Source organism: Paenibacillus sp. J22P90, assembly GCF_059692195.1.
Map to the genome: position 1 here is coordinate 57,672 of NZ_JCAUAY010000007.1, position 57,671 is coordinate 115,342.

The window sequence follows — 57,671 nt, forward strand, 5'->3', positions numbered from 1 at the left end:
TCACACTTGTACTCGCTGCTTTTACAAGCGGCTTGCAAATTATGTATGAGAATGAGACGAATGGCTTATTCATGTGGGGGTCAGGCGCGCTTGCACAGAATGATTGGCAAGGCGTCCAATATGCACTCCCTTGGGTTTGTATCGGACTTATCGTGGCCTTTCTGTTTAGCCAAAAGCTAGATATGCTGGCTCTTAATGAAGAAACCGCTGTCTCACTAGGTGAAAATGTAAATCTGGTGCGTGTAGTCGCGCTAGCAGCTGCCATCCTCTTGGCCGGTGTCACAGTAAGCGTTGTAGGACCAATAGGCTTTATTGGCCTCATCGCACCTCATTTAGTTCGATTAATAGGCTTGCATCGTCATCGGTTATTAATTCCAGGCAGCGCCCTCTGGGGAGCCGTCGTCTTGCTTAGCGCAGATACTATTGCTAAAATGTTTCGCAGTATGCTCGGGGAGCTTCCTGCTGGATCCGTGACAGCCTTACTTGGTGCACCTTGGCTGATCTGGCTGGCCATTCGCGGCTCCAGAATGAAAGCTTCCGCTGAAAGCAGCTCCATGAGTGTCGGTTATGTAGGCACGAAAATTCCATATCCAATTCTAGTCGTTGTATCCTGCGCAGCTCTTATTTTCTTGCTCCTCTTCGGTTTAACCGCAGGAGCATTGCGAATTCCGCTTTCTGATGTAATTGCTGTTCTCACCGGACATGGCGAAGAGATGTCACGCAATGTAATTTTGAACTTGCGTCTGCCTCGCATTCTCGTTGCAGCACTTGCTGGCGCTTCCTTAGCGATTGCAGGCTCGATGATGCAAGGCGCTGTACGGAACCCGCTTGCAGACCCTTCAGTTGTGGGTGTCACCTCTGGGGCAGGTATGGGTGCCCTATTGGTGCTCACGATTTGGCCTACTGCTCCCGGCACATGGGTGCCTGTTGGCGCCATTATCGGCGCGCTCCTGTCTGCAGGAAGCGTATATGCCCTAGCATGGAAAAAGGGCTTGAATCCTGTTGTACTCATTCTCGTTGGGATCGCTGTTTCAGCGCTCGGCTCGGCAGTCATCCAATTTCTTGTGATTCAATCCAAAATGTCTGCCGCTCCAGCACTTACTTGGCTAGCTGGCAGTACGTATGCACGAGGCTGGAAAGAGTGTAGCCAGCTGATCATTGCAGCGGTCATCTTAATGCCAGGTGCATGGCTGCTTGGTCGACGCGTAGACTTATTGGCCTTCGGTGACCATGTGTCTCTTGGACTAGGTCTAAAGCTGCAGAAAACTCGACTTATTTCGGCTGCAATCGGTGTGTGTATTGCAGCAATCGCCGTAGCTGCTGTCGGAACTGTAAGCTTTATAGGCTTACTTGCCCCTCATGTCGTGCGTCTCTTTTTGGGTCAGCACCACCAAAAATCGGTTGTGCTTTCGGCCGTCATTGGCGCAATACTGCTCACTGGCGCTGATATTATCGGCAAAACGATTCTCATTCCCAAAGAAATTCCTTCAGGCATCGTTGTCGCCATTATTGGCGCACCGTATTTATTATTTTTGATGTATCGCAGCACCGTGCGAAAATAGCTAAATATAACCATAAAGGGCAGTGATACTGGAGGAAACCAGTCGTCACTGCCCTTTATGGTTATTTATTCCTATGTTCGGCTTGTTTCAGCCCACAAACCTTGATATGATTACTTTCAAGCTACAAATAAAGGAGACACTTCTTCGGATGGAATTACGTCAATTACAATATGCTATCCAGATCGCTATAGAACGCAATTTCTCACGTGCAGCAGAGAAACTTCATATTGCTCAACCTTCCCTGAGCCAGCAATTGTCCAAGCTTGAGAAGGAGCTTGGCGTGCTTTTATTCCAGCGCAGTACGAATTCTGTTGAGTTGACACATGCCGGCTCTCTCTTTGTAGAGAAGTCGCAAAAAATACTCGATATGATCGAGGGTCTTAAAAAGGAAATGGAAGACATTTCTCAAATGAAAAAAGGCCGCCTTGTGATCGGCAGTATGCCAATCACAGGGTCGACCATTTTACCTTTCGTTGTCCCAGTCTTCCAAGCTGCCTACCCAGATATTGAAATCTCATTAGTAGAAGAAACCTCATCTAATCTTGAGACGCTAACTGTGAATGGTCAGACCGATATTTCACTTCTCTCCTTGCCATTGCGTGAAGAATCTCTCGTCTATGAGTCCTTGCTGGAGGAAGAAATTATCCTTGCCGTGCCGCCGCATCATCCGCTAGCAACTAGTAAAGAACCGGTTCGCATCTCACAATTGGAGAAGGAACCCTTCATCGCTTTGAAAAAAGGACAAGGCTTTCGCAAGCTAACACTCGAGCTGTGCCAAGAAGCTGGGATCACGCCTAATATTGTTTTCGAATCGAGCAATATGGAAACGGTTCAATCACTCGTCGCAGCCGGTATGGGAATCGCTTTCGTGCCTTACTTGATTTCTAAAAGAAGTTTAAGTGAGCTATCTCCCATCAACGTCCCACTAGAAGGCAGACCGACTCGCAAGCTCGTGATTGCTTATCGCAAAGGTCGATACATTTCCAAAGCCGCCGAAGCATTTATCTCCACAATGAAAGAGGTTATGCAAACGATTCGTTAGCATAACCTACTACGTCCCAAGGAGTGGTTCCTTTGAGTCGAAATTTAATTATTTTCCTATGTATTGCTAGTCTTTTGGATGCCGGATTGACGGATATGGGACTTCGTCTGCAATTAATTGGCGAAGCGAATCCCATCATGGCGTTCCTGTACGAACATAGCTATCTTGCTTTTTATGGGATTAAAATTATTCTCCCCCTCTCCCTGTTTATCATCGCAGCGAAAGTTGGAAAACGCCTGATTATTACCCATTTGTTCCGTCTATCTACGGTTGTTTATATGGGTATTCTCCTCATGCATACATTTTGGATTTCCACATCACTATCTCAGAGCTTAAATATTTGAATCGTCCGCTGCAATTGCGTGACCATACGAAGCATTTGCTCGGATTGAATAACAACCGCTTTTACGGAACGCGTTTGTTGGACCATGGAAGTCGATACCTGCTCAGTACCCGCGGCGGATTGCTGCGTGATCGCTGAAATATTTTCCATAGTGCCCGTAATGAATTGAGCGGCATTCAGCATCTTCTGACTCTCTCCCGTAAACTCACTCATCCGCTGTGTAATGAACTGGATGCTTTCTACCATCTCACCGAATATCTTTTCCGTAGCTTCGATGGATTCTGTTTGTCTGCGAGCAATTTCCTCATTGATCTGAATATTTTTCTGAGCCATTTTAATACTATTCTCGATATTATGAACCATATGGAATACGCTCTTCGCTGATTTCGATGACTCTTCCGCCAACTTACGTACCTCTTGGGCAACAACGGAGAAGCCTCTTCCGTGCTCGCCTGCACGCGCTGCTTCAATCGAGGCATTTAAAGACAGTAAGTTAGTTTGTTCGGCAATCTCCGAAATCGTCCGTGTGATGGATGAGATACCAGCTGCTTCTTTCACCAGGTCATCGATGGTCCCCGATACATTGCTTGTCGCAAGTACAATGTGAGAAACACTCTCTGATTGGCTTTCGACCGCTCGCATCCCTTTTTTCACCAGATCCAATGTTTGACCGCACCGATTGTTCATCTCATGCGTTGAATCTACGTAGTCCGTAATTTTCGTCTCAATTTCCTTCACGACGGAAAAGCTTTTGAATACGCCGGAAGAAATTTCATTTGCTCCCTCGGCGAGCGAAGTCACTGAACCGGTTGCTTCTACAATCATCGTGTTAATGCCTTCGTTTTTATGGTAGATGTCACGACTGGAATCTGCTACATGCTTAGAAATGGAGGCCGTTTCGTTCAGAAGCTCCTTCAATTTCACGATCATCGCATTAAAGGAGCGTCCCATGTCACCTAACGCATCCTTCGAGGAGGCATCGACAGTTTGCGTGAAATCCCCTTTAGCAATATTCATTGCGACACGTGTTACATTGTCGATCGGCTCTGTTAATGCTTTTTCCAAGAAACGAACATAAGGAAAACTGAACACCATCAAGATGAGTGACGAAGATAAGGCAAAGATGATAGACACATCTGCTGTTAGCATCAGAATCAGGATAATTATTGTATAAAAGGCAACAACGGTATAATAGCCGAGCTGTAGCTTAGCACGAAACGATTGAGCTAGAAACCAGTTCATAGGAATTCGACCTCTCTTTTACGAAATGTAGTTTTACTGCCATAGGATGAGGTCCATGTACCACGTCATCAATGGGTCTCCGAAGCAAAAACAGATGAAACCAGCGACAGCGATAAAGGGACCATAGGGAATTGGTGAACGCCGATCCAGTTTACCTGAGGCGATGAGAGCCACACCGATGACGCTGCCAAGCAGCGCCGAAAGAAAGATGCATAACAGCACAAGCTTTATTCCCATTACAAGTCCAACTAATGCCATCAATCGAATATCCCCAAAGCCCATAGCTGGCTTCCCCATCCACGTTGCCACAAGGGAAACGATGATCAGTGCGCCCCCTCCAATGACGAATCCTAATGCATAATGCCAAATTGGCAGAGGGTGAACGAACAAACGCAACCCGGTAAATAACAGCATGGCAGGATAAATGATTTTGTTGGGCAACAGCATGTACGCCAAATCGCTGACGGTAAGAATGAGAAGCACAGACACCAATGGGTAAGCAATCCATAGTTCATTCACGCTGACCAAGTAAGGAAGTGAGGCAAAAAGAACACCCCCTGCCAACTCTCCAACGATATACACAGGTGATATAGCAGTACCGCAGGAGTGACATTTCCCTTTTCGGATAAACCATCCAAAGATCGGAATTAAGTCAATCGCATTAAGCTGACGTCCGCAGCTGCCACAGCTGGATCGCGGGGATACGACGGATACGCCTTTTGGTACCCGAAGCCCCACAACATTAAAGAATGAACCGAACAAAGCACCCGTGATGAACAACAAGACTGTATAACTCCATGCTTCCCATCCCATCGCCAAACCCCCTCATGATGTCTACCCTTTTTAAACTATTTTAGAAATCTGCTTTTTTGGCATATTCACGATTGCTTACCGGCGCTGTCCCTAATTGAACCTGCAACCAGGCAGCCAATTGATTGAAACTCTCAATGGTTACGGTAATGGTTTGCTTCTGGCCGCCAGCAGTTCCCATTTCAATTTCGATTTTATTCTCCGCTTCTGTACATACAACCAAGTATTGGGACATCTCCCCATTCAATTCCTCACTCCAATTACACATTACACTGCTTGTGAAATTTTTCATTGGTCCATTCCCCCTGAATAAATTAATGATCTTGCCGCCATTCAAAGCCTTTAAGCCTACTTTACTCGGATCAGTTGGTTCTTGAGACTTGTATGTGGTGTTGATGGGAGCCTCCTCTTTAACTGGCGGAGCTTCAATGACGAGATCTTTTATTTCTTGGGCTGCTTCCATCGTCGCAAGCGATTCCATTTCCATCGTTAACTCATTGAGATCATCCAAGCTTAGCTCGATGGAACTCGCATCCATATCCACTGCGATTTCTTCCATAGCCTGCTCAACAGCAGCGATGTCCTCCACTTCTGCAGATTCCTCGAGCTGGACGTCGATTGCAGGCTCTTGCACATATTGGATATCCTGAGCTTCTGCTTCTTGTGTCACATTCCACTCTTCTTCCAAATCACCTTGCATTACGGCTGCAAGCCTTTCCATTTCCAGTAGTCGATCTTCTTCCTCAGATGACCGTGTTGGTTCTGACGCAACTTGCATTTCTACATCCTCTTGCGACTCCATCGCAAGCTTAGACTCTTCCACTTCAGCAAAAGCCAGCAAGACTTCTAATGCGTTGACGACCTGTGTTGGTTTCGCCGCAACTTTTCGTTCCTCACCAACCTGACTTTTATTATCAGCTTCGGATACAGGCTCGGATTCAACAATCGTTTGCTGTAGTTCTACGACTTCAGGCACCTGCAATTCTTCATGGACAAGTTTACCTGTGATCTCGTGATTCGAGTCGCTATTTGAAACGACTTCATGTAAGGCTTCCTCATCTTGCTTCGTAAGAAGCAGCTCTTTAGGCTCTGAATAGGTTTGATCAACAGCGTGCAAACCTTCATCTTGGGCGTCAGCACCTTCTGCTAGCTTAGCCTGCAATTCCAATTCTTCTTTCTCAAATGTCGTCTCTTGGGCCTCGACTTCTGCGGTAACAGCTTCCGTGCGCTGCATATCTTGCGGGATTAAATGGCCGATTACTCGGGGAACACCATATTTACGAACAATTTCATTCACGCGATTCGGTTTAAACGGTTTCATGACATACCCGTTTGCCCCTGCCTTGAGTGCATCAGAGATCAGATCTTGTTGACTCATCGCTGAACAAATGAGAACGACGGCTGTCGGATTGAGCTTGCGAATTTCCTTCATCGCTTCAATCCCGTCCATCTCAGGCATGGTAATGTCCATGAGAACGATATCCGGCTGAAGTTCCTCATACTTCTGTACAGCCTGCCTACCGTTCTCTGCTTCCCCAACCACCTCATGACCGTATTGCTTCAAAATATCAGTCAACATTTTCCGCATGAATTTCGTATCGTCAACGACCAGGATTTGGAATGACATTGAAGGTACCTCCTTCCAGAATGGTTAATCTGTAGTTACTTGATGTATTTTACGTTCTTTACAAACACGTTAAAATTCTGTGTCGTTGGGATGCCATCTGGCGGCTTATCGTAAAGATTATCATCATAAAAAATTTGCAGCCTGGATGGTTTCGTATTGCTTAACTGCACCTCTGGTACGTCCTTGTTCCAGTTCGTACTGCCTTGGTAGCGAGTAACCGAGCTTCCACCGCCACTGGTCAAATCACCTCTCACCGCGTTAAGCTCAACGCCTCCGGTCCCCCCATGTATGCCGCCTGTCAGCCATAGCTTTGACATAACCCCATATAAGCGAATACCTTCCTTGGTGTAGAAGAAAGCGCGTACAATCTCATCGCCCGCATTCGAGCTATTCCCAAGTACGATTTCTCCTGAAGCAACAACAATCAGCGGCGTTAACGATGAGCTCGTCGCACCCTCAACTTCTTTGTTAATCGACGTCATCTGCTTTAACTCCACATTGCCGTCAACATACACGGTTCCTTGCAGCCAAACGTTCCCAATGATCTTCAAATCACCTTTGATGTACATCGTGCCCTTAGGAAAACGGAAACCGTTATTCAGTGTCACGTTGCCATCTACAGCGACGAATTTACCTGCTGCTAATGAAAGCTCTCCTCGAAGATCAGCAGCAACTAAATTAGAATCCGGCGACTTTACATAAACGGAACCATTACTGAGGTTGAGCTTCGAGGCATCATTCGCCATCGTGAGAACCCCATTGTTAACGAACATATCCGCCTCTGTTGTTGCGGAGACCGCATCCTTCACGTTTACTTCTCCGTCAACGGTCACCCACAAATCGTTGTACAACATACTCTTGTTCAAATCACCAAACAATGGCGGCAATTCAATCAACTCGGGATCTGGAGCCGTATAACCGCCTAAAGCAGCTAATTTGGCCGTTAACTCAGTTTGCGTTTTATTCGAAACATACCCTTGCACATCGACATCGACATCTGGATCAAGAGTAGGATCTTCTAATGGAAAATGTTGCGGAGCAAAATAGGACGGCTGTACAATTTCACTCGTATGTGTCAATGGCGGAAACTCCGTCACACCATCAGACTGTGTAAAATTAAACTTCCCTGGCGCTATCGTATCGGCATCCCCATTGACTCGAATGAAGCCACGGATCGCTGGAAGTCCCGTCTGAATACCATATTTACTCCGATTAGTGCCACTCGTAGTTCCCGTAAATAACGCTTCATCGCGGATTTGCAGATGATTGGCTACATAAATATCTCCTGTTATGGAAGGTGTTCCATTTAACACCAGATCTCCGCTAGATGAAACCGGATATCGAAAAACAGGATTAATCGTACTTACATATACGGTCATTTCTTTCGTTACGATCGTTGAAGGCTTACCCTCCATGATGCCTCGCGAAGTGATGATAAATTTACGTACATAGGGAGAATCTGGAATCGTCAATGGCTTAATGGCCGGTGATTCTGGATTCGTAGGTTTAGCAAGTACGATATCAACTTGGTAGCTACCTTTTTTTGCTTCAACCACTTCCCCGTCATTCCCCTTTGGATTATCCGGGTCACCTACATGCTTATCAATAAATGGCAGCATCAATGTTAATTGATTCTCTACATTTCGAACGCGATTCCGGTAGTTCGTTCCCCCAATAGATTCACCATTGGCAACGGCTCTTCGAATTTGGGCGAGAGTGTCATCCAGCCCCTTCTGCGCAATCGCCTCCGCTTGAACGGCAGATTCCGTTGTAGCGGCTTGAATCGCTCCGCCTCGCAGCACGCTCATAAGAATGAGCCCCATCATGGTCATTAATACGACAGCCAGCAAGGCGATAACGAGCGCTGAGCCTTGTTCATTGTGCATCCTCGGTTGGAGGCCATTGTTGTCTTCATCCCTAGAGTTCACTACATGCCTCCTCCAATCCGTAACATTTAATCATTGCGAAATAGTGGGATTTGCGAATTAATCACTAATTTCGGATTATCTGCTTGCTTATACTTATCCGCATTGATTCGGGCATACTCTAGCGTCACTTGAACACGGTCATGATTCTGACTCGCTTCACTTAAACTGCCCTCACGAATCGTAAAGTTGCTTCCTAGCTGGAAAACACTCTTTACTACATTCGTTCCAGCTTCTCTAATCTCAATTTTCCCGCCGCCTGTTGGATCAGGTTTAACTTCCATTTCATAGAGATCAATATAAATATCTGCCTTCTCATTTTTCTTAGCATAACGAATGATCTTCTTATCTGTTCCCTCATCCTGAACATAGATCGCTTCCTTCAGCTCCGAAATAATCTGGCTGTATAACCCGTCTCCTTGATTACGCATCTGGGTTTCCATCGTGACTCGTTTATACATCGACACGCCCATTAGCATAAAAGAGTACAGGATGGAAGCTACCATACCGAAAATCAGTATGGCAGCCAATAACTCAATTAAGGTCATCCCTTTCTCATTGCGCTCCATGCGGCGCTACCACCTTTTGATAAGATACGTATCGAGTGTCGTTGATGATTTAGCAGAAGGCGCTTCAATGGATTCTTGACCCGACCAATATACCGTCACGTACATTTGTGCCAAGTAATCGTCCGCATCGTTGCGAAAGGGATCTGAAGCCTCCCAGCGGGCATAGCTCTTATCCAGCTCAACCAAATAGCGGTAGGTCGTGCCATTAATTTCCGTTGCTTTCAATCTGCCTTTCATCAACTCAGATCCATTACTCGATAAGTCCCCTGAAAATTTAGGACTGCTCGTCAGCTGAGAAACAATGGCAGCATCATAGCCCGTTTTGAAAACGTCTCGCAGCTCAGCTGCTTTCAATCGAGCTAAGTTGGCGCCAATAATTTTGCGGCTCTCTTGAGCCGATTTATCCACAGCTGAGGTGAAATAGCCCATCAGCGTGACGCTGATAATCGACATAATCGTCACAGCAATCAAGATTTCCACGAGTGACATACCGTCTTCGTTAGGCCCCACTTGCTTCAGACGTTCATTGCGGCGCACCGTTAGTCCTCCTCACTACCTCACCGATTTCGTCAATCTAGTTGTTGTTTTGTTCTGTATCGAACTGAACCGTAAACGGCTGTTGCACGATTTCCACATTGGAACTGTCCACCAACTTAAGGAACACATAATAAGTGCCTGATGTCGTGTTGGTTTTCGTCGTTACCGTTAATCGTTTCGATGTTAAAGGTTTCCATTCACTTTTTTCCGGTGTAGCTGAGGACTGTTTAATTACGTAATACATCGCTTTCAACGTGTAGCCTTCCTCTTTGTGGCTGCCAAACGTGCGATCAACAACTGGATACTTCTCATCTACCACCGTTACACTAACCGGTTTGTCCGATATGTCCCCTGCGTTATAATTCACGCCTTTTAGCGTAGCGGTTGGACCTGGATTTATTACGAAATACTCTGGCGTTTGAGCTGTCGAAGTTGTTCCACCAATGGAAGTCGCTTCAAAATGAATTTGGTGCCAGCCTTGACGTTTTTCAACCGTATCCAGTCCTGTCACATCGCTTAATCGAAACGCATATGTATTCCCATTCCTTGTCATCTTCGATGAGCTTGAAGAGATCGACAGCGATTTATTATCGAACCAAACTTTTACACCAGTTACGGGGCTGAGGTTATCGGTTGCCGTGATATAAATAATCGCGTCATCCGTAGGATTCACAATATTATGGCTCCAGCTGATCATTGGCCCCGTGCTATCTAAGGAAACATTTCCGGTCGCTACTGCACCTGAAATCGGAATCGTTGCGCTTCCGCTAATTGCATTGGTGAATGCTCGCGTTTTGAAATTGACGCCATTGCCATCTGGAATGATGACACCGCTCGTCGTTTGTGTTTGCCAATTGCCGTTATCAACGGAAATCCCATAGCCAGCAATATAGTTACCTCGGAAATCATCATTGGCATAAACAGTTGTACTAGGAAGTTGTGTAGTTGAACCAGACACAGAACGCAGCTTTCCAGGTCCGACATGCCAACCAGTTTCAACAATCGGCTTCCCTGCTCCATCGATAAGTTCATAAGCTAATGGTGCTGATGGCTTCAAATCAAATTGGTCTGTCGTTCCATCCTTGTAACTAATTCGCACGACGGAATGGAGATCAGAATCAACAAAATGAATATCTGAGATCGCTACATTCTTATTCTTGATCGTCCATTGTTTTTGTTTATCACTAGCTCGTAAACGTTGAAGTTCTCCTTGACTGTTGCCAATATACACATTGCCATATTTATCAACCACACGAACACTGACGGACAGCTGTGTATTAAAATTAATGTTAAATTGACGATCAGCGCTGCAAGCATCTTTATATGTTACTTTGGCATCTTGCAGTGGATAGTCACCCGCAGCAGTATCTGGAATTAATTTGATCGCAAGATCAATCTTGTCTTGAGTGTAAGGGAAATCAATATTGCCCACATTAACCAGAACTTCATGTGTTGCCGAGTCATAAGACACGTTCGAAGCATTCTCCCCTGGCGCTAAAATAAAACCAGCAGGAATCGGTTGACGAAGCTGTACATTTTTGAGCTGTGCTGGCGCTTCGATCGTTTTCGTTATGTTATCAAATACAGTTGAAAGCTGGCTCGCAGAGCTGGCTTGATAAGCAGTCCCGCCTGTCTTGGTGGCGATATATTGCAGCAAATCCAGATCAATTTCGTCTGATCCAGATGTTGCCAGCGCAATCGTATAAACCTTAATTCCTAAACCGGCAAGCACATCTGCGTCTGCTTTTGCAGCATTCTTAGCGCCTGTATCATTCGTTATTACCTTATTACCGTCGTTTTCATTGGTCCATACAGTTGCTTTACCATCAGTAAGCAAAATAATTTGTTTTATGGGCTTGGTTCCCGAAGCTGTTAACATCGTCTTCGCTTTGGCAAGACCATCATCAATATTCGTGCTGCCTCCAGAACTTAATTTGTCAATTTCCTTTTGAACATTAATATAATCCGTTGACAAATCAAGCACTTTTGACGCATCGGAGCTAAATTTAATAAGTCCGAGGCGGTCCCCCATGTTCACCGCTTTAAATTTATCCGTTAACGTTGCCGAAGCCGTTTTCAAAATACTAAGACGAATAGGCGTCCTGCTATCATCTTTGTCCATATGGTAGGCCATACTGCCAGAAACGTCGGCTACGAAGGCGATATCTACCGGGTCACGTCTTTGCGTAACGGTGTGTGTACCACTCGGATCTAGCGTGTAATTAATCGTGACTACTTGATTTCGTTCAATACTGGTGACAGGCACATTTCCTACACCGCTAATGGCTAAGCAACCATTGTCAGTCTCAGTCGCATAAGCTGGATTCGATCCAGCGAAAGCAGGGAGCATACTCGAGAGCAGCATCCCGGCTAATAGGATCGCACTTTTCTTTTTCGCTTTTTGATACCAATGCATGGTTGGAACTCCTTCCTATAACATATTGATGATTCTAGAAATAACCTTGAATGCCTCAGCACGAGTGAGTGACCCTTGCGGTCTAAACGATCCATCTTCATATCCGCCTACGATACCTGCGTGAATGACATTTTGTAGTGACGCTTTGCTAAGCTCTGTTAAGCTTTCGATGTCATTGAAGTCGCCAGTACCTGTACCACCTTTTACGGCATATTTCTGTAAAATGCGATCGACCAACCCGACCATTTCAATCCGTGTAATCGGTAAATCTGGAGAAAAGTTCAGATCTACAGGTCGTAGATCAAGCAGTCCCATCGCTTGTGCAGAAGCAACCATGCCGGTTGACCAATGCTTGCCCATGTCCTCGTAGCCCGCCACCGGCGTCTTCACCGTTTCTATGCCTAAGGCTTTGACCACAAGCGTAATAAATTCTGCTTTCGAAAGCGTACGATTCGGACGAATCGTGCGATCTTCGTATCCATCAATGATGGATTTTTGCATCAGATCCAGAATCTCTATTTTTGCCCAATGGGTCTCAGCATCAGTAGGAACTGCGGATACAGATGTTTGTTTCCATGTGCGTAGTGTCGGAACGGCTTCCGGCATATCTGCCGATTTTTTAACCGATCCAAGTGACGGCGCAACAGCGCGATCTGGATTCTGGAAGGCGATGCCATACACGTTTACCAAACCGTCTGAAGTCACTTTCGCACTCCCATTTTGTGCAGCTTCCGCATCGGTGGGAATGTTAGCCCAAGGCACTTTGCCCAGGTAGCCCTTAACTCTGTAAAATTCTTGGGAGGCGCTTTCAAAGTACGAACGCGTCGTCTCTTCAACATCTGTGGCATGAAAGTCTAGCTTACCCGCGCTATCAACTCCGATTTCATCCCAGAAAACGACCAAATCGTTATTATCCCGAGAAATCGCGCCTGTCCAAATTTTCACATGTGCGCCCGAAGCATCTGCTTGTGTCACTACCGCAAACGGCTCTTTCGACACAATCATGCCAACCTGCCAGCCCGCTGGTGATAGCTTCATCGTTTCATATTTCTGATTCCGAGCTTCATAATCAAGTCCTAGTAAAACTGTGAATGGATTACTCGCCTGTAAAGTAGCTGCTGTGTTCACCGCTGCCTCGCTTGCAAGCACCGCTGACGGTGACAAGATGGATAAAGCGAGAACCGCAGTAACAAGTGCGTGTTTATTTCGTTTCATTTAATCCTCTCCTATGGTCATCTCGTATTCTTTAATCGCATCTCGGTGGATAATACCCTCTTCAACTAGCTGTTTCAGACTGGATACCATGGTTTGCATGCCGATTTGTCGGTTCGTTTGGATGACTGATTTGATTTGATAAATCTTTTCTTGCCGAATTAAGTTAGCAACCGCAGGGGTATTGATCAGTATTTCAAGCGCCATGGCTCTCCCTCTGCCATCCAATCGTGGAACCAATCGCTGGGATAGGACGCTGATTAGTACAGAGGCAAGTTGTACACGAATTTGTCTTTGCTGCTCGGTCGGAAATACATCGATAATCCGGTCAACAGTTTGAGGCGCATCCGGGGTATGTAGCGTCGCAAGTACTAAGTGACCTGTTTCAGCAGCCGTAATAGCGGTCTTAATCGTTTCTAAGTCCCGCATCTCGCCGACTAGAATAACGTCTGGATCTTGACGAAGTGCAGCTCGCAAACCATTGGAGAACGTCAATGTATCGATACCGATTTCACGCTGTGCGACTAGACAGTTTTTACTTGGATGAATGTACTCAATCGGATCTTCTAAGGTGATGATATGTTTCTTCTGCGTTTCATTGATAAAATCGATAATAGAGGCCAGTGTTGTGGACTTCCCGCTACCTGTAGGACCTGTTACTAGAACCAGCCCTTGATGTTTATGAGCAAATTCCTGAACCAAATCAGGTAAGTTTAAGCTAAAAAGGGAAGGCACCGTCGTCGATAGGACACGAAATACCATGTTAATACTACGCTTTTGCTTGAAGACGTTACCCCGATAACGAGAAAGGCCAGGAAGCTCGAACGAAAAGTCGACTTCTCCTTTTTTGGATAACGTTTCATACTGCTCTTTGGTCAAAATCTCTTTCGCCATGCGATGGGTATCGTCAGGCGAAAGCACCACATCAACTACCTTCATAAGCTTTCCATGAAGCCTCATGAGTGGTTCTGTGCTGGCATTAATGTGCAAATCAGAAGCCTTCGATTCGTAAGAAACACGCAGCAGATCTTTCAGTGATAACGTTTCAGACGTCGTTGGTGCTGTCATACTCATCGTATTCCTCCTGAATTTTAGTAGATAGGATTTGTCTTGCCAGCAGGCTTATTGTATGGAAGCGGCAGCGGTGCTTTGAAGAACTTCTGCAAGCCAGGTGCATAATACGAAACTAAGGAAATGTTGACCGTAATCTCTCGTTTTGACGCATTCAATTTCACGGGTGCTGCGCCTTTCACGGCAAACGTCAGTTTATCCAACTGCAGCAAACGATTCGTCGTTTGTAATTCACTTAGAAAACGGTGAATCTGCTGATAATCCCCTTTGGTCGTTGTGTTAAGCTTGATTGGAATAGCAAGTGAAGGCATCACGGGTGCAGCTACCGGAGCAGCGGTTGTACCACCATTCGCAGTACTTGTGCTATTCTGAGGAGTGCTAGTAGGAGATGTGACCACCGGATCTGCGGCTTTGCCAATTTCAAAATTGTAGCTCGCTAACGACATTTTCGTGATGACCTCTAACATCCGAACCTCACGGATCAGCCCCTCCACATCCGGCACTTCAGGCACACGGCTGCGTGTTTTGGAAAGACTCACTTGCTCAGCAGCGCCAACTGCGCTTCCACCAGAAGTCCTTTTATTTATCGCTTCAAGCTCTTGCTTCTTTTGGACTAATAAATTGGCTTTGGACGCCTTTTCACTTTGCAGCGGAGAGACGAAGTTGATATAGACCATCACGAGCGCCAACGTAAGGATGATGGCTACGATGATTTGATTCCTAGTGCTGTTAAGCATGCTCATTCGTTTGATCAACCTTTCTTGGTGGCATCGGACTTGTACTGAAGCTCAAAAGTGGCTTGAATGACAGGTAACGGTGGTTCCGTTGCCGCTGGTACCGCTTTATCCTCTGGCGCTGCGGCCACTTTATTCATCCCGCTTGTCGAAATTAATGTAAATGAGGTCGATGCCTTCGTCGCCTGCATGAACGTAATGACATCCTCACTAGAAGCAAAATTTCCAGTCACCTTAAGCTTGTTGCCATCTCCAAAGTTGAGTGCAGTGATATTCGACGTCAGTGGCATTAAAGCTGAAAGCTTGTCCAGCACATCCGTTGCTAAAGGCTTGCTCGCCTGGATTTGCTTCGGAATCGCGATGAAATCGGCAACTGCCCCTGCCGTTGGGGAATTGGCAAGCTTCGATTGCCCTTCCTTAATTTGAAGGTTCACTTGCTCAATTGCTTTGTTCGTCTTTGTAATTTCTGACTTTGCACTCATATACATCCATCCCATGCCACCTACGACCAGAACGATTGCCGTCATAAACACATAGCGGAGAAGCGGACTCGTTCCTGCTTGCTCCTCATGCCGCACTTGCAGCAAATTAATTTCGATGGACTGAAGCTTTTGTACGCTTGCGCTCATCGTCTTAAGCCCCTTTCATCGCCAGTCCAACTGGAACCGCGTAAGCTTGACATGTTGTATCTTCATCTTTCAGAATGGCCTGCAACGGAAATGAAGTAATTTCCCCAGTGAACGCACTTTCCAGATGCTCAGGCAGTGCTGTGATCCATTCATGATCCCCTACGAGATAAACGAGTTCAACATGCTTCTGATCGGTGGAAACGGTATATTGGAAGTAATTCAAGACACGACCTAGCTCCATGGATAGGTTACGTGCATACGCCGCAAGTTGATCGGTCCCTGTGTCCAGAAAGAAGCTCGTATTGATCTGAATCGAACGAAAGAATACCGGAATGCCATCCACAAATATGCTGACATCCGCATGATCTGGCTCGACATGCAGCAGCATGAATCGTTCCTTCATCGCGGAGCCGGTTAACCGAGTATGACGTACTAACATGCGGTGTAAGGCAAGCGGTGCGAGATCAACAGCTACAGGCACTAGCCCTGATTGTTTGATGACATGCGCATAGCTTTCAACCACTTCACCCGGTGTTGCAAAAATAAGAACTTCCTCTTGCGCAGAGGCTTTAGACGATTTCAAAGCGCCTTCCGTAGAAGCCGCTGCCTCATCTTTTGGTGCACCCAGTCGCACGAAATCAAAAACAGGATTCTTAAACGGCAGCTGCTGCCCGCCATGCAATTCAACGTCGATCATGTTGCGTAATGCTTTATCTTTTAAGGCCGAAAAGACCGATTTACGCAGCACCACATTGGAAAGCGGTACTGTGACATTGATATGCGCACCTTGTAACCCAATTTGTTTCACTAAGGTTGAGATACGACCAATGACCGCGTCTTCGTCCACGAATTTTCCGTGTTTAATACTGCCTCTATCCAGCGCAATAGAATGACGCTGTGTCAGGGTAACTTGTCCATTCACGTTCATAATTTCAACTAGCTTCGCTTCTGTATCCGAAATTTGCATGCCGTATGTGTACTTGCTCGTTTTCTTTGCGAACATTGCGGTAACCCCTCTCGGTTATGCATGACTTGAAATGGGCGCGCCGCCGGGGGCGGCGCGCTTGTGGATCTTAATTATTCTTGTACACCGTTAGGACCAGCAGCACCTGAAGCGAATTTCAAACCATCGATTTCGGATTCAGCTTTATTTGTGATGTGTGTTACGCCTCCACCTTTTTTCACTAGTGTAATATTATAAGTGTAGTTACCTGTCGTTTGATCTTGAGTAACAACAACCTTAGAGTTAGCACCATCATAATCATTCGGTTTGTCAGAAGGGTTTTTAGGAACAGTTTCTAAGAATCCGCCTGCGAATAATTGATCAAGGGACCATCCTGTAGCTACTGTAGCTTCAGCCGGGCTTAAACCTTGGCCTGTAATCATTAAACGCGTTGCATCAATGACCATATGTGCATTGGATTTATGTGCACTTACGCGTGTGTTTTTAATAATCCCACCAACAGAAGGAATCGCGATTGCTGCGATGATTGCGATGATAACGATAACGGCTAGTAACTCGATTAAAGTCAAACCTTTTTGGTTTTTGTTTAACTCTTTCAAAGAAAATTTCGAAAATTTCGGTAAACGGAAACTCATCTTTTTGTTGTTGTTCATTGTCAATTCGTTCATAGCATTCCCACCTCTAGGTTTATTTTGGTTATGTACCTGGTCTTGCCAAACGGGTGTTACATTATGTTGTGGTGCAGTTAAAACCGGCGTCACGTGTTTCTATCACCTCCCTTCAAGCTAGTCTGCATTTAGTTGAGGAAATTATCGTACATTTTGAACATCGGACTCATGATCGCTGCAACAATCACACCGACAATGCTGGAAACAAACAGCAACATGAGAGGTTCAATCACCGCCTTCAATCGATCTACACTCTGATCCACATCTGCTTCGAAGAAGTCAGCAATTTTCGATAACATATTATCGACTTGTCCGGTTTCCTCGCCGATGATTAACATTTGTACGACCATCTTCGGGAAAATACCGCTTTTCTGAATCGGCTCCGAGAGCATCTTTCCTTGCTGCAAGCTGTCTTTCGCCTCTCGGAGAACCTTGGCAATCACGCGATTGCCAACCACTTTCGCGGTTACATCCAGTGCCTGCAACACAGGTACTGCACTTACGAACAGCGATGACAGCGTACGTGTCATTCGAGCAACTGCAGCTTTTTTGAGGATAATACCAAAAACCGGAATTTTAAACTTGATGACATCGACCCAGTACTTACCTTCTTCACTTGAAGTAAAGCTTCGATATAAGACAATCACACCGATCAGACCTGCCAAGAACATCCACCAATAATGAACGATTGCATCACTGGAGCTCATAACGAATTTGGTAATTAGTGGTAATTCCGATCCTTGCTCTAAAAACATATCCGCAAAGGTTGGCACAATCTTCAGAAGGAGGAATATGACAACCCCGACGGCGATAATTAAGACGACAATCGGATACGTCATCGCTGATTTTACCTTTTGAACTGTTTTGTGCTCTTTCTCGTAATGATCCGCCATTCGCTCTAGCACTTCATCTAAGTTACCGCCCGTTTCACCCGAAGCCATCATATTGACGAACATGTCAGGAAATACTTTCGGATGCTCGCCCATCCCTTTGGATAAGGGGTGACCGCTGCGGATTTGTTCGGATATATCGCCAAGCGCCGCTTTCAAATATTTGGACGTTGATTGATCTTCCAGAATCGAAACGGCTTGATCAATTTGAATACCTGCGCGAATCAACGTGGCGAATTGCCGACAGAAGATAACAAAGTCTTCTAGCTTGACCGCACGACCGAAGTGGATTTCTAGATCCATCGTCGTCTTCTGCTGCTCCTGAATGCTGCGAATCGTGATCCCACGTCCCCGCAGCTCTGTGATTGCCAGTTGCTTGTTCTGGGCTTTCACCATGCCCTTCAGCTTCTTGCCGCTTTCGCTGACGGCTTCATACGTAAAGTTCGCCAAGCTGTTGTTCACCCCCAATCAACACTTACATGCCAGCTGCCACTACTCGTCTGCGACAGCTTTCAACACTTCTTCTATCGTTGTATGCCCTTGTCGTATCTTGAGCAGACCATCATAGAGCATGTTCTTAAAGCCATGCTTAACCAAATGCTGCTCTAATTCGCTGACTGGACGATTCTGTACAATCAGGCTGCGCAGTGGTTCATCGACAACCAACAGCTCGTGAACGGCAATACGGCCTTTGTAGCCTGTTTTGTTACATGTGCCGCAGCCTTTGCCTCTCGTTACCATGACAGGCTTTTCTGTTGCTCTTGGTGCAGTAAGCGGAACCACGACACCAGTTCCCGTACCCGCAAGCTGTTGTTCATTGCCGCCTAGCAGCCCATGCGTTTCCAGCAGCTTGAGTTCGTCCTCTCTGGCAGGTACCTGTGCCGCACATTCCCGACATACACGCCTTACTAAACGCTGTGCAACGATACAAGAGAGCGATGAAGCAATTAAGTAGGAATCAATGCCCATATCTACCAGACGGCTTATTGTACTCACTGCACTATTCGTATGGATGGTGCTTAAGACTAAATGCCCCGTAAGGGAAGCACGCACGGCAATTTCTGCTGTTTCCGCGTCCCGGACCTCCCCGACCATGACAATGTTCGGATCTTGTCGAAGGATGGAGCGTAAGCCGGATGCGAAGGTTAATCCAATCTGCGAGTTGACCTGGACTTGCGTGACGCCATTCATCCGATACTCGACCGGATCCTCAACCGTAATGATTTTGACATCATCCCCGTTTAATTGTCCGAGTGCTGAATAGAGTGTTGACGTTTTCCCGCTTCCTGTAGGCCCCGAGATCAACATGATGCCATTCGGCTTTTGAATCATTCTGTCGAATTTCACCAGGTTCGCTTCGCTAAGCCCTAGATCTGCTATTTTCTTAACACCTGCAGATTGGTCTAAAATCCGGAGAACGATACTTTCCCCATGGACCGTTGGCAATGTAGATACCCGGATATCAATCCTGCGGTTATCGACTTGCATCTGGATCCGACCATCCTGCGGCAGTCTGCGTTCGGCGATATTGAGCTTCGCAATGATTTTCAATCGCGCCGTCAGTACACCTTGCATATGCTTGGGCAGCGCTTTCTCTGTTCGAAGCACCCCATCAATGCGGTACTTCACAATCAGTTGCTTCTCTTGTGGATCAACATGAATATCGGACGCCCTCTGCTGCACGGCGGATTGTATGATCTGATTGACTAGTTTTACAATCGGTGAGCCTTGATCATTCGCTTCCGATTCCTCGTCTTTGATTTCAATTTTATCCAAGTCGACCATCAGCTCATCGACGGATTCTTTCATGCCATAGTTTTTCGTAATCGCCTGTTCGACCTCAGAGCGAATGGCAATGACGGGCTGCACACTCATGTTCGTCGCCATCCGAATTTCTTCAATGGCACCATAGTTTAGCGGATCAACCATCGCTACTTTAATTTTGCCATTTTTACGTTCGATGGGAATGACACAGTGCTTACGAGCAAGCGTTTCTGGAATGAGTTGAACCGTCTGCATATCGAGATGCGTTTCAAACATGTTAACGACTGGAAACCCTAGCTGAAACTCCAGCACTTCGACAAGCTGTCTTTCTGTAATCAACCCTTTATCAATGAGAATCTCACCGATTTTCTTCCGTGTGTGCACTTGTTGCTTCAGCCCTTCTTCGAGCTGATCTTCCGTGATGAGTCCGTTCATGACAAAAAGTTCACCTATGCGCATTGGGGGGTCCTCCCTTCTGTTGATAGAGTACGTAACGGATCTGTGCAACCTTATGATCTATGGTGATTTAAGCTCTTCCGCTGTTGGCGCCTTTGCGATAACGATTGGACGCGGTGCGTAAAAATCTTTATATATCAGCTCGTTCTTGCCATCATTCTTCTCGTCAGCGAACACTTTGACCAGCAATCCTGATTGACCTTCACTCCGTTTTGCATCACCTTGACCAGCTAGCGTAAAATCCGTTACAAAAATGCTTTCCGGTGCGAATACTTCTTTAGTAACCGAAATTTTAGGTGCTTTCCAATCCGCCTTCGGTTTCCCATTGAATGTTACGATGGGTGTTTCACCGTTATAAATCACGCCTACCGTAAGCGGAACGCCTAACGAATTGTAGAATGTCAGATCTTTCTGCTCACCTTGAAAATCTACATCAAATCCAGCAGGTGCATATGTCGGGTTATCCTGATGCGCATAACGCTCACCGACTTGCAACCCAGCTCGCAATGCCGCTTCATACAATAAAGATGCTACATGCGATAGCTCGTCTGCCTTCTTCTCAGGCACCTTACCTTTACTAAGCTCAGCAACCCAAGCTTGAAAGGAGAACAGCTTCCCTGGCTCCAACTTGATCAACCCCGCCTGCTCAAGCCAGGCTTTCACATTGGTATTCACAGCTACAATACTTTGCGCTTGCGAGATGACCTGTAAACCTGTCGTTGCAGCTGGCGCTGATGATGCTGCTGGTGTACTTAATGGTGTACTTGCCGGTGTAGTTGTCGGCGCTGCCGATGACGTAGCCACTGGACTTGCAGTTGGTGCCGGTTTCACCGATGGCTTCGCATTTTCTTTCTCTGAACCAGCGGCCAGCGCAATTCCTTTTGTTGAAGCATTGTCGGTGGTTTTCCAAAACATCAAGCTTTCCAGCTTGTGCTCCGAATTCCACTCGATGAACCCTGCCGCCGATAATCCATATACACTTCCAGAACCGACGACGCCTAGAAGAAGAATCCATTTAATAGGCTGCAGGATCAAGGCCTTTCTTCTTTGTCTCATAGCCTACCGTCCCTCAAAGCTCGACATTTTCCCTCCCGTTTCGGTGGGATGCCTCAAATATAGACGGTAATTTCTGTAGAGCAAATCATACATATTTATTAATTCGAATGAACTAATGCATTCACTATAATTCTTTAGCCACGATAGCCGTTCATGGGCCATTTTATAGGGATTTCAAGCTACTTGGACGCTTAGTCAGAGGACTAGAGTCGGGAAATCACAGCGTAAGTCATACCTAGGAAGCGGTTTCATCTAGTTCTTTCGGAGCGTGGGAAAGCGACTTATCCAGTCACCTCGCTATATACCATTTGCATAGGTATCCGATATAACGTGTTTTTTCAGCAAAATCCTTAAAAAATGGGTCTTACTCGTGAACATAGTAAATGCAACGTCGAGCACTTCGGAGTGAAACCTTGGCGAGCTGCCTAGGAATCTTAGCGATTTCGTCTGAAAAAATCGAGTTACGCCTATTGATCAATTGCATCAGGAGCCCTAACTCGAAAATATCGAGTTACGTTTGACAACCATGTCAAAAAAGCCCCCATCCCCACAAAATTCGTGTGAATAGGAGCTTTTTTATATATCAGGTGAACTATTTCTTGTTTTGACTCGTCTATATGTATATCTAGATCGCACCAAGAACGCTCAGAATCAGTGAAGCTTTGGAGTTTACTTTCAACTTGCGATTGATTTTCGTTACATAGACGCGAACCGTATTCTCACTGATGCCCAAAACCTTGCCGATCTGCTTATAATCATAATCCAGCAGCCAATATGTGGCGACTTCCTTCTCACGGAGCGTCAGCTTGAACGCTTTCAGTCGTTCTTCCAGCATTTCTTCTACAAACCATGTTTTACTTTGCAGCTCCGTTTTCCTCAATTCATATTCAAGGAGAAGCGCAATCGATTTGATGCATGGATACATAAAAGGTGCTGAGATGTATTGAAATGCCGTCAAAACTAAATACCCCATAATCTGATTATCAGCAATTTGGATGGGAACACACATCGTCACCCAATTGTGCATCGTATCCAAATAATGATCCTCACCGCTGATCCAAACTGGTCGCCCAAGATCAATAGCAGCTGATACCGCATTAGTCCCCGCACTTGAGAGAGATAACGAAGAGCCAATGCCAATATTATTTAAATTAGCAGCTTGCAGAATCGATCGTTCATCCCCATTAATCGTTAAAATGACCCCGTGATTATCCGTTACCATCAATAAATTTGGAAAGTAAAACGTATTCGTCTTCAAATGCGCTTGTCGAAGGATGACATCCATGAGCACTTGGTTTTTAGCTAGAAGCCTCTCCATCATCTTGCCCTGCACGCGAAACCTTACACGCGTCGAATCTCGTTGAACGCCATTCAGAAATGATTTTTCGTGCAGCTTGGCAATCTCCGCTTGTGAGATCCCGACTCTCTCCGTGAATTCATGCATTTGCGTCTCTTCAGCTAATCCTGTCATCAATCCCACTCCCTTTCTCTATATACCTTTGAAATGAACTGGCATTTATGCTCTGAGTGAAATAGATAGCGTTGTCTCATGCCTTGATTACAATCAACACCTTACAAAATTATGTATTTTTCGCGCATGTGACACTAACTATAAGGCTCAAATCGAATGCTTGAAATAGTGCAAAGGTAGTAATTCTAAGAAGATAGTATACTTGCACTAAAATAAGACAGCGTTTGCATGATTATTTGCAGGATTAAGGATTTCTGGCATGTGCCGTTCGTAGGATATATACTAAATAGAGAGCTATACTAGCACTAGGACTTACTTTAATTTCCATAATGAGATGACAATAGCAAAGGTGGATACGGAACAAATGACAAAAAAACTACACGGCACTGTAGCTTTAGTGACAGGGGCTAGTCGCGGCGGCGGTCGAGGAATCGCTTTAGCGCTTGGAGAAGCCGGTGCAACCGTTTATGTCACAGGACGCAGTACGCGCGCGCAATCGAATAGCGATAATGACAGAGGTACGATTGAGAATACAGCAGAGGCAGTTACCGCTCGAGGTGGTGTGGGGATCGCCGTTCGTTGTGATCATACCGTAGATGAGGATGTTCAAGCACTCTTTGCACAAATTCAACAAGAGCAAGGTAAACTGGATATTCTCGTAAACAATGCGTGGGGTGGTTATGAAAATATTGAGGATGGTGATTTCCTAGCACCGTTCTGGGAGCAGCCCATGGTTCGCTGGGATAAAATGTTCAATGCAGGACTGCGCGCTCAGATGGTTGCCAGCCGCTATGCGATGACGACCTTTTTTCTGGAGCAGAAGAAAGGTCTCCTCATTAATACAGGTGTATACTCCGACATTGGAGGGGATTATCCGGTTAGCGTCTTTTACGACACGGTGAAACGAGCCGTCGTCAACATGACCCGCGCCATGGCTCAAAATCTCGAAGCAAATCAACTGCCTGTAACCGCGCTATCATTAGCACCTGGTTGGATGCGAACAGAAGCGGTGATGCAGCATTATGAGCTTCAACCTGACGACCCTACTTTTATGCAAAATGAGGAGCTTCACACGACAGAATCCGTGGAGTATATCGGTAGAGCCGTCGTTGCTCTTGCCTCTGACCCTCAAGTACACCTGAAAGCAGGACAACTTTGGGAGGCTGGCGGCCTAGCGGAGGAATATGGCTTCACCGACGTTGATGGCAGACGGATGCCACCGTTTCGGGTCTAACTATCCTTAATTCTTCGATTTAGACTTATTCATGAACCATTTTTGAATAAAATTAGGCGGTTGGATGCGGCAGTTATGAAAAGCTGCAATTTTCCATTCGCCTTTTTCCTTTACCACAACGTTCGTATTAATGGAGTCTCGATTTTTAGGCGCTGTCTTCTGCCACCGTAATTTAATCGCCCCTACTGCATGTGCAATAGCCAACTCTGGTGTAATGAAGCGAACTTGAAGTGAACCACCCTCAACCATGACGGAACCACGCAATATCCCATCAAATAATGTCTGATGAATATCTCCGATCGCTTGACGCCCCTTAATATGCTGGCCAATAAACGTCACATAATCGGCATCCTCCGTAAAACACGCTCCAAACGCTTGCCCATCATGGGTATTCCATGCGCTACTTAATGCTCCAAAGATGGCTAAAATTTCTTTCTCATCTTGCTCATTTCCTATTACCTGCATCTCATATCATCCTTTCATTATCGCTCGAAATCGTTATCTTCTACTATTGTGTCAGAAGCAACATCTACAAGCCATACCGCTAGAGTAGGAACAATTCCCCGTCTACAGACCGATTTACACGCAAAATTATGCGAATTAGCCATAACCGTTTAAAACTCCGAGGCATAGTATATAAAAAAAACTTATCCTTTCCCAAATTAATTTTGATAAAGCGATGAGAATGCCTAGGAGGCGGAAGCCATGACGCTCGTCAGCGCAATTGAACAGACATTCTGTAAGTTGCATACTCCAACCTTGGAGCAATTAAAAGAGGCTCTTCAATCGATAGAGCAAGAACTCATCTTCGTTCCTGATTACAAAACGGAGCCAATCCATCTGCCTTATGGTAGAAATGTCGTGTATAGCACGCCACATCTGGAAGTCATCGTCATTCATATTCCCGCTTCACGTTCAACGGCCATCCATAATCATGGCTCGTCCGTAGGCGCGGCCTATCTGGTTGCCGGATCACTCGTAAATTCAATCTTCGCTTTAGACAATGAAGACGGTTATCCGATCGCTCAGAAAGACGATTTCATTCAGGCTGGAGAATATTTCACAGCACCTGCGGAGCAAATTCATCAGCTGAACAATCCGTTTCATGAAGCGGCCATTTCAATCCATGTGTATACACCGCCGTTACGTGAAGTTCGACGTTACTTACCTTACAGTGAAGTTTTGGATTATGTTATCTAAAACAAACAAAACCCCTTGAAAGCCAACGTCTTTCGACGAGCTTCCAAGGGGTTTTCGATTAAAATTGAAGTGCGTTTTCGATAAATGCTTTCAATTCGGAAATCGGCATACGTGTTTGTTCCATCGTATCACGATCTCGAACCGTTACTTGACCATCCGTCTCGGACTCAAAATCGTACGTGATACAGAATGGCGTACCGATCTCATCGTGACGACGGTATCTTTTACCAATCGAACCAGTATCATCGTAATCAACCATGAAGTGCTTCGCAAGATCAGCAAATACTGCTTGTGCACCTTCATTTAGCTTCTTGGAAAGTGGGAAAATCGCAGCTTTCATCGGCGCCAATGCTGGGTGGAAGTGAAGAACAGTACGGCTGTCGTCGCCTTCCAGCTTTTGCTCTTCGAACGCATCAATCAGAAGCGCCAACGTTACACGGTCTGCACCAAGGGAAGGCTCGATGCAATAAGGAACATAACGCTCATTCGTTTCTTGATCGATGTAATTGAAATCTTCACCGGAATGCGCCATGTGCTGCTTCAAATCGTAGTCAGTACGATCCGCGATACCCCAAAGCTCGCCCCAACCGAACGGGAATTTGTATTCGATATCCGTTGTCGCATTACTATAGTGGGACAACTCATCCTCGTTATGGTCACGAAGACGAAGGTGATCCGCTTTAGCACCTAGGGAAAGCAACCAGTTATGACAGAAGCTTCTCCAGTACTCGAACCATTTCAAGTCCTCACCTGGCTTACAGAAGAACTCAAGCTCCATTTGTTCAAATTCACGTGTACGGAACGTAAAGTTACCTGGCGTGATTTCATTACGGAAGCTTTTACCGATTTGGCCGATACCGAATGGCAGCTTTTTACGCATCGTACGCTGTGCGTTTTTGAAGTTAACGAAGATCCCTTGCGCTGTTTCAGGACGTAGATAAACCACGTTGGAGCTAGCTTCTGTTACGCCTTGGAACGTTTTGAACATCAGGTTGAACTGACGAATATCTGTGAAATCTTTGCTTCCGCAATCTGGACACACGATGTTGTTCTCCACGATCAGCTTCATCATGTCATCAAACGTCATACCATCGACGACGATTTCGATATCTTTCTCAGCCAGCTTGTTTTCGATCAATTTATCCGCACGGTGACGGGCTTTACAGCTTTTGCAATCGATCATTGGATCGTTGAAGTTACCTACGTGACCTGATGCCACCCATGCTTGTGGGTTCATTAAGATCGCCGCATCTAACCCTACGTTGTATGGGGATTCTTGAATGAATTTTTTCCACCATGCGCGTTTAATGTTGTTTTTCAATTCAACACCAAGCGGACCGTAATCCCACGTATTCGCCAAACCGCCATAAATTTCTGAACCTGGGAATACGAAACCTCTGTGCTTCGCTAATGCGACTACTTGCTCCATCGTTACACTCATTGTTCAATCGCTCCTTAAGCTTCTAGTTAGTGGGACAATCGCCCGATGACGACCGTTTGGACATGAGCAAACATCAAAAAAGCTCAACATCCAAAGGCATCAAATAATGCCTAGGGACGAGAGCTTGAGCACCCGCGGTTCCACCCTAGTTGATACACCCTACAAAGCATGTATCCCCTTTATCGTATTGGCTCCGGATAGCCGTTTCCTTGAGCTTCATGCTGGGCTTACACCAAACCCCAACTCGCTGAATATGAAGTAAATCAAGTACTATTCATCCTTCACAGCCACAATTGATCATTCAATTGGTTTTAGTTTACAAAATATCGCTGCAAAAATCAACTTCCCTAATATAAATGGGGCCTGCGATCTTCAAAAACGGGTATTTTGCCCCGTACTCGCACAACTTCTTCCAAATCAATCGTCGCTCGGAGAATCGCTTCGCTCTCGTCGCCTTCCACGAGCACCTCGCCCCAGGGGTCGATGACCATCGAATGACCGAAGAAATTCGTCGTGCCGCTAGTCCCTACGCGATTACAGGAAACGACGTACATTTGATTCTCAATCGCTCTGGCCATAAGCAGCGTACGCCAATGATGCAGACGCGGATGCGGCCATTCCGCAGGCACGAATAAAATACGAGCGCCATCCAGCGCCAATCTGCGTGATAGTTCAGGGAAACGAATATCGTAGCAAATCATCGCTCCAGCCGGAACACCTTCCAACTCAAATAAGCCCACTTTTTCACCGCTGTGCAGGAATTTCTCTTCGTCCATGAGTCGGAACAGATGGATTTTGGAATACTCGACGATCTCGCGACCTTCGCGGTCCCAAGCATAAATCGTGTTGAGCACACGATCCCCTTTTTTATCCGCAATTGATCCGCCAATAATATTTACGCGATGTGTACGAGCGAATTCACTAAGGAACGCTTTAGTTCGTTCGCCATTTACATCCGCAAGTTGATGAATTTCAGTTAAGGCATAACCTGTATTCCACATTTCGGGAAAAATAAGCACATCGGGCTTCTTCTCGGCTACCATCGCTTCCTGAAGCAGCTTCGCTAAGTGAGCAAAATTCGCGTCAGGCTCACCGATCGTAATATCCATTTGAATAAGTGCAAGGTTAAGTAATTGATTTTGAGACATGGATGAAGACTCCTTCCGGTTAAAAAAATGCTTTATGTGTACATACTAGTCGAAATGTGCGCCTAACTCAACTTCGCTGGTTTAAAAAACTTCGACTGCCCTCTCGCAATACTGAGCGTCTTCCAATCTTGACTGGACCAATGCTTGCAAAGCAGCACAATTTGCCCGACATGATAGCCGTAATGCGACACTTGTCGTTGAATCGCTTGGATAACCGTAAGGCTTTCCCCACGAATCTGGATTTCAGACAGCACATCCTCTGGTGTTAAAGATTGCAATGTAGCAAACAGTACTTGCCAACCTGCTTCCCACAAGGCAATTAGATCTTCTCTTGAACGATTCTCACTTTCAAATTCACCATCGCGGTCGCGCGCCTCTTTTTCCCCATCGGAGGTTAAGAAATCGGTCCAACGGGACAACATATTCCCATGCATATGCTTTATAAGCACTTCCAGAGAATTCGATTCTTCATCTAATGTCTGATAAAAGAAAGCCTCGTCGGTTTGGGCAAAAGCTTTATCCGCCAGCACCTTCATACTTTGAAATGCACGTATCGATTCCTGTAAAAAAACGTCTGCAACTTGCGTGTTCGTTGACATCCGCATTCATCTCCTTCGACATCTGAACATTTAGTATCTCAATAGTATGACAATGTCGAAATGAAGTACAATTGAATATCTTCATCGACTATGAAAAAAAGTTTAATCATGTTACATTTAGGATAGTATTATTATCCCGACCTCCGGAGTGTGAATTAAACCGTGACAAACGTATCTTCAACAACTTCTCGTTTTGCCATACAACCTGCTGAAAGAATGAAAGGTCTTCCGACACAATTCTTCGCAACGCTCGTTGGCAAAGCGAATGCTCAAATCGCTGCTGGCCATGATGTCATTAATTTGGGTCAAGGGAATCCAGACCGCCCGACGCCTAAGCATATCGTTGCTTCTATTCAAGAAGCTTCTGCGAATCCGTTATATCATAAATATCCGCCATTCAGCGGCTTTCCCTTCCTGAAACAAGCCATTGCGCAGCGTTATAAGGAAGATCACAATGTCGATCTGGATCCAGATACGGAAGTGGCCATTCTTTTTGGCGGCAAAACAGGACTCATTGAAATTGCTCAATGTTTATTGAATCCAGGCGATGTCTGCCTCGTACCTGATCCTGGCTATCCCGACTATTGGTCTGGTGTCGCTCTGGCAGGTGCTGAGATGGCTTTCATGCCGTTACGTGAGGAAAATAACTTCCTCCCTGATTATTCGCAATTGAAGCAGTCCGATCTAGACCGTGCGAAGCTGATGTTTATTAACTATCCAAACAACCCGACTGGTGCGACAGCTCCCGCTTCTTTTTATGAAGAAACTGTGGCATTCGCTGAGAAAAATGGTGTCGTTGTGGCGAGTGATTTCGCTTATGGTGCCATTGGTTTTGATGGTCAGAAGCCGATCTCATTCTTGCAAACGCCTGGCGCCAAGGAAGTCGGTATTGAGTTCTATACGCTGTCCAAAACGTACAATATGGCCGGCTGGCGCGTAGGCTTTGCCCTTGGCAATAAAGAAGTGATTCGCCTCATTAATTTGATGCAGGATCATTACTATTGTTCATTGTTCGGCGGGATCCAAGCGGCTGCTGCTACCGCATTGACGGCTTCACAAGATTGTGTAACCGAGTTGCGTGATGTGTATGAGAGCCGTCGAAATGCGCTTTACACCGCACTGGCCAGCATCGGATGGAACGCGAAGCCATCTCAGGGATCTTTCTTCTCCTGGCTGCCTGTTCCGAAGGGACATTCGTCACAGAGCCTTGCCGACTTGCTTCTGGAAGAAGCCAAAGTCGTCGTGGCCCCAGGTGTTGGATTTGGAACACATGGCGAAGGTTATGTACGATTAGGATTGTTATCCTCTGAGGAACGTTTAGCTGAGGCTGTGGGGCGCATTGGGAAGCTGAATTTGTTTTAGTACCTAATTTTACGAATTCCCTTATAATCAAGCCTTTTACACCTTTACAAAGTCTTCGGTACCATGCTATTCTAGTTAGAATAAAATTTCAAACAGCAACGTTATGATGGGAATAGTAAGAATCGTGCCGCACGTAACCAGGGAGTAAGCTCCACCGACTGAGAGAGCTTGCCGTGAACCGAATCTGAACCCGCCCCTGAACCGTCAACGATGAGTTGAACAGTGCCCTACTGTTATACAGGGAATCTAGAGTGGAGTGCTTTGTCTATTTGACATGCGCTAATCTAAGGTGGTACCGCGGAAGCAACAGACTTTCGTCCTTATGTTTTAAGGACGGGAGTCTTTTTTTGTATCTACATAGCCATGAAACCGAAGGATGGGATGAATATGACACAGCGAATCGTCGTCAAAATCGGCAGCTCTTCATTAACCTCAGATACGGGCGGCCTGAATCCGGATAAAATACGTTTTTTTGCGTCGGAGCTAGCTGCACTGCAGCGCAGCGGCAGCCAAGTGCTGCTCGTCACCTCAGGCGCAGTAGCCGCAGGCTTCACGTCCCTTGGCTACCGCACACGGCCCAAGGTGCTGCACGAGAAGCAGGCTGCCGCAGCCGTCGGCCAAGCGCTCTTAATGCAGGCGTACCATGAAGCATTTGCATCCCACGGCGTGAGCGTGGCGCAAATTCTACTGACTCGGTACGACTTCTCTAACCGCAAGCGCGTGCAGAACGCGATGATGACGATTGACGAGCTTCTACAGCGCGGCGTCGTCCCGATCATTAACGAGAATGACACCGTCTCGGTCGATGAATTGAAATTCGGCGACAATGACACGTTGTCGGCGCTGGTCGGCAATTTGGTCAAGGCGAACAAATTGATCATCATTACCGATATGGACGGCCTGTACACGGACGATCCACGCAAAAACGCGAACGCGCAGCGCATCGATCGCGTAGCCGCCATCAGCGATGAGCTGTTCAGCTTCGCTGGAGGCTCTGGGAGCGCGGTCGGCACCGGCGGCATGCGCTCCAAGGTCGAGGCCGCCCGCATCGCGATGCGCGGGGGCGTGCCGGTCTTCATCGGGCGCGTACTCGAGCCCGATGATCTACACCTTGCCGTGCACGGCACAGGCAAGGGCACGTACTTTGACACGGCGCTGAACAATCTGCCGGTCAAGAAACAGTGGGTCGGCTTCCACTCGCTGCCCCAGGGGCAAATCATCGTTGATCAGGGGGCGAAGTCAGCCCTGATCAACGGCGGTAAGAGCTTGCTCCCTGCTGGCATCACGGGAGCCGTAGGCGACTTCCACCCCGGCGACGTCGTCGAGGTGCTCTGCAGTGAAGGCGCGCTGCTGGGCCGCGGCGTCGTCAACTATGCGGCTTGGCAAGTGCAAGCCGCAGCAGGTCTTTCCACTGACGAAGTCCAGAAGCGTGTCGAGGTCTCACGCATCGAAGTCATTCACCGCGATGAATGGGTGCCTTTGACCTAATCTTTTGACCTAACCATAATTTCACGATAGAAAGCGAGGATCTCCCTTACTCATGAGACAACAACGATTACTAAACCCTACGCTGCGAGACGTTCCGGGAGATGCCGAAGCTGCCAGCCACCGACTCATGCTGCGTGCAGGACTCATCCGTCAGTTATCCAGCGGCATATATTCCTACTTACCCTTGGGCCTTAAGGCCCTTCAACATATTCAAACGATCGTGCGGGAAGAAATGGATCGCGCAGGCGCACAAGAAATGCTCATGCCTGCCCTCCATCCTGCCGAATTATGGAAAGCCTCCGGTCGTTGGGATGTCTATGGTCCCGAATTAATGCGGCTAGAAGACCGCAATGGACGCGAGTTTGCTTTAGGCGCTACGCATGAAGAAGTGATTACAACGCTCGTCAAAGATGAGATTCATTCGTATAAAAAGCTGCCTGTTACGTTATATCAAATCCAAACGAAATATCGCGATGAGCGCAGACCACGGTTCGGCTTGCTGCGTGGACGTGAGTTTTTAATGAAGGACGCATACTCCTTCGATCGTTCAGCAAGCGGACTTGATGCCAGCTATCAAGCGATGTTTGATGCGTATGTTAACATTTTCACACGCTGCGGCTTGCAATTCCGTGCCGTTGAAGCCGATTCCGGGGCAATTGGCGGTACGGATACGCATGAATTCATGGCTTTAGCGGATGTCGGCGAGGATACGATCGTGCATTGTCCAGCCTGTCAGTATGCGGCGAATTTGGAGAAAGCAACGGGGCACTTAATTAATGCAGAAGCGTTATCTACCGACATGCCACATGCACAACCAACGAAAGTGCATACGCCAGGCGTAACAAGTATAAAGCAGTTAAGTCAATTCCTGCGAATTGAACCGCAGCAAATCATTAAATCCATCGCCGTTCAAGCGGAGGGTACACCTGTTATTGTACTTGTCCGAGGAGATCTCGAAATCAATGAAATCAAGCTAAAGCACGTTCTAGGCGTACAAGAAATCACCATGCTATCCGAAGAAGAAATCGCTGCGCTAGGCTCCATCGCTGGATTTATCGGACCGATTGGACTACCAAGCGTTAAGCTGATCGCAGATACGTCGATACAAGGCTTAACAAACGCAGTCGTCGGCGCAAATGAGGCGGATTACCATCTTCAACACGTTGATGTGCAGCGCGATCTGGCGGAACTCACCTATGCAGATGTTCGCAACGTCGGACAAGGCGAAAGCTGTATCCACTGCGGACATGAGCTCGATTTTGCTAAAGGCATTGAAGTCGGGCACGTATTCAAGCTCGGCACCAAATATAGTGAAGCTCTTGGTGCTACCTTCACCGATGAAAATGGACTCTCTGAGCCGATGATTATGGGCTGCTATGGGATCGGCGTTTCACGCGTGTTGGCTGCCGTCATTGAGCAGCATCAGGATGAGAAAGGCATTATTTGGCCTAACGCTATAGCGCCGTATTCCGTGCATCTCTTAACGGTTCAAGTTGGCGATGCCGCACAAATGGCTTTATCTGAGGAAATTTATCGAACATTAACGCGCGCAGGCTACTCCGTCCTCTGGGACGATCGCGAGGAACGTCCGGGCGTGAAATTCAATGATGCCGATTTGCTCGGCTTCCCTCTTCGACTAACCGTAGGCAAAAAAACGAGCGAACGCATCGTCGAATGTAAAGAACGCCGCAATGGCACTGTTTATGAACTTAACGTGGAACAATTGTTAACGCATTGCCAAACCTTTTTCCATTAGGAGGTCTTCCCATGAGTGAAGTTATTCGTAAATCTAAGCTTGCCAAGCAAGCCGCCCAAGCGATGGGCAATCTTACAACGGAACAAAAAAACGCAGCGCTGCTGCTTATGGCTGATGCTTTGATCACGGAGCAGCAAGCGATTATTGAAGCGAACGCGAAGGATCTTCAGCGTGGCAAGGAGTTAGGTACAAGTGCCTCCCTACTTGATCGGTTGTCCCTTAACGAAACTCGCATTGCAGCCATGGCAGAAGGCTTGCGTCAAATCGCAGAGCTCCCAGATCCAATCGGGGATACGCTCGAGTCTTTTGACCGCCCGAATGGTCTGCGGATTCGCAAAATACGTGTTCCCCTCGGCGTAATAGGCATCATTTATGAAGCAAGACCGAATGTGACGGTCGATGCCGCAGGTTTATGTCTCAAAACCGGTAATGCAGTCGTGCTGCGTGGCGGATCTTCTGCCATCTCTTCCAATGAGAAAATTGTAGAGGTTCTGCATACAGCTCTAGAACGTTCTGAGATTCCCGCTGATGCCCTACAGCTCATCATTAACACTGATCGCAGCTCTGTCGACGAAATGTTAAAGCTCAACGGTCTGATTGATGTGCTGATCCCACGTGGCGGTCATTCACTTATTCAAAATGTTGTCAATAACGCCTCCGTCCCAGTCATTGAAACAGGCGCAGGGGTATGTCATACTTTTATAGATGAAAGTGCACAGCTCGATATGGCCGTTCGTATCGGAATTAACGCGAAAGCGCAACGTCCTTCTGTTTGCAATAGTATGGAAACATTGCTTGTCCATGAAGCCATTGCTGAACAACATTTAGCAGCGATTGCCGAAGCGTTCCAAGGTGTTCATGTTGAGCTGCGGGGTGACGAGCGTGCAAGAAGCTTAGTACCAAGCATGCTGGTCGCTGAACAAGCGGATTGGGGCACCGAATACGGCGATTATATTTTATCCATAAAAGTTGTCAAAGACTTAGACGAGGCTTTAGCTCACATTCGTGACTACGGCACTATGCACTCCGAATGTATCGTGACGGAAGATGCTGCTAATGCAGAGAAATTCCTACAAGAAGTGGACGCCGCTGCAGTTTATCACAATGCATCTACTCGCTTTACGGATGGCTTTGAGTTTGGATTCGGAGCAGAGATCGGTATCTCCACCCAGAAGCTTCACGCTCGTGGTCCGATGGGACTGCCAGCTTTAACTTCGACCAAATTCCGCATTTACGGAAACGGCCAAATACGCGAATAAGCGATAACTACTAAGGAGGAATGCCAGATGTCCACGAACATTTCACAAGCGAAAATTGCCTTTGTCGGCGCAGGCTCGATGGCGGAAGCGATCGTCCGCGGTCTTATCCAAACGGAAGTTGCGAATCCGCAAAATGTATATATGATGAATCGCTCCAACCAAGACAGATTAGCATTTCTTCGCTCGGAATACGGCCTGCAAGCAACTTCGGACCCAGCAACGAAAGATGCTTACATTCGTGAAGCAGATGTTGTTGTTCTTTGCATGAAGCCTAAGGATGTGGAATCCTCTTTTGCAGAACTGCAGCCTCTTTTGAATGAGAAGCAACTGCTTATTTCTGTCATTGCTGGCTTATCCATTGAAAAAGTTGAAAAGCTATTACAAACGAATATGCCTATCGTTCGTACCATGCCTAACACATCCTCAACCATCGGTTTAGGTGCGACAGGAATGAGCTTCTCATCTAAGGTTAATGATACATTCAAGCAGTTTGCGATCCAAATGTTTGAAGCTGTTGGTACAGTTACCATTGTAGACGAAGATAAACTTGAAATTCTTACAGGCGTTTCCGGTAGCGGTCCTGCCTATGTGTACTATTTTATGGAAGCGATGATTAAAGCAGGGATCGAAGGCGGGCTCACCGAGGAAGACGCGAGACAGCTTACACTTCAAACTTTTCTTGGCGCCGCACACATGGTTCAGCATACGAAAGAAGATCCTGCTGAGCTGCGACGCAAAGTCACATCCCCTAACGGTGCTACACAAAAGTCTATTGAAGCATTGGATCGTTTTCAATTTAGTGATGCTGTTGCACAAGCTGTATTTTCGTCCGCTGCACGCGCGAAGGAAATGGGCGAGCAAATCGCCTCAACCAGCCCAGTAGGGAAATCGGTATAATAGTTACTAATTCATTCTAGTCAAAGCAGGTGAACGTTTGTCATGAGTTCCTATTGTTTAGCAACGTATCGGAGTTTCGATGAGAAAGCCGATTTTCATAAAAAAGCAACCGGCATCGCGGTTGGCCTTACGGTTGGCAGTTGGACCGAGCTACCTGAGGCTCAAAAGGCTTCCATGGAGAAGCATTTGGGTAAGGTCGTTTCCGTTGAAGTCCACGAGCCAGCTGCAGGCGAACCTCTTTCGGGTCGCTATGCGGATATTACCATCGCCTATCCTGATGTGAACTATAGCCGAGATATTCCTGCGCTATTAGTGACAGTCTTCGGCAAGCTTTCGATGGATGGCAAAATCAAGCTGATTGACCTCGCCTTCTCTTCCAATTTCCTTGCCGGGTTCCCGGGACCGAAATTTGGGATGCAAGGTGTTCGAAATCTGCTTGGCGTGCATGACCGCCCGCTGCTTATGAGCATTTTCAAGTCCGTTGTCGGCTATGAGCTTCCTGCTCTGCGCGAGCAGTTTTACTTGCAAGCCGCAGGCGGTGTTGATCTCATCAAGGACGACGAGATTCTGTTCGAAAATCCGTTAACGCCAATGGAGAAAAGGATTGCGATTTGTCTTGAAGCGGCTGAGCAGGCGACGAAAGAAACCGGCCAAAAGCTGCTCTATGCGGTGAATTTGACGGGATCCACGTCTAAACTGGCTTCCCAAGCGAAGAAAGCCATCGCCGAAGGCGCAAACGCATTGTTATTCAATGTGTTGGCTTATGGCTTTGATGTGCTGCATGAATTAAGCTCGGATCCAGACATTAACATTCCGATTATGGCACACCCTGCTATGGCAGGAGCCATGTACCCGTCGCCACATTACGGCATCTCGCCTTCCGTGCTTCTTGGAAAGCTCATGCGTCTTGCAGGTGCCGACTTGGTGCTCTTCCCTTCGCCTTACGGCTCCGTAGTCATGCCGAAGGAAGAAAATCTAGCCATCAAACATGTGCTGCTCACCCAAGATTTACGAAAAGATTATACTTATCAGGCACCGTCTGATGTACAATTGTCATTAGCGCCTAGCTTCCCGGTTCCTTCCGCGGGTATTCATCCTGGTCTTGTTCCACTCATTTTGCGTGATTTCGGACAGGATGTGATCGTGAACGCCGGCGGCGGTATCCACGGTCACCCAATGGGAACGATCGCAGGTGGACATGCGTTCCGCCAAGCCATTGACGCGACACTTCAAGGCAAATCACTACGTGACTACGCCCAAACACATCCAGAGCTGCAATCAGCTATAGACACATGGGGGATTCGAGAATGAGTAAGGAACGCATTATTTTTTGTGACTTTGACGGTACGATTACCGTTAGCGATAACATTGTAGCGATTATGAAGCATTTCAATCCTGAGGGCTGGGAAGGCATTGTGGACAAAATTGTGACCCAGCAAATCTCCATTCGCGAAGGCGTTGGGGCGATGTTTGATCTTTTACCTACCTCACGTAAAGATGAGATTGTAGACTACGCTATCAACAACGCGGTCATCCGCGATGGTTTTAAAGAATTTGTCTCCTACTGCAAGGAGCAAGGGATTACGCTTTTAGTCACAAGCGGAGGAATTGATTTCTTCATTTACCCGCTTCTGCGCGAATTCGATATTCCTGAGAATCATATTTACTGCAATGCCAGCTCTTTCGAAGGGGAAAACATCGAGATCCTTTGGCCGAACCGCTGCGATGAGCATTGCCACACCGATTGCGGCATGTGCAAAACAAGCATCATTCGATCCTACGATCCCCTGCGTTATGAGCGCATTATTATCGGAGACAGCATCACGGATTTCGAAGGAGCTAAACTCGTGGATACGATCTTTGCCAGATCCTATCTCATCGATCGTTGTGAGCAACTTGGCTACGCGTACCATCCCTTCGAAACCTTCTTCGATATTATTAAGCAATTGGAGGCTGAACCGGTCAAATGAGTATTTTACTAGAAGAAAAACAGCGGGCATTCGCTGAACTGCGTGTCATCAAAGCGGATCTTGCGGCTCGTGGATGGTTCCCTGGGACTAGCGGCAACTTGTCTGTACGTGTTGGCGGATTCGAGCCTAACGAATTCACATTCGCAATTACGTCAAGCGGTCGAGATAAATCTGTCCAAACACCAGAGGACTTCCTGCTTGTGAATGAAAAAGGCTTGCCTGCGGAAGCAACGAGCTTGAAGCCGTCTGCGGAAACCTTAATCCATAGCGAAATCTACCGTTTAACGGGTGCTGGCGCTATTTTCCACGTGCATACGATCTTCAACAACTTAGCTTCTGAGCTATATGGTGAGCGCGGCAGCATTCCAGTTGATGGCGTCGAGCTGATCAAAGCGTTCAATATTTGGGATGAGGAAGCACAAATTGAGATTCCAATTCTGCCGAATTACGCGGAAATCCCGCGTATTGCTGAGCTAGTAGAAGGCGCGATCGTGCCGCGTATTCCGGGAATCGTGCTCCGCAAGCATGGGATCTACGCTTGGGGTGCGAATGCGTTTGAGGCGAAGCGTCATCTCGAAGCATTTGAGTTTTTGTTTGAGTATGTGTATCGGTTGCATTTGTTGAAGAAGTAATCGCCTCTCCATCTACTGAGAATTGCAAAAAGGCATCAATTTTCCATAAACAACAATATTTCAGCTAAAATAGATGCAAAAAGGTATCAATTACGGTATCTTTCGCTCGGTTTAGACCCTTTTCACCGCGAAAAGATGCCTTTTTGCAATTATTTAGAGATCCAACACGGATTGCCCTGCAAAGGATGCCTTTTTGCATTTTTGCTATGCGAGAACCGAAAAAAACGTCCAACCTTCCCCCTCGGGGTGAACAATTGGACGTTTTTTTAATTACCTCGACTGCCTGAACCGCTGCGAGTACTCCTTCGCTTGATCCACCGTCGATACACGGTTACGGCTCCAATCGAGCAAAATCCGATCAATGTAACGGAAATGAACTTTGCCGGCAAAGACCGCTTCCTTCAAAGCTGTCATGATCAGCTCTTCTTTGTACATATCTTTATCCAGCCAATTGCTGATCGTTTCTAACTCCATTGGCGTTAAAGGTCTGGCGAATTCATTTTCGATCGTCGTATAAATGTTCTTCACACGATCCTCGGACGGAGCCTGCGATTGCGCCATCGCTGCAGCAGCCTCAGCTAAAGCTTTGAGCTGCTCCTCCGCGACGCACTTGGCTAACTTCTTGTACAGCGGCGTTAAGTTATACTGCTCGCTGCGAAAACCCGTCGTTTCATTCGTATCCTCATCGATCGTGATAAACTGCTCGCGAATCAGCTTCTGCACGCTTGCGATCACCATATCAGAGGAAGCCGACATCCGCTCCTGAATTTCATCCAAAGTCGGGAAGTTATTCCGTTCCTTTTCAACAAATGAAATGAAGTGAATGAGCGTCATGACGTCAACCTCACTCAAGTTCAGAGAGCGGTAATGCTTGAGCAACAGGTTCGGAACCGCGACAGTCCCCTCCATCAAGCTATTCAGCAGGATTGTTTCGACTTTCATCTGTGTATTTGCTTGTGTACTCATGCGCCTTTCCCCTTTCTCCCCGTGGACAATGCCACATACTACTTTAAGGGTATAGACGGTATAACAAGCGTGGGAACGGAATCGTTTCACGCACATGATCCAAGCCGCAAATCCAAGCAACTGTACGCTCTAAGCCTAAACCGAAGCCAGAATGCGGTACGGTACCGTATTTGCGAAGATCCAGGTACCATTGGTAAGCCTCTTGGGAAAGCTCGTGCTCTTTAAAACGCTGCTCCATCAACTCAGGATCATCGATCCGTTGACTTCCCCCGATAATTTCACCATAGCCCTCAGGCGCGATCATATCTGCACATAGGACGACTTCAGGACGACTAGGATCAGGCTTCATGTAGAATGCCTTAATCTCCGTCGGCCAGTGAGTGATGAATACCGGTGTTTCATACTGAGCGGCAATCGCTGTTTCGTGCGGAGCTCCGAAATCTTCGCCCCAAGCGAATTCATGCCCATTCTTTTGCAAATAGTCAACTGCCTCATCGTACGTAATACGAGGGAAGCTGCCTTTAATTTTCTCAAGCTTCGAAGTATCGCGTTCTAACGTTTCAAGTTCAGCTTGGCAGTTCGCAAGCACGGTTTGCACGATATGTGAAACGAATTGCTCCTGAACCTCAAGGTTCTCGACGTGATCCACGAACGCCATTTCCGGCTCGATCATCCAGAACTCGATCAAATGACGACGTGTTTTCGATTTCTCAGCACGGAAAGTAGGCCCGAAGGAGTATACACGGCCTAGCGCCATCGCTGCAGCTTCCATGTAAAGCTGTCCGCTTTGCGTCAAGAACGCATCTTCGTCGAAATATTTGGTGTGGAACAAATTCGTCGTTCCTTCACAGGAAGAAGGCGTCAAAATCGGCGGATCCACGAGATGAAAGCCGCGGTCATTGAAGAACGCTTGAACAGCTTTAATAATTTCTGCGCGAATGACGAGAACTGCACGCTGACGCGGGCTCCGAATCCACAGATGACGATTGTCCATTAGGAAATCGACGCCATGCTCTTTCGGTGTAATCGGATACTCTTCTGTGACTTGAATGATTTCTACACCTGTCACATCAAGCTCAAAACCGCCTTTACTGCGCGTGTCTTCTTTTACTTTTCCAGTTATGTACATGGAGCTTTCTTGGGTTAGCTTAGAGGCAGCCTCCCACACTTCTTCACTCACTTCGCTTTTTACCACAACACCTTGTATATAACCTGAACCGTCTCTAAGTTGCAAAAATTGAATTTTACCACTGGAGCGTTTCTTGTTTAGCCAACAGCCGATGGTGACAGACTCGCCGACATGATGTTTAACTTCACCTATTGTGCTTTTCATATATACCCTTCCTCCCTAAAACTGAAGATCTCTTTTATTGTACACTATTTCACTATTTCCACGAAACAATCACTGGGGCTGAGACGAGGACTTCATTTAGTACTGAATCTAAGACTCAGACTGAACCAGACGGTACGTATCCTGCGCGATAACCCATTCCTCATTCGTTGGAATCACAAGCACTTCAACCTTGGAGCCCGGCTTCGTAATTCGCTTCTCAATTCCTCTTCCTTGCGTGTTCGCTTCCCCATCAAAATCTACCCCAAGGAAGCTCAAGCCTTCGCATACCGCTTGACGCACAGGCGCGGAATTCTCGCCAACGCCAGCTGTAAAAATAATCGCGTCCACGCCATTCATCACCGCGGCGTAAGCCCCGATGTACTTGCGCAGCCGGTACACATACAGCTCAAAAGCCAAGCCAGCGTTCTTATCGCCCGCTTCCATCGCTTCCACGATCTCCCGCATATCGCTGGAGATACCCGAAATCGCCTGCAGGCCGCTATGCTTATTCAGCATGGAGCTGACCTCGCCGATCGTCAAATCTTCCTTGCCCATCACAAAGGGCACGATGGCCGGATCGAGATCGCCGCTGCGTGTGCCCATCATCAGACCTTCGAGCGGGGTCATCCCCATGCTCGTATCAACCGACTGGCCGCCCCATACAGCGGTGCAGGAAGCGCCATTACCAATGTGACAGGTAATGAGCTTTAGCTGCTCCAGCGGGCGTCCTAGGAAGGCTGCGGCACGCTCGCTGACGAACTTGTGCGACGTGCCGTGGAAACCGTAGCGGCGCACCTTGTGTTTCCTGTAGAGGGCCATTGGCACCGGATACAGGTAAGCCTTCGCCGGCATCGACTGATGGAAGGCAGTGTCGAAGACGACGGCCTGCGGCACGCCAGGCATGTTCGCCTCCACCGCAGAGATGCCCAGCATATGCGCCGGGTTGTGCAGCGGCGCCAAATCGAAGAGACGCCGGATCTCCTTCTTCACCTCGTCAGTGACGAGGACGGAGCTCTTGAACGATTCGCCGCCGTGTACGACACGGTGGCCGACGGCGTCAATCTGCGAGATGGCCGTCAACACGCCATGCTCAGGATGAACCAACACATCCAACACTCTGCGGATGGCGGTTGTATGCTCGAGAATTTCATCTACCTTATGAAATTCGGATTTATTCGCAGGCTCGTGCATCAGGATCGCGGTATCCATCCCGATGCGCTCTACTCTCCCTTTTGCCAGCACCGAAGCATCATTCATGTTGTAAAGCTGATATTTCACGGAAGAACTGCCCGCATTAATGACGAGAATGTTCATAGACGATCACCATCTTTGTCATAACGGAAAAAGCCTTCCCCCGTCTTCGCCCCGAGATGCCCTGCACGCACCATTTGCTTCAACAAATAAGAGGGACGATATTTGATATCGCCGTATTCCCGGAACATTCCTTCAAGCGCCGCGAGCACAGCATCGAGTCCGAAACGGTCACACATCTCCAGCGGACCATGCTTGAACTCATAGCCAATCCGCATCGCTTGATCAATATCTTCTGCGGAAGCAACACCTTCAGATAAGGTGTGCAGCGCCTCATTGATGAGTGTGCAAATTAGCCGCGTAGTAATATACCCCGGAGATTCATTCACTTTTATACTCTTTTTCAAAAGCAAATCATCAATGAACTGACGAGTTCGGTTATAGGTTTCATCCGACGTTTTCATAGCCCGAACGATCTCAACCAAATTCACCTTCGCAACCGGATGCAGAAAATGCAAACCAATCACACGCTCTGGATGCGTCGTAATCGCAGCGATCTCCGTTACACTTAACGTAGAAGTATTGGTGGCAAGAATAATGTTAGGTGAACAAATTTGATTCAGTTGAAAGAAGATATGCTTTTTGGCATTCAAATCTTCTGAAATGGTTTCAATAACTAGCTCGCAAGATGCCATATCCTGAATCGAGTCCGCTCGTTTGATTTTTGATAGGATCGATTTCTTCTCTGCCTCTGTTATTGCCCAACGTTCAAGCTGCTTATCTAAGCTTACCGTGATCTGCTCAATCGCTCGATCCAGCTTCTCTGTCGATTTTTCGGCAAGAATAACATCAAGCCCTCTGGCTGCAAGCATTTCGGAAATACCCTGGCCCATCGTGCCTCCGCCAATTACACCAATTGTTCTGAACATTGCCTATTTCTCCTTCTTCCTTACTGCTTCCTCTTGCAGCTTATACACGATTATCGATCTATTAAAGGCTTCCTAATAAGTATATGTATAATTCATGCTAGAGGCAAAGACAAGAACCGCTGACCTAATTGGCCAACGGTCATTATTATGCACTTTGAGACACCGAGGCGTCAAATAAGTTACGGAATGTATCACCAGAAAGTACTTCTTCCTTCATCAAAATGGCAAAAGCATGGTCAAAAATACTGCGTTGCCCCTCTAACATTTGTTTCGTGCGAATCATCAAGCTATCCAAAATAGCTGCATTTTCCTTCATCAACTGTTCCTTCGTCACCATTTCACGATCAATAATACCCAAGCTCGTAAGACCAGCGTCCATCATATTGCGAACCATCGACAGCGATTGTTCAAAATCGTTACGCGAGCCCGTACTGCGACCGCCATAAATCATTTCTTCCGCTGCCGCACCGCCAAGCGCAATCATAATCTGATCTTCGATATAATCCTTTGTATATAAATAATGATCCTGCGGCGGGTTATGACGCACATACCCTAAGGCCTTGCCACGCGGACTAACGGTAACCTGAGAAACGGAACCTGGACGAACTAATTCTGCAATAATCGCATGGCCTAATTCATGATAAGCCACACGTTCTTTCTCTTCATTCGCTGCTTCTTTATCTGTACGCTCACCCATCATCACCTTATCAATGGCCGAAGCCAGATGAGGCTGCTCAATCGCTGGCTTGTCTTCACGCATCGCATAAATCGCCGCTTCATTCAACACACCCTCGAGCTGAGCACCCGAGAAGCCGAAAGTCTGATCCGCCGTTTGATCCAGAGTAACACCTTCTGCAAGCGGCTTATTTTTGGCATGAATATGAAGAATCGCCAAACGCCCCTTCTTATCAGGCAAATCAACCTCAATATGACGGTCAAAACGCCCTGGACGCAGCAACGCGCTATCCAGCATTTCCTTACGGTTCGTCGCAGCAATAATGAGAATGCGCGGCGCATCATTGGTATGAATGCCGTCCATCTCCGTCAACAATTGGTTCAACGTCTGGTCATACTCACGCTGTTGACCGCCATCACGCTTACCACCAATAACATCAATCTCATCGATAAAAATAATGGCGTTATCCTTGCCCTCTTTAATTGCACGTGCACGAGCTTCTTTAAACAAATCACGTACGCGGCTTGCGCCGACACCCACATACATCTCGACAAATTCACTACCAGAAGCCGCCATATATACGGAATTCGTATAGTGCGCTGCCGCTTTAGCCATCAACGTTTTCCCTGTACCCGGAGGACCCGTTAGCAACAGTCCTTTGAGTGGGCGAATGCCTAGCTTCTTAATTTCTTCATGCTTGATTAGGAAATCGAGTGCTTCCATCAATTCTTTCTTCGCTCGATCCTGACCGCCGATTTCATCAAAGGTTAAAAAAGACGGCGTCCGGTGCTTGCTTTTCCGATCTCCGCCGCCAGCCGCAGCCCCGATACCGCCGCGGGTTTTCATCATATAGAACAAAGAAACACCTAAAGCACTAACGAAAATAATCGGAATGACATTTACACCTTGAAAAGCTAGGAATACAAGCAGAACGGGAATAAATCCGATACCGATTTCTTTATATATTTTACTCATTCGGCCACACTCCGATCTGGGAGATTCTAGGCAGCATGATAAATTTCGTCGCATCACCATCTGTTAGGCGGATATATACGTTGTTTTCATCCATCTCACTATCCACTTTCATATTCGGCACATCATTTGCATATTTCTGCAGCGTTGTTGGAATATCAGCGTAATGCTTCGTTTCCATCGCTTGAGCTACCTCGAATAGAGCTTTAGACCACCACTGATCCAGCTTATCCGACGATTGATTTTTAATCGATATATTCACAGAACGCTTCCCGATAATCGAGGCGCCTTCTTCTTTGATTTGCTCAACAACATTTCGTAAATTAGCGTCCGGCTTTAATGTTAATTCAATGTCCACTTGGTTCGAAGAAAACTTCATACTTGAATTCGTAATACCTGGTGCAGAACGGATAATATCTGACAATGGATTTTCCATTGCAAAGCTCGTATAGGCGAACCATCCTCCAAAAAGTACTCCAGCCGAAATAATCACGCTCAAGACAACAGGTAAAAGGCGCAGCTTCATCTTCATGGATTGGCATCCACCTCTCTGTATCGATATATGTTTTCGTCCAAAAGCTATACGAGTAGTATATCACCGCGTATACACTCTTTGCCTTATGTAAACAGTGGAAACAACGTTCCTTCTTCCTAAACTATGAAAAAAAGCTCAACCTTCTATTGAAGGCTGAGCCGATACGTATCCAGATATTTGCCATCTTTGAACGCATAATAATCATAGAAATACCGAGTACCTCTATCATCTTTCGTTTTATAAAAGACTTCCCACACATAATCATTGCCTAGCTTGCCCGGCATAACACGCTCGATTTGACTGCTGGGCGCTTTTTTCAAAACAGCTTCTCGCGCCTGCACTTCCGTGAACGCTTCTTCCGTCATCTCCGTATGAACCTCTTGGTCTGACACCCAAGCAATTAAGCTTTGTCCAAGCTTATTTTCCCCATATACAATCTGAAATGCCTCATCACCATAGAAAAAATCAACCTTTGAAGCCTTCGTCATCATACTGCTCTCATAGGCTTTCTCAACAGCTACACGCTTCTCATCCCAGTGTTCATTCTGTACATTGAGGTAAAATCGGCTCAGCACAATACCCAGCGTTGCTACTATAAAAACGCCAAGCGTAATCGATCGCTTCGCATTCATGAACGCGGCGCACCTCCCCAAATCCACTTACACGGCTTCATCAGTATTAGCCAATTAATTTATCAAAACTTAATTCAAATTCACGCTTAATTTTTTCTTCATCTAGGGTTACGCATTCACCTTTACGAACGATCCATTTGCCATCTACACATACGTCAACGACGTCTTTTGCACATGCGGAGTATACCACATGGGAAACGAAGTCCGTTTTCGGCAGGAAATGTGGTTGATCGATATCCAATGCGATGAAGTCAGCCTTCATGCCTGGCTCAAGCAGCCCGACATTGTCTAACCAAATCGATTCTGCTCCCATACGAGTTCCAAGTAACAAAGCTTCTCTTGCAGGAACCGCTAGCGGATCGCCAGATACGCCTTTGTGGATAAGAGCAGCCAAACGCATTTCTTCAAACATGTCCAAATTATTGTTGGATGCCGCGCCATCTGTCCCTAAGGAAACTTTGACACCTGCACGCAGCAGCTCTGGTACACGTGCCACGCCGCTTGCAAGCTTCAGATTGCTGCCTGGGTTGTGGGAAACGCGCACATCGTATTTTTTAAGAACGGCAATTTCTTCATCATTTAAGTGAACACCATGCGCGACAAGCGTAGGACGTGTGAATACACCTAGCTTCTCCAAGTGGGCAACAGGTCTTGCACCATATTGCTCGACATTGCCCTCAACTTCACGAAGTGTTTCTGACATGTGCGTGTGAATCGGCAAATTAAGATCATGCGCAACTTGGACAATGCGCTCAATGTAATCTGGCGGACACGTATAAGGTGCATGCGGCGACATCATTGTTGTAATTCTACCGTCTGCTTTGCCATGCCAATTTTTTGCAAATTCCGTTGCTTCAATTAGCTTTGATGTTTGCACATCTGGCGGGCACAGTCCAATGACGCCGCGAGTCAATACGCCACGCATACCGGATTCCTCAACAGCAAGAGCTACTTCATTCATATGGTCGTACATGTCGACAAATGTTGTAGTGCCGCCCTTGATCATTTCAAGAATCGACAGGCGTGTTCCCCATTTTACGTCCTGAGAAGTGAACTTCCCTTCCATCGGCCACATTTTTTCCTCTAACCATACTTGCAGTGCAAGGTCGTCACCATAGCCGCGGAGCAGTGACATCGCAGCATGTCCATGGGTATTCACAAGTCCTGGCATGTACAGCCTGTTGGTGCCGTCAATCACTTCATCGTAGTTTTCAAGCGGCTCTGGCGTTTCTTTGCCGATGTATGTAATCTGACTGCCCTCGATGACCATGCAGCCCTTAATGGATGTTGTCTCTTCCTTATTAGTAATAAAAATACCGTTTGAAATTATTGTTTTTTTCATAGTAAAAAACCCTCTCTATGCTCATTCTATAAACAGTTGCCGCTCCATAAACTTTACATCGTAAAGCATGTAAAATCAAGGAAGCTATGCACGATTTCAGTGATGTTAAGAAATTGTAAAATGTCACGGAATTTTCGTTGCTTTAGCCCTAATGAGTGTGATACTTTAAACCTTGTGAGTTTTTTCTACAATTTGGTCAATTTAAGTTCACAAATTCGTTTAAAAACTTGTACATATAGTAAATATTAGGAGGATTCTATGACAACGTTATTCACTCGAAAGAACGAAGTCGATTTCTTGCAACTTCTCATCCGTGCTGCAGAGAATGCTTTGCAAACCGCTCAACTGTTCCGCACTGCTATGATGGGTGACAAACCCCCAATTGAGTATGTCAAAGCGATTCACGATCTTGAGCATGCAGGAGATTCCATTACACATGATATCTTTAGAGGTTTGAACAAAGTATTTATCACGCCGATTGATCGTGAAGATATTATGGTTCTGGCTTCCAAAGTAGACGATGTCACAGACGGAATTGAAGCAACGATCGCTCGTTTCGACTATTTGAGTGTTTCCCACACGGACACTTATATGAAAGAATTTTCTGCTGTAATTGTAGATTCCTGTCAACATATGCTAGATGCTTTCAAGCTTTTAGCCAAGAAAAAGTACATTCAAATTCCTGAGCACACGGTGGCGATCAACAAACTAGAAAATGATGGAGACCGTTTGATGCGCGAAGGAATTCGTCAAATTTTTATTACCCGCAAAGATCCTTACGAAGACTTCAAATTGAAAGAAATTTATGAGCGCCTAGAAGAAACAACAGATGCTTGCGAAGATGTTGCCAATATTCTAGACAGTGTAGTACTTCGTTACTCCTAAGACGAACTGTCTCTGTGTACGAAGAAAGTTTTCCGCTTGGAAAACGGTAGGAGGAATTCATGTTAACTTACTTGATCGTAATCGTTATTCTTGCCCTTGCATTCGACTTCATTAACGGATTTCACGATACAGCTAATGCGATTGCTACTTCGATCTCTACACGTGCGTTAAGCCCGCGAGTTGCGATTTTTATGGCAGCTACACTTAATTTTGTGGGAGCCATGGTGTCCTCTGAAGTAGCTAAAACGGTTGGCGGAAGTATTGCTAATCCAGCTAAGATCGAAAATGGTGTTGAAGTCGTTATCGCGGCCTTGCTTGCGGCAATTATTTGGAACTTGCTTACTTGGTATCTGTCGATACCCTCGTCTTCCTCGCACACATTGCTTGGTTCCCTCGCTGGTGCCGTCATTGCTGGAGCTGGATTCAATGGCGTGAATTGGAGCGGCTTTACGCAAATCATTATTATTTTGATTTTATCACCGATTATCGCTTTCGGTTTAGGTTATCTCATCATGATATTGATCAAATACATTGTCATTTGGTCAGGTAATACATCTAGATCCAAGCTTAATCGCGGATTCCGTACGCTTCAAATCCTTTCCGCCGGATTACTTTCGTACTCACACGGTGGAAACGATGCACAAAAGGCGATGGGGATTATCGTATTCGGACTCGTCGCAGCCGGCTATCAAACGGATTTAAATGTTCCACTCTGGGTTAAGATTGCAGCTGCGACTGCGATGGGGCTTGGAACTTCCATTGGTGGATGGAGAATCATTAAAACCGTGTCAGGCAAAATCGTCAAAATCGAACCGATCAATGGCTTTGCCTCAGACTTAACGTCTTCGATTGTTATCCAAATATCGACGTTCTTAGGTAAACCACTATCCACTACGCACGTTATTTCATCTGCCATTATTGGGACTGGGAGCGTCATGCGGTTCCATGAAGTGCAATGGGGTACGGTAGGCCGAATGCTTATCACTTGGATCATTACGATTCCAATCAGTATGGTGCTTGCTTACTTGCTTTACTCCGTAATATTCAATATTCTATAACGAAATGAAAAAAGGCACGGCCCGCTGAACGCAACGCGGGTCGTGCCTTTTTTCAATCCAAATAATAAGCTAAGCTTTGCAGCTCTGTCGTAAAATCAGCATAATGTACGCGAACGTCTGCAGGCACCTTAATAATAACTGGTGCAAAATTCAAGATCGCTTCGATTCCGCAAGCGACGAATTCATTCGCCACATTTTGCGCTTCTGCCGCGGGCACGGTGATGATGCCAATTCGAACGCCAAGCTCTGCCAGAACCGTTTTCATTTGATCCATGGGAAGCACGACTAAGTTATTAATCACTTCACCTAACTTGTTAGGCATCGCATCAAAAAGCGCGACAATTTTCATATCATTGCGTAAGTACGTATTATAATTGCAAAGGGCTCTGCCAAGATTCCCTGCGCCTACTAGGGCAACTTGTATATGTCGATCCAACTTCAGTATTTGCCGAATCTTCTCAATCAGATAATTGATATCATAGCCGATTCCCTTTTTGCCGAACTCTCCGAAATAAGCCAAATCCTTGCGAATCTGAGCAGGATTCAGATCCAGCTTCTGACCTAAATCCTGAGAAGATACCGTTGACACATTATTCATTTGCAATTCGTTCAAATAACGTAAATAAATCGGCAATCTGCGGACCACGGCTTCTGATATTTTTTGGGTTTTCACTTTATTTAGGCTCCCCCCATCCACTGCTCAATCCTCGGTAGCATTTGTTCACACGTCATGTGCTCAATCTTCGGACCAGGCAACGAATAGAGGAAATGCTTGCCATAATACGTTTCAATGACACGTGTATCGTAGATGATCACGATCCCTTTGTCTGACGCTCTGCGAACAAGACGACCAAAGCCCTGTTTAAAACGAATAACGGCCTGCGGCACGGAAAATTTCATGAACGGATTCTCATTCCGTCGCTTAATATTTTCACACTTCGCTTCCACAAGCGGATGATTTGGCGGTTGAAAAGGCAGTCGAATGATCGCGAGGCAGCTCAGCGCATCCCCTGGAATATCGACGCCCTCCCAGAACGAGCTCGTGCCCAGCAGCACGCACATCTTGTTGTCCTGGAACATCCGGGTCAGCTTGCTCCGATTGCCGCTATCCACACCTTGTCCGAGTACGGTGATACCATGAGGACTCAGCTTCTCCTTCATCCCTGCATGGACGAGCTTCAGCATCCGATTCGAGGTGCACAGCACCAGCATGCGGCCTTTCGTCACTTGGGCTACGTCGCTTAGCGAGTTAATCAGTGCATCTATGAAAACAGGATCGCCCGCTCCCTTAATGGTTGGGAAATCCCGTGGAATCACAACCAAGGCTTGTTCGCGATAGTTAAACGGAGATGGCAGTTGCACCGTCTTCAGCTTCCCTGACTCTTCGTCCGCAGGAATCGCTAAACCTAGCTGCTCCGCTGAATACTGGAACGACTTATTCACAGAAAGTGTCGCTGAAGTCAGGATGATACTATCCTTCGTTTCAAAGAAATGCTGCTGCAGCAATCCGCTAACATCCGTCGGTACGGAATTCAGCTGCACCGATTTGGCTTTCGCATACGTGCCCGCCTCGATCCAATATACGTACCCCTCGTCGGCCATTTTCATAAAGAAATGCAGCGCATCACGATGCTCATACAGCTCTTTCACGGTTCCGTTCAGGTCTGTCACAAGCCCTTGAACACCAAGTCCATCCTGCTGATCCTTCAACTCATTCAACAGTTTATCCAACGTTCGCAGCAAATCGTTTGCATTCAGATAAATGTTATCCTCCATAATCACCAGCTCACGCCAATTGGAAGGCAGCGTTTCTGGCTTCAACCGCAGCACATATTGCGAGGTTTCCGACTGTGATGGATCGCTCCCTGAAGAAACTAATTCGTAGAAGGCTTCGCTTAAACGTTCCCAGTCTTCCTTAATCGCAATAATTTTGGGAAATAACCCATCAATCGTATGACTCCAAGCCGCTACGCGCTCCGCCGCTTCATCCGACCTTTGCAACCGGAAACGAAGCATCGGAAGCTGGCCGCTGCGATTATCCTTATACAGCCACAATAAGGAATGATAAAAGGCCGAGGCATGCAGCTCAATTCCGAGGTGTTTACTTGCCACTTCTTCAAAGTGGTGAGCCTCATCAATCACAAGGTGCTTGTAAGCCGGTAGAAGGCGGTTCTCAGCCTTCATATCCGTAAAGAGGAGTGAATGGTTGGTGATGATCACATCAGCCGTGTTGGCGTCATTACGTGCGCGATGATAGAAGCACTTCTTATACCATGGACACATCCTGTTTAAGCATGAATCCGTATCGCTGGCGACAGAGTACCAGAATTGCGCGCCTTTGTTCCCAAAGTGCAATTCTTCTTCGTCCCCGTGCTCCGTTTCACTCAGCCAGACAACCATTTGCGCGGCGGTGATTGGGTCTTCCCGACCGTTCTCATAGTCCCGGGTCGTCAGCTTCGTTTCAAATTTGCGCAAGCACAAATAATGGCTTCTGCCTTTCAACACGGCCGCTTTGAACGGTACGGGAAAAATATCTTTTAATAATGGAATATCACGTTCGCGTAGCTGCTCCTGCAAATTGATCGTATGTGTGGACACAACGACTTTCTTCTCGTATTTCAATCCATAGTATATCGAAGGAATCAAATATCCGAGTGATTTCCCTGTCCCTGTGCCCGCTTCAATCATCAAATGTTGATCCGCCTCAAGGGACTTCTCGACTTCCTGTATCATTAGATCCTGAGATTCTCGGTCTTCGTATACCTCAAACCGCTGCTGAAGGGCAGATTTCAAACCTTGCTGGAACGCTTGAAACGAAGTACCTAACGCCGCTGTGACTTCATACTCCGTTCTCAGCTCTTCCTCCTCGCCCCAATCCGTCACATTCAACGTAAATTGGCGGAAGTAACGATTCGTATCCATATCCACACTCGTCACGGATTCCTTATACAAACAAATTTCGTTAAGGAACCAGCCTAAATCGGTGTTACCGTTTTCGAAAATTTGGTCTAACCTTTGCAAAGTTAAGAGTGGCAGCTCTAATAAGCGATCCAAGCACTGAATCCAAATCAGCGCCGTAACTTCAGCATCGCTATCCGCTTGGTGCGGACGTTCATGGTCAATGCCAAACAACGCAGCAACCATGCTAAGCTGTAGGCTCGAAATGGAAGGGAACAAGATGCGCAGCATATCCATCGTGTCTAGCACGCGCCCCGAGAAAGGCGGATATCCGGTTCTTGTAAGCCCCCGTTGAAGAAATGACAAATCAAATGCGGCTTGATGCGCCACTAGCACACAATCAAACAGCAATGGAAACATGTCTGACATCACCTGATCGAGTGAAGGTGCGTCGATGACCATCTCATTCGTAATCCCTGTTAAGGTTGTAATCGAAGAAGGTATACTAATCCCTGGGTTCACCAGAGAAGTATACCTGTCTGTAATTTCAAATTGATCTATGATGACGAGTCCAACCTGTATAATTTCGTCCCCAGGCTGACTTCCTGTCGTTTCAAAATCCAAAACTGCAAATTTCATAACGTCTATCTTCAATCCCTTCGTCCTGCACTTCTCCTAGCATACCAAATCTGATTAGGAAAAGGGAATACCTTGATTTCTTTTCGGGTTAGCACTCATCACGATTGATAAGCGGCTCCATACAAGAGGGATCGGTATGATACGCTTTTTGAAAATATTCGAAAGCCTTCTCCAAATTCTGATTCTGCACTTGAATACAGCCCATTGCGTTATAGGAGATAGCTTTCATCTTGGAGTTATCCGTGAGCGGAAGAAGGAATTTGAAGTGCTGATACGCATCGCCAAACTCCCCTTTTCGCAAATGCCCCATCGCTAAATACACCCGAGCTAACAAGAAATCCGGCTGCCTTTGAATCAACACCTCGAATTCCTTGATTGCTTGATCATACATATACAGCTTGTAATAGCCTTGTCCACGCATGAATTCTTCTGTCTGCTTGCCTGATACATCAAGCTCCATCAATTCATCATGTAAGGTTTTTGTACTGCTGGTCGGCACCGCCCCATAGAACTTTCCCAGCTTCTCCTCAAAAAGCAGCCAAGCCTCGATGAACTCATCACTCATCGTTTTCAGCACTTGCAGTTGTTCGTCAAGCTCCGCCTTTTTCTCCACATCACTGTTCGGATATTCCTTTTGGATTTCTTCCAAAACCTCATTCATTGTGGAAAATAAATGCTTAAACATTTGGCATCCCCACCTTTGCTTCGAAAGCTTACCCTCATTCTTTGTAAACAGAGCCGATTTCATGCATGCAAGGCAGGGCGGCGTTCAACTTACAACAACTTACAGTACGGTCGAATGCTCTTCTTCTTTTAATAGCTGAGCAACTGTGTTGTTAGCCCCCATAATGGCAATCGTCGGATGGTGCTTCTTCGCTTCCTCATCACTCATCATGGCATAGGACACGATAATGATCGTATCGCCCGTTTGCACAAGTCTAGCTGCCGCGCCATTCAAGCACACGACACCAGTGCCGCGCGGCCCTGGGATAATATACGTTTCAAGACGAGCACCGTTGTTGTTGTTTACGATTTGTACTTTCTCACCCGGCAGCATATCGACCAGATCAATCAAATCCTCATCGATCGTAATGCTTCCGATATAATTTAAATTCGCCTCAGTAACCGTGGCGCGGTGGATCTTTGCTTTCATAATTGTGCGAAACATAAGACGTCACTTCCTGACTTGTAGTATAAGATTATCAATTAAACGTGTTTTCCCGAACTTCACAGCCAGCGCAATAATAAGAGATGAAGTAGAATGGCTATATTCAAAAGGCTCTAAAGTTGGGTAGGCTAGCACTTCAACATAATCAATAACGGCTAATGGCGCCGTTTGGATATGAGTTTTTACTAGTGTTTGCAGCTCTTGCGATGTAAATGGTTTATTGGTATGACTTAAAATAAAATCTTTCGCTTTCTGTAAGGACTGCGACAATACAAGCGCTTGTTGACGCTCCTCTGCCGACAGATACACATTTCGCGAACTCATCGCTAAGCCATCTTCTTCACGTAAGGTCGGACAAGGGACGATTTCTACAGGAAAATTCAAATCCTGTACCATCTGCTCGATGACGGCGACCTGTTGAGCATCCTTTAAGCCGAAAAAGGCTTGATCAGGCTGAACGATATGAAACAGCTTGCTTACAACCGTTGCTACGCCGTCAAAATGGCCAGGTCTTGAAGCCCCGCATAATCTCGTGGTCACTTCCGATACACTAACCGTGGTGCGTGTCTGTGAAGGATACATTTCATCAACGGATGGCATGAACACAATGTCCACACCCGCAGCCTCTGCAACCGCCAAATCACGCTCCGCATTCCGCGGATATCGTTCAAAGTCCTCCCCAGGACCAAACTGCAGCGGATTCACAAAAATACTCAACACAACTAATCCGCTTTGCGAACGCGCCTTTTTTAGCAAGCTGGCGTGTCCCTCATGGAGAAAGCCCATCGTAGGCACGAAGCCGACCGTCTGGCCATTTTTCCTTCGGTACGCTTTAATCCTCGCTCTTAAATCGGCAATTGTCTGAACCACTTCCATTGTGTGGATCGCTTCCATGACCAATCACTCCTTATCGCCGTATAAATATTGCACAACATCGTTGTCCATATGAAACGTATTTTCTTGCGCTGGGAACGTCCGCGCCTTCACTTCTTTCACATATTCGCCAATCCCTGTACGGATAGTTTCCCCGATATTTGCATAGGCTTTAACAAACTTTCTGGGAGCACTGTCAGAACCATACTGCAGCAGATCATGATACACAAGCACTTGCCCATCACAGTGCACGCCAGACCCAATGCCAATCGTAGGAATCGAAAGCTGCTTCGTGATCCATGCCGCCAATTCATCCGTGACGAGCTCAAGCACAACAGCAAAAGCTCCTGCCTCTTCAATCGCCTTCGCATCACTCAGCAGCTTTTTCGCCTGCTCCGAGCTGCGCCCTTGAACACGAAATCCACCCAATTGATGAACCGATTGCGGTGTTAAGCCCAAATGGCCAACAACAGGCACGCCTGCCTCTGTAATCGCTTTGACCGTAGCCGCGATCTCTGCGCCGCCTTCAAGCTTAACCGCCTTAGCGCCGCCTTCACGCATCAAACGCCCCACACCTTGCAATGTAGCGTCCAAACTGCCGTGGTAGGTTAAGAAGGGCATGTCAGCGACGACAAACGTATTTGCCGCACCGCGTACCGCTGCACGTGTATGGTAAACCATGTCATCCAGCGTAACAGGCAGTGTGGAGTCATAGCCTAGAACTACATTCCCCAGTGAATCTCCCACGAGAATGACATCAATACCAGCTTCCTCCGACAAACGTGCTGAGGGATAATCATAGGCCGTTACCATCGTAATCGGTACGCCGTCTTGCTTCATTTTTCTCATCTTAGCTGTCGTTAGCGCCTTACGTTGTTCCACAGTCATCCCAGCTTCCTCATATAAAATAAAAAACCTTTTAGCTAAGAGCTAAAAGGAACGCATGCAGAAAGAATCAATGATCCCTCTGTCTCGGTCCAATAAGGCTCAGAGCAGAATCCAACATCTTGTTTCATCGGTATTTATCAAGCTTACCTACAAGTATTACGACAAGTGCAGTTCCTATAAGGATACCGCCTTATACATCTATTATACCAAAGCTTGCTCCTGGAGGATACCCTTTATCTCCCACTACTTCAGCTCGATATCTCCAGAATAAATTTTAACCCGCTCGCCAGATGGCGTAATCACTGTCAATGCACCCGTGTCATCCAATGAATCTGCGATGCCTTCAATAAACCCTGTTGGGGTTGAAGTCCGAATCGGTCTCTTCAAAGTTACACTTAAAGCTTCCCACAATAGACGAATTGGGCCGAAGCCTTTCTCTAAGTAAAGGGCATACATCTCCTCGAATTCCAAAAGAAAAGCTTGTACTAAACCCTCGCGTGAAACCTTGCCGCCTGACTCAATAGCCAAGGAAGTTGCAATCCCGCGCAGCTCTTCCGGATAGTCCTCTTCTAACAAATTTACGGAAATGCCGATCCCTGCAATGACATACTTCAAACGCTCATCCTCGCCACTGCTCTCCAGCAAAATGCCACTAACCTTCTTCCCATGAATCAGAAGATCATTAGGCCATTTAATGCCGATTTCGACACGACACACTTTTTGAATGGCACGACACAAGGCAACCGCACTAAGCAGCGTTAATTGCGGCATGAAATAGACAGGAATTCGCGGCGTCAGAATAAGACTCAACCATATCCCCTTACCCGACGGAGAATGCCAGCTGCGCCCCATACGACCTCGCCCCGCTGTCTGCCTTTCCGCTAGCACGATCGTACCTTCAGTAGCGCCTGAAGCGACCAGCTTATGCGCAATCGTCTGTGTGGAGTCTACTTCGTCATAGATATGTACTTTTTGACCGAGCACCTTCGTGTTCATCCCGCTCATCAGCTCGCTGAGCTGCCATTTCGCTGGCTTACTAATCAATCTATATCCTTTGCGTGAAGCAGCTTCGAATTCATAGCCTTGCGCTCGCAGCTCCTCAATGTGCTTCCAAATCGCCGTTCGGCTCACACCGAGCCGCCGACTAATTTCCGCTCCCGATACATACGTGTCCGCCGACTGCTCAAAAAGCTCTAAAATACGTTCATTCATCCGACTTCACTCGCGATCTCGTGGTTAATGGGTAAAGATTAACTGGATTTCATACAGTTATTTCGAGCAGAAAAGCAATGCAATCAAAAATAACTGGATTTTCTAATGTTAATTTCATCGATTTCCTTCATTTTAGCTAAAATCAACCGAATTACCTGTAGTTTTTACATCTAATCTTGCTTTCAAGTGGAAATGAGGGAAATTAGATGGAGGTTTTCCAGTTAGCTGAGTCCGAAAAGAAAAACCGCACAGCGCTGCTACTTCGCAGCCTGCGCGGCGTGAATAAGAGCCTCGCGCTCATTCGGGATTTCCCCGAGCGCGGCACGCTCGAGCAGATCCTGCAGCAGCACGCCCATCCAAGGGCCCGGCTGCTTGTCCAGTGCCTTCGCCACATCCTGGCCGGATATGGCGAGTGCCTTCAGGCTGAAGCAGGGAACCTCCTTCAGCCAATCATCCCCGCGCCGCAGCAACGCCGGCGCTGTCTGGGCTAGGAAGCGCGCCAATTCGCCGCGCTTCTCCTCCACCTGCGGCAGCTCGCGCAGCAGCCGCAGTAACGCGCGGGCTGCGGCTTCGCCGCGGCGCACCGCGCCAAGCTTCCAGACCCGCTCCAGCGGAGCCGGGTCTGGAACCCCAGCCTGCGCAGCGACAGCCTCGCGCAGGGCGAGCACTTCCGCGACCGCGGCGATGTCCGCGCGGGAGAAGGTCAGCTCCTGGAGCGCCGCGCGGACTGTGTCCGCTGGCACCTCCAGGAGCATCAGCAGCATGGCCCAGCGGTCATGCTGCCCTTCCAGCGCGCTGACAGCGTCCAGCGCGTCGTCCCAGGCGAGCCAGGCCTCAAAAGGCAGCGGTAGCTGCTTTTTGAGGTAGGCCAGCAGGCCGCTCGCCAAGAGCAGTCGCACAGCCCGCGCAGGGGCTGGGCCTTCGACCATGCGCTGCAGCTCGCTGCGCACGCGCTCCATAGCGATGTGGCGCAGCAGCGGCGCATTCGCCAGCAGCGCTTGCCAAGTGCCGGCCTCGATCTCTAAGCCGTAGGTCGAGGCAAAACGAATGCAGCGAAGCATCCGAAGCGCATCTTCGCCAAATCTTTCCTCCGCTACCCCTACGCAGCGGAGCACACCAGCGGACAGATCTGCCTGTCCGCCAAAAGGATCCTGCAGAACGCCAGCCCGATCCATGGCCATCGCGTTCATCGTGAAATCCCTTCGTTTCAAATCCTCGGTCAAATCCGAAATATATTCAACGGAGGCTGGGCGACGAAATTGCTCGTAGGCAGCCTCCTTGCGAAAGGTTGTAACCTCATAAGTGTCCTGAGCGATCAGAACCGTCACAGTGCCATGCTGAAGTCCAGTAGGTACCGTACGCTGGAATATCTCCATCACTTGCTCAGGCAAAGCTGAAGTGGCGATATCGATATCTTTGATGGACCGTCCGAGAACAGCG

Annotated in this window: 51 protein-coding genes and 1 pseudogene (2 of these 52 cut by a window edge); 15 read left to right on the forward strand and 37 right to left on the reverse strand. The window is 47.0% G+C overall.

Annotated features, from left to right (window positions below; all coding sequences use genetic code 11):
- The 3 genes from fhuB to AC58UX_RS22105 all read left to right on the forward strand — a co-directional run.
- Positions 1 to 1,562 carry the 3' portion of a Fe(3+)-hydroxamate ABC transporter permease FhuB gene (gene fhuB, locus AC58UX_RS22095; RefSeq protein ID WP_497256697.1) on the forward strand. It extends 484 nt beyond the left edge of the window, so 1,562 of the gene's 2,046 nt are visible here — the last part of the coding sequence; its start codon lies off the left edge, out of view; its stop codon occupies positions 1,560 to 1,562.
- A 148-nt stretch (positions 1,563 to 1,710) separates the two neighbouring features.
- Positions 1,711 to 2,604, forward strand: a complete 894-nt coding sequence (locus AC58UX_RS22100) for a LysR family transcriptional regulator (protein ID WP_497256699.1) — start codon at positions 1,711 to 1,713, stop codon at positions 2,602 to 2,604.
- A 32-nt stretch (positions 2,605 to 2,636) separates the two neighbouring features.
- Entirely contained in the window at positions 2,637 to 2,948 is a 312-nt protein-coding gene (locus AC58UX_RS22105; protein WP_497256701.1) for a DUF5658 family protein, read from the forward strand.
- On the opposite strand, the gene AC58UX_RS22110 is transcribed toward AC58UX_RS22105, so the two are convergent.
- The 17 genes and pseudogenes from AC58UX_RS22110 to AC58UX_RS22190 form a co-directional block, all read right to left on the reverse strand.
- Entirely contained in the window at positions 2,930 to 4,189 is a 1,260-nt protein-coding gene (locus AC58UX_RS22110) for a methyl-accepting chemotaxis protein (RefSeq protein WP_056614139.1), read from the reverse strand. The genes AC58UX_RS22105 and AC58UX_RS22110 overlap by 19 nt on opposite strands.
- 33 nt (positions 4,190 to 4,222) lie before the next feature.
- Positions 4,223 to 5,002 (reverse strand): prepilin peptidase, encoded by a 780-nt coding sequence (locus AC58UX_RS22115; protein ID WP_497256704.1) that lies wholly within the window; start codon positions 5,000 to 5,002, stop codon positions 4,223 to 4,225.
- 1,273 nt (positions 5,003 to 6,275) lie between these two features.
- Positions 6,276 to 6,626, reverse strand: a pseudogene (locus AC58UX_RS22120) (response regulator); the annotation flags it as partial.
- A 35-nt stretch (positions 6,627 to 6,661) separates the two neighbouring features.
- A complete protein-coding gene (locus AC58UX_RS22125) occupies positions 6,662 to 8,554 on the reverse strand; it encodes a hypothetical protein (protein WP_497256706.1) in 1,893 nt (630 codons plus the stop codon).
- Between the two features lie 26 nt (positions 8,555 to 8,580).
- Positions 8,581 to 9,120, reverse strand: coding sequence for a PulJ/GspJ family protein (locus AC58UX_RS22130; protein WP_497256708.1), 540 nt, complete (start codon positions 9,118 to 9,120; stop codon positions 8,581 to 8,583).
- A 6-nt stretch (positions 9,121 to 9,126) separates the two neighbouring features.
- Positions 9,127 to 9,657: a type IV pilus modification PilV family protein gene (locus tag AC58UX_RS22135; protein WP_497256710.1), complete on the reverse strand. Its 531-nt coding sequence runs from the start codon at positions 9,655 to 9,657 to the stop codon at positions 9,127 to 9,129.
- Between the two features lie 37 nt (positions 9,658 to 9,694).
- A complete protein-coding gene (locus AC58UX_RS22140; protein WP_497256712.1) occupies positions 9,695 to 12,073 on the reverse strand; it encodes a vWA domain-containing protein in 2,379 nt (792 codons plus the stop codon).
- Between the two features lie 15 nt (positions 12,074 to 12,088).
- A complete protein-coding gene (locus AC58UX_RS22145; RefSeq protein WP_497256714.1) occupies positions 12,089 to 13,288 on the reverse strand; it encodes an S-layer homology domain-containing protein in 1,200 nt (399 codons plus the stop codon).
- Positions 13,289 to 14,359 (reverse strand): type IV pilus twitching motility protein PilT, encoded by a 1,071-nt coding sequence (locus AC58UX_RS22150; protein ID WP_497256716.1) that lies wholly within the window; start codon positions 14,357 to 14,359, stop codon positions 13,289 to 13,291.
- A gap of 17 nt (positions 14,360 to 14,376) precedes the next feature.
- Positions 14,377 to 15,099: a hypothetical protein gene (locus tag AC58UX_RS22155; protein ID WP_497256718.1), complete on the reverse strand. Its 723-nt coding sequence runs from the start codon at positions 15,097 to 15,099 to the stop codon at positions 14,377 to 14,379.
- Positions 15,100 to 15,107: 8 nt separating this feature from the next.
- A complete protein-coding gene (locus AC58UX_RS22160) occupies positions 15,108 to 15,719 on the reverse strand; it encodes a PilN domain-containing protein (RefSeq protein ID WP_497256720.1) in 612 nt (203 codons plus the stop codon).
- A 4-nt stretch (positions 15,720 to 15,723) separates the two neighbouring features.
- Positions 15,724 to 16,722: a type IV pilus biogenesis protein PilM gene (gene pilM / locus AC58UX_RS22165; RefSeq protein WP_497256722.1), complete on the reverse strand. Its 999-nt coding sequence runs from the start codon at positions 16,720 to 16,722 to the stop codon at positions 15,724 to 15,726.
- 74 nt (positions 16,723 to 16,796) lie between these two features.
- Positions 16,797 to 17,444, reverse strand: coding sequence for a prepilin-type N-terminal cleavage/methylation domain-containing protein (locus AC58UX_RS22170; RefSeq protein WP_497256724.1), 648 nt, complete (start codon positions 17,442 to 17,444; stop codon positions 16,797 to 16,799).
- A 35-nt stretch (positions 17,445 to 17,479) separates the two neighbouring features.
- Entirely contained in the window at positions 17,480 to 18,691 is a 1,212-nt protein-coding gene (locus AC58UX_RS22175; protein WP_497256726.1) for a type II secretion system F family protein, read from the reverse strand.
- Between the two features lie 42 nt (positions 18,692 to 18,733).
- Positions 18,734 to 20,464, reverse strand: a complete 1,731-nt coding sequence (locus tag AC58UX_RS22180; RefSeq protein ID WP_497256728.1) for a GspE/PulE family protein — start codon at positions 20,462 to 20,464, stop codon at positions 18,734 to 18,736.
- A 57-nt stretch (positions 20,465 to 20,521) separates the two neighbouring features.
- On the reverse strand, positions 20,522 to 21,517 hold the full coding sequence (locus AC58UX_RS22185; RefSeq protein WP_497256730.1) for a VanW family protein: 996 nt from the start codon (positions 21,515 to 21,517) through the stop codon (positions 20,522 to 20,524).
- Between the two features lie 625 nt (positions 21,518 to 22,142).
- Positions 22,143 to 22,988, reverse strand: a complete 846-nt coding sequence (locus tag AC58UX_RS22190) for a helix-turn-helix transcriptional regulator (protein ID WP_497256732.1) — start codon at positions 22,986 to 22,988, stop codon at positions 22,143 to 22,145.
- 364 nt (positions 22,989 to 23,352) lie between these two features.
- On the opposite strand from AC58UX_RS22190, the gene AC58UX_RS22195 reads away from it, so the two are divergent.
- On the forward strand, positions 23,353 to 24,222 hold the full coding sequence (locus AC58UX_RS22195) for an SDR family NAD(P)-dependent oxidoreductase (protein ID WP_497256734.1): 870 nt from the start codon (positions 23,353 to 23,355) through the stop codon (positions 24,220 to 24,222).
- A 6-nt stretch (positions 24,223 to 24,228) separates the two neighbouring features.
- Here AC58UX_RS22195 and AC58UX_RS22200 read toward each other — a convergent pair whose 3' ends face one another.
- A complete protein-coding gene (locus AC58UX_RS22200; RefSeq protein WP_497256736.1) occupies positions 24,229 to 24,687 on the reverse strand; it encodes an SgcJ/EcaC family oxidoreductase in 459 nt (152 codons plus the stop codon).
- Between the two features lie 240 nt (positions 24,688 to 24,927).
- On the opposite strand from AC58UX_RS22200, the gene AC58UX_RS22205 reads away from it, so the two are divergent.
- Positions 24,928 to 25,422, forward strand: coding sequence for a cysteine dioxygenase (locus AC58UX_RS22205; RefSeq protein ID WP_497256738.1), 495 nt, complete (start codon positions 24,928 to 24,930; stop codon positions 25,420 to 25,422).
- Positions 25,423 to 25,480: 58 nt separating this feature from the next.
- Here the strand turns inward: AC58UX_RS22205 and AC58UX_RS22210 are convergent, their stop codons facing one another.
- From AC58UX_RS22210 to AC58UX_RS22220, 3 genes are all read right to left on the reverse strand, one after another.
- Positions 25,481 to 26,863 carry a glycine--tRNA ligase gene (locus tag AC58UX_RS22210; protein ID WP_497256740.1) on the reverse strand — a complete coding sequence of 461 codons (1,383 nt, stop codon included), beginning with the start codon at positions 26,861 to 26,863 and terminating at the stop codon, positions 25,481 to 25,483.
- 347 nt (positions 26,864 to 27,210) lie between these two features.
- Positions 27,211 to 28,011, reverse strand: coding sequence for a carbon-nitrogen family hydrolase (locus AC58UX_RS22215; protein WP_497256742.1), 801 nt, complete (start codon positions 28,009 to 28,011; stop codon positions 27,211 to 27,213).
- A gap of 62 nt (positions 28,012 to 28,073) precedes the next feature.
- The gene (locus AC58UX_RS22220) at positions 28,074 to 28,610 is read right to left on the reverse strand and encodes a DUF1572 family protein (protein WP_497256744.1); all 537 of its coding nucleotides are present in this window, start codon (positions 28,608 to 28,610) and stop codon (positions 28,074 to 28,076) included.
- Between the two features lie 162 nt (positions 28,611 to 28,772).
- Here AC58UX_RS22220 and AC58UX_RS22225 point away from each other — a divergent pair, with 162 nt between their 5' ends.
- From AC58UX_RS22225 to mtnB, 8 genes are all read left to right on the forward strand, one after another.
- On the forward strand, positions 28,773 to 29,972 hold the full coding sequence (locus AC58UX_RS22225; RefSeq protein WP_497256746.1) for a pyridoxal phosphate-dependent aminotransferase: 1,200 nt from the start codon (positions 28,773 to 28,775) through the stop codon (positions 29,970 to 29,972).
- A 387-nt stretch (positions 29,973 to 30,359) separates the two neighbouring features.
- The gene (gene proB / locus AC58UX_RS22230; RefSeq protein ID WP_497257252.1) at positions 30,360 to 31,460 is read left to right on the forward strand and encodes a glutamate 5-kinase; all 1,101 of its coding nucleotides are present in this window, start codon (positions 30,360 to 30,362) and stop codon (positions 31,458 to 31,460) included.
- Positions 31,461 to 31,512: 52 nt separating this feature from the next.
- Positions 31,513 to 33,216, forward strand: a complete 1,704-nt coding sequence (locus AC58UX_RS22235) for a proline--tRNA ligase (RefSeq protein ID WP_497256748.1) — start codon at positions 31,513 to 31,515, stop codon at positions 33,214 to 33,216.
- 11 nt (positions 33,217 to 33,227) lie between these two features.
- The gene (locus tag AC58UX_RS22240) at positions 33,228 to 34,475 is read left to right on the forward strand and encodes a glutamate-5-semialdehyde dehydrogenase (RefSeq protein ID WP_497256750.1); all 1,248 of its coding nucleotides are present in this window, start codon (positions 33,228 to 33,230) and stop codon (positions 34,473 to 34,475) included.
- 27 nt (positions 34,476 to 34,502) lie between these two features.
- The gene (proC, locus tag AC58UX_RS22245) at positions 34,503 to 35,372 is read left to right on the forward strand and encodes a pyrroline-5-carboxylate reductase (RefSeq protein WP_497256752.1); all 870 of its coding nucleotides are present in this window, start codon (positions 34,503 to 34,505) and stop codon (positions 35,370 to 35,372) included.
- A 42-nt stretch (positions 35,373 to 35,414) separates the two neighbouring features.
- Positions 35,415 to 36,683, forward strand: coding sequence for a 2,3-diketo-5-methylthiopentyl-1-phosphate enolase (locus AC58UX_RS22250; RefSeq protein WP_497256754.1), 1,269 nt, complete (start codon positions 35,415 to 35,417; stop codon positions 36,681 to 36,683).
- Positions 36,680 to 37,342 carry a 2-hydroxy-3-keto-5-methylthiopentenyl-1-phosphate phosphatase gene (locus AC58UX_RS22255; RefSeq protein WP_497256756.1) on the forward strand — a complete coding sequence of 221 codons (663 nt, stop codon included), beginning with the start codon at positions 36,680 to 36,682 and terminating at the stop codon, positions 37,340 to 37,342. Before AC58UX_RS22250 ends, AC58UX_RS22255 begins: the two co-directional genes overlap by 4 nt.
- Positions 37,339 to 37,974, forward strand: a complete 636-nt coding sequence (gene mtnB / locus AC58UX_RS22260; RefSeq protein WP_497256758.1) for a methylthioribulose 1-phosphate dehydratase — start codon at positions 37,339 to 37,341, stop codon at positions 37,972 to 37,974. Before AC58UX_RS22255 ends, mtnB begins: the two co-directional genes overlap by 4 nt.
- Before the next feature lie 270 nt (positions 37,975 to 38,244).
- Here mtnB and AC58UX_RS22265 read toward each other — a convergent pair whose 3' ends face one another.
- From AC58UX_RS22265 to AC58UX_RS22300, 8 genes are all read right to left on the reverse strand, one after another.
- Positions 38,245 to 38,940: a DnaD domain-containing protein gene (locus tag AC58UX_RS22265; protein ID WP_497256760.1), complete on the reverse strand. Its 696-nt coding sequence runs from the start codon at positions 38,938 to 38,940 to the stop codon at positions 38,245 to 38,247.
- Between the two features lie 43 nt (positions 38,941 to 38,983).
- A complete protein-coding gene (gene asnS / locus AC58UX_RS22270; RefSeq protein WP_497256762.1) occupies positions 38,984 to 40,273 on the reverse strand; it encodes an asparagine--tRNA ligase in 1,290 nt (429 codons plus the stop codon).
- A gap of 108 nt (positions 40,274 to 40,381) precedes the next feature.
- Positions 40,382 to 41,587, reverse strand: a complete 1,206-nt coding sequence (locus AC58UX_RS22275; protein ID WP_497256764.1) for an acetate kinase — start codon at positions 41,585 to 41,587, stop codon at positions 40,382 to 40,384.
- Positions 41,584 to 42,453 (reverse strand): 3-hydroxyacyl-CoA dehydrogenase family protein, encoded by an 870-nt coding sequence (locus AC58UX_RS22280; protein ID WP_497256766.1) that lies wholly within the window; start codon positions 42,451 to 42,453, stop codon positions 41,584 to 41,586. Before AC58UX_RS22280 ends, AC58UX_RS22275 begins: the two co-directional genes overlap by 4 nt.
- Positions 42,454 to 42,598: 145 nt before the next feature.
- Positions 42,599 to 44,104 (reverse strand): AAA family ATPase, encoded by a 1,506-nt coding sequence (locus AC58UX_RS22285; RefSeq protein WP_497256768.1) that lies wholly within the window; start codon positions 44,102 to 44,104, stop codon positions 42,599 to 42,601.
- The gene (locus tag AC58UX_RS22290) at positions 44,097 to 44,633 is read right to left on the reverse strand and encodes a hypothetical protein (protein WP_497256770.1); all 537 of its coding nucleotides are present in this window, start codon (positions 44,631 to 44,633) and stop codon (positions 44,097 to 44,099) included. Before AC58UX_RS22290 ends, AC58UX_RS22285 begins: the two co-directional genes overlap by 8 nt.
- Before the next feature lie 146 nt (positions 44,634 to 44,779).
- Positions 44,780 to 45,268, reverse strand: coding sequence for a cell wall elongation regulator TseB-like domain-containing protein (locus AC58UX_RS22295; RefSeq protein ID WP_497256772.1), 489 nt, complete (start codon positions 45,266 to 45,268; stop codon positions 44,780 to 44,782).
- Positions 45,269 to 45,314: 46 nt separating this feature from the next.
- Positions 45,315 to 46,610, reverse strand: coding sequence for an amidohydrolase (locus tag AC58UX_RS22300; protein ID WP_497256774.1), 1,296 nt, complete (start codon positions 46,608 to 46,610; stop codon positions 45,315 to 45,317).
- Positions 46,611 to 46,868: 258 nt separating this feature from the next.
- Between AC58UX_RS22300 and AC58UX_RS22305 the strand changes: the two genes are divergently transcribed.
- Positions 46,869 to 47,495: a DUF47 domain-containing protein gene (locus AC58UX_RS22305; protein ID WP_497256776.1), complete on the forward strand. Its 627-nt coding sequence runs from the start codon at positions 46,869 to 46,871 to the stop codon at positions 47,493 to 47,495.
- Between the two features lie 59 nt (positions 47,496 to 47,554).
- Complete coding sequence (locus AC58UX_RS22310; RefSeq protein ID WP_497256778.1) at positions 47,555 to 48,553, forward strand: inorganic phosphate transporter; 999 nt, start codon at positions 47,555 to 47,557, stop codon at positions 48,551 to 48,553.
- Positions 48,554 to 48,605: 52 nt separating this feature from the next.
- Here the strand turns inward: AC58UX_RS22310 and AC58UX_RS22315 are convergent, their stop codons facing one another.
- The 8 genes from AC58UX_RS22315 to AC58UX_RS22350 all read right to left on the reverse strand — a co-directional run.
- A complete protein-coding gene (locus AC58UX_RS22315) occupies positions 48,606 to 49,226 on the reverse strand; it encodes a redox-sensing transcriptional repressor Rex (RefSeq protein ID WP_497256780.1) in 621 nt (206 codons plus the stop codon).
- Between the two features lie 5 nt (positions 49,227 to 49,231).
- Entirely contained in the window at positions 49,232 to 52,090 is a 2,859-nt protein-coding gene (dinG, locus tag AC58UX_RS22320; protein WP_497256782.1) for an ATP-dependent DNA helicase DinG, read from the reverse strand.
- Positions 52,091 to 52,178: 88 nt separating this feature from the next.
- Complete coding sequence (locus AC58UX_RS22325; RefSeq protein WP_497256784.1) at positions 52,179 to 52,775, reverse strand: tetratricopeptide repeat protein; 597 nt, start codon at positions 52,773 to 52,775, stop codon at positions 52,179 to 52,181.
- Between the two features lie 99 nt (positions 52,776 to 52,874).
- A complete protein-coding gene (panD, locus tag AC58UX_RS22330) occupies positions 52,875 to 53,258 on the reverse strand; it encodes an aspartate 1-decarboxylase (RefSeq protein WP_497256786.1) in 384 nt (127 codons plus the stop codon).
- Positions 53,259 to 53,264: 6 nt separating this feature from the next.
- Positions 53,265 to 54,134, reverse strand: a complete 870-nt coding sequence (gene panC, locus AC58UX_RS22335; protein WP_497257254.1) for a pantoate--beta-alanine ligase — start codon at positions 54,132 to 54,134, stop codon at positions 53,265 to 53,267.
- Positions 54,135 to 54,158: 24 nt separating this feature from the next.
- Positions 54,159 to 55,019 carry a 3-methyl-2-oxobutanoate hydroxymethyltransferase gene (gene panB / locus AC58UX_RS22340; RefSeq protein ID WP_497256788.1) on the reverse strand — a complete coding sequence of 287 codons (861 nt, stop codon included), beginning with the start codon at positions 55,017 to 55,019 and terminating at the stop codon, positions 54,159 to 54,161.
- 243 nt (positions 55,020 to 55,262) lie between these two features.
- Positions 55,263 to 56,231, reverse strand: a complete 969-nt coding sequence (locus AC58UX_RS22345; protein ID WP_497256790.1) for a biotin--[acetyl-CoA-carboxylase] ligase — start codon at positions 56,229 to 56,231, stop codon at positions 55,263 to 55,265.
- A 257-nt stretch (positions 56,232 to 56,488) separates the two neighbouring features.
- Positions 56,489 to 57,671, reverse strand: the 3' portion of a protein-coding gene (locus AC58UX_RS22350) for a CCA tRNA nucleotidyltransferase (protein WP_497256792.1). Its footprint extends 107 nt past the window's final position; 1,183 of the gene's 1,290 nt are visible here — the last part of the coding sequence; its start codon lies off the right edge, out of view; the stop codon is at positions 56,489 to 56,491.

What these genes read in the sequence shown, in the direction of transcription:
- AC58UX_RS22100 (WP_497256699.1), top strand. Translation starts at nt 1,711, where the DNA reads ATGGAATTACGTCAATTACAATATGCTATCCAGATCGCTATAGAACGC.
- AC58UX_RS22110 (WP_056614139.1), bottom strand. Translation starts at nt 4,189, where the DNA reads ATGAACTGGTTTCTAGCTCAATCGTTTCGTGCTAAGCTACAGCTCGGC.
- AC58UX_RS22115 (WP_497256704.1), bottom strand. Translation starts at nt 5,002, where the DNA reads ATGGGATGGGAAGCATGGAGTTATACAGTCTTGTTGTTCATCACGGGT.
- AC58UX_RS22130 (WP_497256708.1), bottom strand. Translation starts at nt 9,120, where the DNA reads ATGGAGCGCAATGAGAAAGGGATGACCTTAATTGAGTTATTGGCTGCC.
- AC58UX_RS22140 (WP_497256712.1), bottom strand. Translation starts at nt 12,073, where the DNA reads ATGCATTGGTATCAAAAAGCGAAAAAGAAAAGTGCGATCCTATTAGCC.
- AC58UX_RS22145 (WP_497256714.1), bottom strand. Translation starts at nt 13,288, where the DNA reads ATGAAACGAAATAAACACGCACTTGTTACTGCGGTTCTCGCTTTATCC.
- AC58UX_RS22150 (WP_497256716.1), bottom strand. Translation starts at nt 14,359, where the DNA reads ATGAGTATGACAGCACCAACGACGTCTGAAACGTTATCACTGAAAGAT.
- AC58UX_RS22155 (WP_497256718.1), bottom strand. Translation starts at nt 15,099, where the DNA reads ATGAGCATGCTTAACAGCACTAGGAATCAAATCATCGTAGCCATCATC.
- AC58UX_RS22160 (WP_497256720.1), bottom strand. Translation starts at nt 15,719, where the DNA reads ATGAGCGCAAGCGTACAAAAGCTTCAGTCCATCGAAATTAATTTGCTG.
- pilM (WP_497256722.1), bottom strand. Translation starts at nt 16,722, where the DNA reads ATGTTCGCAAAGAAAACGAGCAAGTACACATACGGCATGCAAATTTCG.
- AC58UX_RS22180 (WP_497256728.1), bottom strand. Translation starts at nt 20,464, where the DNA reads ATGCGCATAGGTGAACTTTTTGTCATGAACGGACTCATCACGGAAGAT.
- AC58UX_RS22185 (WP_497256730.1), bottom strand. Translation starts at nt 21,517, where the DNA reads ATGAGACAAAGAAGAAAGGCCTTGATCCTGCAGCCTATTAAATGGATT.
- AC58UX_RS22190 (WP_497256732.1), bottom strand. Translation starts at nt 22,988, where the DNA reads ATGACAGGATTAGCTGAAGAGACGCAAATGCATGAATTCACGGAGAGA.
- AC58UX_RS22195 (WP_497256734.1), top strand. Translation starts at nt 23,353, where the DNA reads ATGACAAAAAAACTACACGGCACTGTAGCTTTAGTGACAGGGGCTAGT.
- AC58UX_RS22200 (WP_497256736.1), bottom strand. Translation starts at nt 24,687, where the DNA reads ATGCAGGTAATAGGAAATGAGCAAGATGAGAAAGAAATTTTAGCCATC.
- AC58UX_RS22205 (WP_497256738.1), top strand. Translation starts at nt 24,928, where the DNA reads ATGACGCTCGTCAGCGCAATTGAACAGACATTCTGTAAGTTGCATACT.
- AC58UX_RS22210 (WP_497256740.1), bottom strand. Translation starts at nt 26,863, where the DNA reads ATGAGTGTAACGATGGAGCAAGTAGTCGCATTAGCGAAGCACAGAGGT.
- AC58UX_RS22215 (WP_497256742.1), bottom strand. Translation starts at nt 28,011, where the DNA reads ATGTCTCAAAATCAATTACTTAACCTTGCACTTATTCAAATGGATATT.
- AC58UX_RS22220 (WP_497256744.1), bottom strand. Translation starts at nt 28,610, where the DNA reads ATGTCAACGAACACGCAAGTTGCAGACGTTTTTTTACAGGAATCGATA.
- proB (WP_497257252.1), top strand. Translation starts at nt 30,360, where the DNA reads ATGACACAGCGAATCGTCGTCAAAATCGGCAGCTCTTCATTAACCTCA.
- AC58UX_RS22235 (WP_497256748.1), top strand. Translation starts at nt 31,513, where the DNA reads ATGAGACAACAACGATTACTAAACCCTACGCTGCGAGACGTTCCGGGA.
- AC58UX_RS22240 (WP_497256750.1), top strand. Translation starts at nt 33,228, where the DNA reads ATGAGTGAAGTTATTCGTAAATCTAAGCTTGCCAAGCAAGCCGCCCAA.
- proC (WP_497256752.1), top strand. Translation starts at nt 34,503, where the DNA reads ATGTCCACGAACATTTCACAAGCGAAAATTGCCTTTGTCGGCGCAGGC.
- AC58UX_RS22250 (WP_497256754.1), top strand. Translation starts at nt 35,415, where the DNA reads ATGAGTTCCTATTGTTTAGCAACGTATCGGAGTTTCGATGAGAAAGCC.
- AC58UX_RS22255 (WP_497256756.1), top strand. Translation starts at nt 36,680, where the DNA reads ATGAGTAAGGAACGCATTATTTTTTGTGACTTTGACGGTACGATTACC.
- mtnB (WP_497256758.1), top strand. Translation starts at nt 37,339, where the DNA reads ATGAGTATTTTACTAGAAGAAAAACAGCGGGCATTCGCTGAACTGCGT.
- AC58UX_RS22265 (WP_497256760.1), bottom strand. Translation starts at nt 38,940, where the DNA reads ATGAGTACACAAGCAAATACACAGATGAAAGTCGAAACAATCCTGCTG.
- asnS (WP_497256762.1), bottom strand. Translation starts at nt 40,273, where the DNA reads ATGAAAAGCACAATAGGTGAAGTTAAACATCATGTCGGCGAGTCTGTC.
- AC58UX_RS22275 (WP_497256764.1), bottom strand. Translation starts at nt 41,587, where the DNA reads ATGAACATTCTCGTCATTAATGCGGGCAGTTCTTCCGTGAAATATCAG.
- AC58UX_RS22280 (WP_497256766.1), bottom strand. Translation starts at nt 42,453, where the DNA reads ATGTTCAGAACAATTGGTGTAATTGGCGGAGGCACGATGGGCCAGGGT.
- AC58UX_RS22285 (WP_497256768.1), bottom strand. Translation starts at nt 44,104, where the DNA reads ATGAGTAAAATATATAAAGAAATCGGTATCGGATTTATTCCCGTTCTG.
- AC58UX_RS22290 (WP_497256770.1), bottom strand. Translation starts at nt 44,633, where the DNA reads ATGAAGATGAAGCTGCGCCTTTTACCTGTTGTCTTGAGCGTGATTATT.
- AC58UX_RS22295 (WP_497256772.1), bottom strand. Translation starts at nt 45,268, where the DNA reads ATGAATGCGAAGCGATCGATTACGCTTGGCGTTTTTATAGTAGCAACG.
- AC58UX_RS22300 (WP_497256774.1), bottom strand. Translation starts at nt 46,610, where the DNA reads ATGAAAAAAACAATAATTTCAAACGGTATTTTTATTACTAATAAGGAA.
- AC58UX_RS22305 (WP_497256776.1), top strand. Translation starts at nt 46,869, where the DNA reads ATGACAACGTTATTCACTCGAAAGAACGAAGTCGATTTCTTGCAACTT.
- AC58UX_RS22310 (WP_497256778.1), top strand. Translation starts at nt 47,555, where the DNA reads ATGTTAACTTACTTGATCGTAATCGTTATTCTTGCCCTTGCATTCGAC.
- dinG (WP_497256782.1), bottom strand. Translation starts at nt 52,090, where the DNA reads ATGAAATTTGCAGTTTTGGATTTTGAAACGACAGGAAGTCAGCCTGGG.
- AC58UX_RS22325 (WP_497256784.1), bottom strand. Translation starts at nt 52,775, where the DNA reads ATGTTTAAGCATTTATTTTCCACAATGAATGAGGTTTTGGAAGAAATC.
- panD (WP_497256786.1), bottom strand. Translation starts at nt 53,258, where the DNA reads ATGTTTCGCACAATTATGAAAGCAAAGATCCACCGCGCCACGGTTACT.
- panC (WP_497257254.1), bottom strand. Translation starts at nt 54,134, where the DNA reads ATGGAAGTGGTTCAGACAATTGCCGATTTAAGAGCGAGGATTAAAGCG.
- panB (WP_497256788.1), bottom strand. Translation starts at nt 55,019, where the DNA reads ATGACTGTGGAACAACGTAAGGCGCTAACGACAGCTAAGATGAGAAAA.
- AC58UX_RS22345 (WP_497256790.1), bottom strand. Translation starts at nt 56,231, where the DNA reads ATGAATGAACGTATTTTAGAGCTTTTTGAGCAGTCGGCGGACACGTAT.